Genomic DNA, 57671 nt, shown 5'->3' with positions numbered 1-57671 from the left:
CTCGCCGAGGGTGCGGGCCTGGTCGACCAGGGGAGAGGGGGCGAGGATCTTCTCCCACAGCTCCGGGAACGGGACCTCGCGGCCGGCCTTGCTCACGTAGTCGCGGATCGCGTCGCTCAGCTCCCAGCTGTCCTCGACCATCCTGAAGTAGTCCACGGCCACCCTCCTCCGGACGTGCCTGTCGCATTTCCCGACGCGGCGGAGACCGGTCCGTCTCGGAAAATGCGGAAAAATCAATTACCTAGCGCCGCGCACGATTGCAACGCGATCGGCGCCGCTCCCGCGCGGGAGGTTCGATCCCCGTCGCGGCCCGGGGCCCGGGACGTATCAGGGCAGACGGTCGGAGGCCAGCCGGCGCAGGGCGTCGGCGGCCCGGGCGAAGACCGGCTCCCAGGCCCGGTCGCGCCCCTGCCGGAACAGGCGCATCGTCGGGTACCAGGGCGTCGCGTCGCCGGAATGGCCGTAGATCCAGTAGGGCACGTGCTGCACGAGGTTCCAGACCGGACGCCCGAGGGCGCCCGCCAGATGGGCGACGGCGCTGTCGGTCATCACCACGAGGTCGAGGCGCGCGACCACGGCGGCGGTGTCGGCGAAATCGTCGAGATGAGGGCCGAGGGGCGTGACGAGGCGTGCGAGGGCGCCGTCCAGCTCGGCCGCTGGCCCGCCCTTCTGCAGGCTGTAGAGGCGCACGCCCGGAATCTCGGAAAAGCGCAGGAAGGGGGCGAGCCGGGTCGCCCGCAGGTGGTTCTCGCCGAAGCTCTCCCGCCCCGACCAGACGATCCCGACCCGGAAGGTGCCGTCGGCAGGCCCGAGCAGGGAATGGGCCTTGCGCTGCGCCGCCTCCGGCAGGGTCGGGCGGACGGGAGGCGGCACCGTCCCGGCCCGCGTTCCGAACAGCCCGGCGAGGCTCATCTGCGAGATCTGGACGTCGAAGGCCGGATGCCGGGCGCCGGGATCGACGAGCGCCGCCACCGGCAGGCCGGCGAGGATCCGGCACAGCTCGGGATGGCATTCGAGGATCACGCGCCCGCCGCGCTCGGCCACCAGCGGCACGTAGCGCGCCGCCAGGAGGGCATCGCCGAATCCCTGTTCCACCGTGATCAGGAGGGTGCGGCCGGCCAGGTCGCCGCCGTCCCAGCGGGGGCCGTGCAGGATGCGGTTGCGATAGGTCGGAATGCCGAAGCGCGCCTCGTAGTCGCGCAGGCCTCCCTCGTAGTCGCCGATCTGGAGCCGTGCGAGCGCGCGCTCCCAGATCAGGTCCGCCGTCGCGGGCGCGAGGGCGGCCGCGCGCTCCAGCAGCGCCAGCGCGTCCGTGAAGGCGCCGGACTGGCGCAGGGTGATGGCGGCGTTGAAGATCAGGGTCGGGTCCACCGGGGCGAGGCGGAGCGCCTGCTTGTGCGCCGCCGCCGCCTCGTCGAGCCGCCCGCCATCGCGCAGGGCGTTGCCGAGGTTGGACCAGATCGCGGCGCGCTCCGGCGCCCGCTCCAGGGCACGCCGATGGAAGGCGATGGCGGCCTCGTGGCGCCCGGCCCGGCGCTGCAGCACGCCGAGGACGCTCAGGGCACCGGGATCGGCCGGGTCGGACGCCAGGGCCGCTTCTGCCTGCGCCAGAAGTTGGTCGTCGGAGCATCGGTCATCGGCGCGCTGATCGTTCGGGCGCAGCTCCTCCGCGACGCGCCCGTCCCGTGTTTCGTGCCTCTCCGCCTCGGAGCCGGGCTCCGGCCGCAGGTCCCGCAGCGGCGGCGCACCGGGTGTCGCCGCGGCCGCGAGGGCGGCCCGGACCTCCGCCGCGACGGGTGCCCAGGCGCCGGGCCGCGGTTGACGGAACAGGCGCATGGTCGGGTACCAGGGCGTCGTCTCGCCCTGCCTGCCCCAGCGCCAGTCGGGTGCGAAGGCGACGAGGTTCCAGACCGGGCAGCCGAGTGCGCCCGCGAGGTGGGCGGGCGCGGTGCAGCAGGTGATCACGAGGTCGAGCGCCGCCATCGCGGCCGCGGTGTCGGCGAGATCGGCGAGGTCGGGCCCGAGATCGAGGCAATCCGGCGGCAGCGGCACCTGCCCGAGATCGGTGCGGCCCGGCCCGGCCTGCAGCACCACCGTCTGCACGCCCGGCACGTCGAGCAGGTCCGCCAGCGCCGCGAGGCCGGGCGAGCGGCGCGCGTCGTCCGGATGCCCGGGGCTCCCCGCCCAGACGAGGCCGACCCGGAAGGGCCGGCCGGGCACGGACCCGGTGGCGAGCCGGGCGCGCCAGCGGGCCGCGAGGGCCGGCTCGACGCCCAGATAGGGCACGATGCCGGGGGTCGTGCCGGCCTCCGGCCCGAGGAGATGGGGCAGGCTGAGCAGGGGCGCCTGCGCGTCGTGGGGCGGTGCCGCGCCGTCGAGGCCGGTCACGGCCTCGAGATCCGGCATCGTCGAGAACAGGCGCCGCAGGGCCGGTCCGCAGGCGGCGATCACCCGCGCGCCGCGCCGCCGCAGGGCCCGAGCGTAGCGGACGAACTGGATCGCGTCGCCGAGGCCCTGCTCCTCGCGGATCAGGATCGTGCGGCCTGCCGGATCGTCGCCGGTCCAGTCCGGCGCCTCCGATGCCCGGCCGGCCTCCCACCCCGGCAGGCGCCGGCGCCACTCGTAGGTCCGGAAGCCCGCCTCCAGCGCCCCGCGGGCGAGCTGGACGAAGGCCAGGACGAGATGGGCCGGGGCATGGTCCGGATCCCGGGAGAGGACCGCCCGGCAGAGCGCCTCGGCCTCGCCATCGCGCCCCTGTCCGGCGAGGAAGCCGGCCACATCGACGAGGCCCCGGGGCGCGTCGCCACCGAGCGCCGCCGCCCGGCGCAGCCACAGCTCGGCCTCCGCTTCCCGGCCCGGCATCCGGGCGAGGACGGAGCCCGCATTGCCGAGGAGCGCCGGATCGGACGGCATGAGCACGAGGGCCCGGCGAAGGGCGGCCTCGGCCGCGGCGTGGCGTCCGAGGGTCTTGCGCAGGATGCCCAGGTTGCTCGGGCTGCGCCAATCCTCCGGGTAGCGCCGGACGAAGGCGGCGAGTTCCGGCTCGGCCTCGGCGGGGCGTCCCGCCCGCATCAGCGCCTCGACGAGGTCGAGGCGGGCTTTCCCGTCATCCGGCGACAGGGCGAGACGGCGGCGCAGCACGATCACGGCGTCGGTCTCGTCCCCGCGGTCCGGAGCGGGCGAGGCGCGGTCGCTCGGCGCCGGGGGCTCGGCCGTCACCGCTTCCGGCGAGGGGAGGGCCGTCGATCGGTCCCGCGACCGCGCCTGCCGGGCGAGGGCCGCGTCCAGGTTCCCGAGCAGGCCGGTCGCCTCGGCGCAATGCGGATCGGCCGCGAGGACGGCTTGGCAGGCGGTGCGGGCCGCGTCGAGGCGGCCGGCCGACGCATGCGCGCGGGCGGCGTCGAGGACGGCGTCGCGGGCGCGCCGGGCGGCCTGCGTCACGACCCTGCCTCCCGCGGGCACAGCCAGCCGCGCCGCCGGTACCGGTCGAGATCCGCCCGCACGCTCGCCGGGAAGCCGGCATCCACCGGCACCCGGGCGAGGTCGCGCCACATGCCCGGGACGAGCCCGGCCGAGGGCCGTCCGTCGGCGTAGAACCGGGCGAGGCGGGCGCGGTTGGCGGCCGTGTCGCGATCGAACCCGACGGCCATCTCCCGATGGGCATAGGCCCGCATCTTCGCCTCGAAGCGCTCGATCCCGCCGATCCAGGTGAAGTGCCAGCCGGCCTCCGCCACCGGCCGGCCGAGCCCCTGCTTGACGAGGTAGCGGGCATGGTTCGGCCCGATCCGGCGGATCAGCGACCAGGGCGCCGCCGCGACCGAGAGCCACGGCTCGGCGGCGGCGAGGTCGAGGAAGTACAGGCGCATGGCGAGGCGCGGGGCGAACAGGTCCCCGGGAGCCGTGCGCAGGGCCGCCACCACCTCGGGCCGCAGGATCTCGTCCACGTCGCTGACGAGGACGAGGTCGTCGGGATCCGCCCCGGCGAGGCCCCGGGCGATGGCGTCGCGCTGATGCGCCTCGCGCCGCCATGCGAAGCCGCCCGGATCGTCCTCCACCACCACGTGCACGATGCGGTCGGCATGGGCGGCGAAGCGGGCCCGGTTCTCGGCGAAGTGCAGGGGCTTTTGCAGGCCGGCATGGGTGTGGCGCGCCTCGACGAGGACGAAGCGGTCGACGGCCGGCCCCATCTCGGCGAGACGCAGTTCCAGCATGTCGAGTTCGTCGTTGAACGAGAAGCAATCGTAGACCCGGCGCCCGGCCGGGGGCGCCGGGCGCGCCACGTGCGGTTCCGCCGTGAAGCCGAGCCAGGCCGAGAAGCCCCGCAGGGTTCCCCAGACCCGGCTGCGGATATCCTCGCCGATGGGGTCGAGGTCGAGCATCCCGTCGACCGTCGCGATCAGCCGGGCGGCCTCGGCGCGCCAGCCCGGCCCCGCCTGGCCCCGCTGGCCCGCCTGCAGCAGGGTCTCCAGCGCGTCGAGCATCTGGAACTGCGCCTGGGCCAGACCCGCGGCGACCCGCGCCTCGGCCACCGCGGCACCGCCGGCCGCGCCTGCGCGCCGCAGGAGCGGCAGCGCCGCATCGGGCTCGCCGAGACGCAGGCGCCGCCGGCCGAGGCCGCCGGCCAGGAGGGAGGCGGCCGTTCCCGGATCGGCCGCCTCCGCGACGGCCTCGGCGGTCTCCGCGAGCAGGCCCGGATCGTCGCCGAGCGCGCCGACGAGGCCGGCGAGGCGGCGGAGCCGGTCGACGATCGCGGCCCGGCCCGGAGCCCCGGAGACGGCCTCGTCACCGAGCCCCGTGCGGGCGAGGTCCGCCTCGGCGGCCGCGATGCAGCCCGCCGCGAGAGCGCGGGTCCCGGGCTCGGCGACGAGGTCCGCGGGTCCGAGCGCGAGGGCGCGGTCGAGTTGCGCCAGGGCCTCGTCGTGCCGGCCGAGGGCGCTCTGCGCCCAGGCGACCGCGAGGTGCGGGCCGGCCTCGCCGGGCCGGTGCCGGATCAGGATCCTCCCTGCGCGCAGGACGGTGGCATGGTCACCGGGGCGGGCGGCCTCCCGCATCAGGGCGCGGGCGAGGTCCGCCGCGCCCCCGAGGCCGGCGATCCCGTCGATCTGCTCGAGGGCGTCCGCGCGCTCGGGCAGCGGCGTGCCGTCGATCCCCTCGGCGATCGCCCGGCCGAGCGGCGCGAGGTCCCGGTCGATCCGCGCGCCGAGGGCCGCGGCGCGCCGCAGGCGCCGCGCGCCCGCCGCCCAGCGCGCCGCCGCCAGGTCGGCGCGGGCGAGCGCCAGCACCGCCCCCGCCTCGGCCGGGTCGTCGGCGACCCGGCGGGCCGCCAGACGGCCGGCATGGTCCGGGTCGCCGTGCTCGGGCGCATCCCCCTTTTCGCCGGCGAGTTCGCGGAACCAGGCCGCCCAGGCGGCGGCGCGCACCGGCCAGGTCGCCGTCGCCAGGATCTGCTCCGCCTGCTCGCGCTGCCGGCGCGCGGTGCCGGCCGGGTCGTCCCTCCGCCGCGACAGGACCGCCACCATGCGCTCCGCGTAGAGCGCGGCATGGGCGGCCGGGTCGTCGGGGACCGGCGTCAGATGGGCAAACCCCATGCCGGTCTCGGGCAGCGCGCCGAGCCGGCTCGTCACCGTGAGGCAGCCCGCCGCGAGCGCCTCCATCACGGCGATGCAGGAGGTCTCGGGGAAGCGATTCAGGTAGGCGAGGGCGGTGACGTCGCGCAGCTCCTCCGCAAGATCTCCCTGCGGGACCGCGCCGCGGTAATCGACGCCCTCGGCGGTCCGGCAGCGCGCATACAGGGTCTGGTAGGGATCGGCCTCGCCGGTGATCTGATAGGTGGCGAGGCTCGCATAGATGCGCAGGACCGTGCCCGGCAGGGCGGCGCGGATGCGCGGCAGGCTGTCGAGGAGCACGTCGAGGCCGCGATAGGGGGTGCTGGTATAGGCGAGGATCGGGGGCCACGGCCGCGCCGCGAGATCCCGCTCGCTCTCCGGCCTCGCGGCGAAGGCCGGGGCCACGGCGTTGCGCAGGGTGCGGCAGCGCTCCGGCGGCAGGCCGAAACGGGTGAGATAGGCCTGCCGCTGCCAGTCGCTGACGAACGCGAAGGCGTTCCAGCCCGTGCGCTGGGCCGGGTCGTGCAGCCCGCGCATCGCCGGCTCGTCGGCCGCGTGCTGCGTCCACAGGATCAGCCGCACGGCGGTGCCGAGCCGGGCGCGCAAGGTCGCGAGCAGGGATGCGTCGGTGCCGTTGAGCACGACCACGACCGAAACGCCGGAGAGATCCGCGGGGGACAGGGCCCGGGTCGAGAGCACCCGCACGCCGTGCACATGTCCGGGCCGGTCGGTCGCCGTCGCCACGGTCACGTCGAGCCCGTCGCGCGCGAGCTGCACGGCGAGATGGCAGAGGGCGGATTGCGAGCCGCCGAGGGGCGCGGCTTCGGGCGTCGCAGGCGTATAGGCCATCGCGCCCGGATCGACGAAGGCGACCCGCATCACCGGCCGCCCGTCGTCCCGCGCGCCCGAAACATGCTAGAGCCGCGCCCGCAGGACCCGTCCGGACGGCCGGGTGCCGCAGGCGGGGCGAAGCGAAGGGGGGACCGCACGGTGGCGGCCCCGAAGGCGATTGGCGACATGGACCTCGATCCGGCGGCAAAGGCGCGCGACCTGCTTCTCGATCCGGCCGACGCGACCGCCCTGCAATACCTCGGTCTCGCCGCCCGCGAGAAGGGGGATGGCCTGCGCGCCCTCCGCCTGTTCGCGCGGGCGCACCGCCTGCACGGCAACCGGGAGATCGTCCGCCGGCAGAGCGACGGTGCGCTCCACCTCGCCCTGAACGCGGCCGTCGACCTGATCAACAAAGGTGCGATCGACCAGGCGCTCGACCAGCTCGCCCGGACCGCCGAGATCGTGCCGGTCGAGGGCGACCTCGCCCGCCTGCTCGCCACCGTCCGGTTCATCCGCGGCGAGGATGCGGAGGCGGCCCGCCTGCGGGCATTGCTGCCGCCGGACGCGGGCGGGCTCGACGTCGCCGTCGACGGGCTCGCCGCGCGGGCCCGCGAGGAGGCCTGTCTCGGCACCGTGGTCATCCCGGCGTTCCGGGCCGAGGCCACGATCGGGCGCGCCCTCGACAGCGTGGCGGGCGCGGTCGCGCGGCTGCGCGCCGCGCCCGGCCGGGCGGAGGCCGGAATCCATGTCTGCGTCGTGGACGACGCGTCGCCCGACGACACGGCCGGCGCGGTGCTCCGCTGGGCCCGGGCCAACCCGGACCAGAGCCTCGCCCTCACCGTGCTGAGCCGGAACGGGGGCGCCGGCGCGGCGCGCAACCTCGGCGCGGCCGGGGGGAGGGGGGAGGTGCTGTGGTTTCTCGATGCCGACGACACGTTCCTCGCCGACCATCTCCTCGTCACCCTGACGGTCCTGGAGAACCGGCCGGATGCGGGCTTCGTCCGCACCGGCATCGTCTTCGACGCCATCGATGCCGAGATCACGCCGGTCTGGCGCGAGGCCTCGGAGCGGACCTATCCCTGCAACATCGCCGTCCGCCGGGCCTGCCACCGCGCGACCGGCGGCTTTCCCGACGAGCCCCCGTTCCGGCCGGCGGTCGCGGAAGACGTCGGCTACAGCCGCGTCCTGCACGCCCTGTTCACGGGCGTGCAGGTCTCGACCCGCACGGTCCGCTACACGTTGCGGCCCGGCAACGCCTTCGACCGGCAGCGCGCAGCGATGACGAGCGGGCGCCCGCCCGGCGCCGGCGCGCGGCCGGATCCGCGCTTCCAGGCGATCGGCCTGCTGACCGAGCGGCGTCTCTACGCTCTCGGACGCGACAGGCGGCGCGGGGCCACCGCCTCCGGGACGGCCGATGCCCTCCTGCGCCGGCTGCTCGACGCGCCGGCGGGTGCGCCCGCGGGCGTCGAGGACCTGGCGGATCTCTGGCTCGGTCGCGGCGAGGCGGCGCGGGCCGAAGCGCTTCTGCGGGCGGCCGCGCCCCTGGGGCCGGATGACGGGCGGCTCGATCGGGCCCTTGCCCGAACCCTCGCGGCTTCGGGCCGGCCGGCCGCCGCCGCCTTGCGGCGTGCCCTCGTCCGCGAGCCCGCCGACGCGGCGACGTGGTTCGCCCGCGGCCTCGATGCCTACCGGTCGCAGGAGACGGAGCAGGCCCTGCGCGCCTTCCGGCGCACCGCATCGCTCGCGCCGGCCACCGCGGCCGCGGTCTCGAATATCGGCAGCCTGCTGATGGAGAGCGGCGAGGCCGCCGGCGCCCGGCGCGCCACCCGGCGCGCCCTGCTGCTCCAGCCCGACCTCGCCGCGAGCCTGCTGCATCTCGGCCGGGCCGAGGCGCGTCTCGGCGCGCCGGAGCGGGCGGCGTCCTGGCTCGCGCGGGCGGACCGGCTCGCGCCCGGCCGCACCGACATCGCCCTCGCGCAGGCCGAGATCAGCCTCTCCTGCGGCGACGCCGCGGCGGCGGCCTCCCGCGTCCGGCGCGTCCTGCTCCTCGATCCGGCCAGCTACGAGGCGCACGCTCTCCGGGCGCGCGCCCAAGAGGCGACGGCACGGCCGGAGGCGGCCCTCGTCGCCTGGGATCGGGCCGCCCGGTGCAACCCGGCCTATGGCGAGGCCTTCACCCGCCGGGCGATGCTCCGGCTCGCCGCGCGCTGGGGCGCGCCCCCGGCGCCGGCCCGGCCCGGCCCGCAGGGCCGGCGCCTCGCCGTGGGGCGGCTCGGGCTCGACGGACGGTTCGGCAACCAGATCCTCCAGTACGGCTTCCCGCGCCTCTATGCGCAGCGGCACGGCCTCGTGCTCGAGACGCCGCCCTGGCTCGGGCAGCACCTGTTCGACCGGGACGACCCACCCCTCGGGCCGATCCTGCCGCACCGGGCCGGGGATGCCGCGGCCCTCGCGGCGGACCGGGACGGCGCCTATGCCGAACAGGACGTCGCCGGCTATTTCTGCGGCGATCCCGGCGGCTGGGCCGGGGATCGGGATCGGTTCCGGGCCCTCTTCGCACCCGGCCGGAACCTGCGCGCCCTGGCCGAGGCGATCGGCCGGCGCCTCTCGGGCGGGACGCTGGTGGCGATCCACCTGCGACGCGGCGATTACGGCTGGGGCCGTTTCTGGATCGCACCGGAGGTCTGGTACCTGCACTGGCTCGACGCACTCTGGCCTTCTCTCGACCGTCCGGTCCTCTATCTCGCCACCGACGCGCCCGGCCTCGCCCAGGCCTTCGCCGTCTACCGGCCCCTCACCGCAAGCGATCTGCCGGCGGGACCGGACGGCGCCGAGTTCTTTCCCGATTTCCATGCGCTCTGCCTGGCCGACCGGCTGGCGACCTCGAACAGCACCTTCTCGGGCACGGCGGCCCTTCTGAACCCCCGTGCCACGTGCTGGCGTCCGGACCGGAGCCGTGGCGGCCTCGTCGCCTACGATCCCTGGCACAGCCCGATCCTGCTGTGAGGGAGCCTTGCGTGAGGGAGCCTTGCGTGAGGGAGCCTTGGGGTCAGGTCCTGATCCGCTCCATCGTGGCGGTCGAGGAATGCCCCGCGTGGAAGACGGTGGTGACGACGCGCCCGCCCCGCGCCCGCACGATATCGGCGCCGACGATGTCGCTGCCGGCGTAGTCGCCGCCTTTCACCAGGACGTCCGGCGCGATCCGGGCGACGAGGGCGCGCGGCGTGTCCTCCTCGAAGCCCACGACGCAGTCGACCGCGGCGAGGGCGGCCAGCACCTCGGCGCGGTCGGCCAGGGTGTTGACCGGGCGCTCGGGACCTTTCAACCGCGCGACGGAGGCGTCGCTGTTCACTCCCACGACCAGGAGGTCGCCCTCGGCGCGGGCTGCCCGCAGCATGCGCACGTGGCCGGGATGCAGGATGTCGAAGCACCCGTTGGTGAAGACGACCCGCCCCCCGGCCGCGCGGCAGCGCCGGACCCGGTCCAGGGTCGCCTCGAGCGTCATCGGTACCGGGATACCGGGCAGCCCGCTGCCGCTCAGGTCGCTCCCGCCCAGCCGCCCGGCGATGTCGCGGGCGGTGACGACGTAGGTGCCCGCATGCGAGACGGCGATGCCCGCCGCGATATTGGCGAGATCCACCGCGCGGTCGAGCTCCTCGCCCGCGCAGAACGCGACGGCGAGCGCCGCGAGCACGGTGTCGCCCGCCCCCGACACGTCGTAGACCTCCAGTGCCCGGGTCGGATGGCGGCGCACCCGTCCGTCCGCCGAGACCGTGATCATGCCGGCCGGACCGTTCGTGAGCACGAGGTGGTCGATTCCATGCGTCCGGATCGCCGCCAGCGCGTGGGCCGGCAGATCCGCGTCCGAGCAGGCACCGAACAGGAGCCGGTACTCGGCGCCGTTCGGCTTGAGCACGTGGGTGCCGCGGTAGCGCTCGGCTCCGGCCGTCTTCGGATCCACCAGCACCCGCACGCCCCTTGCCCGCGCGAGGGCGATGAGCCGGGCGATCGGCTCCAGGACGCCCTTGCCGTAATCGGACAGCACCACCATCCCGACCCGGTCGAGCGCCAGGGCGAAGCGACGCTCCAGTTCGGCGAGGGTCTCGGGGTCGACCCCGCCCTCCCGGTCGACCCGGGCGATCTGGTGCTGCCGCCCGGAGACGATACGCGTCTTCTCGGTGGTCACGCCGGTCCGGCCGACCACGAGGTCGGTCGTCAGTCCGGGGACGGCGAGGAGGTCGGCCAGCTCCCGGTGACGATCGTCGTCCCCGACCACAGCGAGGAGCTCGCACGTCCCGCCCATGGCCGCGATGTTGGCCGCCACGTTCGCGGCTCCGCCCGCCCGCACCGTGGAATCGCGGGTCAGGAGGACCGGCACCGGTGCCTCGGGCGAGATGCGGGTGACCTCACCGTAGACGTAGCGGTCGATCATCGCATCGCCGACCACGAGGATCTGCCGCGACGCAGCGGTCGCGTTCGGGAAAGTCGTCACCGCTGCCCGCTCCGTTCCATCATCCTCCGAGTCATGTCGCGCTTGATAGCGGCCGGAGATCCGGGATGAAAGGGCGCTGCCACTCGCCCGGAAGCGAGGCTGAACCCCGTTCCGGCTTCCCGCCGCAGGCAACGGCGCCATGCTCGGATCAAGGCTACTCGGCAAGGATCACGTCGATGCATCGCAAGAGTCGCAAAAAGATCATGGTTGCCGGTGGCGCCGGATTCCTGGGATCCCACCTCTGCGAGCGGCTGACGGCCCAAGGACATGACGTTCTGTGTGTCGACAATTTCATCACCGGCGCGCGCGACAACCTGGATACCCTGCTGTCGGAACCAGGCTTCACGCTCATGCATCACGATGTGACGGAGCCGCTTTCGGTCGATGTCGACGAGATCTACAATCTGGCATGCCCCGCCTCGCCGATCCATTACCAGCGTGATCCCGTACGGACCACGAAGACCAGCATTCTCGGGGCGATCAACATGCTGGACCTGGCCAGGCGAAACGACGCGAGGGTGCTCCAGGCCTCGACCTCGGAGGTCTACGGAGACCCCGAGGTGCATCCTCAGCCGGAGGAATACCGGGGGCGCGTGAACCCGATCGGCTTGCGCTCGTGCTACGACGAGGGCAAGCGCTGCGCCGAGACCCTGTTCTTCGACTACCATCGCCAGCATGGACTGGCGATCAAGGTCGTGCGCATCTTCAACACCTACGGTCCGCGCATGCACCCGAATGACGGGCGCGTGGTGTCGAACCTGATCGTGCAGGCCCTGCGCGGCGAGAGCATCACGCTCTACGGCGACGGCCAGCAGACGCGCTCGTTCTGCTACGTCGACGATCTGATCGAGGCGATGATGCGGATGATGCGGACCGGCCCGGAGATCACCGGCCCGATCAACATCGGCAATCCGAGCGAGTGCACGATCCGGCAAATGGCGCAGATCGTGCTCGACGTCACCGGGTCGTCCTCGACGCTGGTCCACCTCCCGCTGCCGCCGGACGACCCCAAGCAGCGCTGCCCCGACATCACCAGGGCCAGGGAGATCCTCGAATGGGAGCCGACCGTGGCCCTGCGCCAAGGCATCGAGAAGACGGTCGCGTATTTCGATCGGATTCTCGCCGATCGCGGGTCGGCGCGGTCATAGCGGGCGACCGTCATGCATGTCCGAACCGTGCAAACGGTTCCTTGAGGATCCAGGCCTGATCCAGATCGTACCCGTGCGGACGGTCTCGCGCTCCGCTTCATGTCACCCTGCGCCGGGACGGGCCGGATCCGGCCACGAAGACGGAGCCTGCGCTTCGCCCGACAGGCGCCGCAGGTCCGCCTCGACCATCTCGTGGATCGTCGCCTCGAGCGTGACCTCGGGCTTCCAGCCGAGCCGGGTCCGGGCCTTGGATGCGTCGCCCTGCAGGGCGTCGACCTCGGCGGGCCGGAACAGAACCGGGTCGATCACGAGGTGGCGCTCCATGTCGAGGCCGGCACAGTCGAAAGCGATCCTGCACATCTCCCGCACGGTGAAGATCCGCCCCGTGGCAATCACGTAGTCGTCGGGGACGTCCTGCTGCAGCATCAGCCACATGGCCCTCACGTAATCGCGCGCGTGCCCCCAGTCGCGCGCGGCATCGATGTTGCCGAGCCGCAGCTCGGTCGCCAGGCCGAGCTTGATCCGTGCCACCGCGTCCGTGACCTTCCGGGTGACGAACTGGATTCCGCGCAGCGGGCTCTCGTGATTGAACAGAATCCCGCTCGATGCATGCAGGCCGAAGCTCTCGCGGTAGTTCACGGTCATCCAGTGCGCGTAGACCTTGGCCGCCGCGTAAGGCGAGCGTGGATAGAACGGCGTCGTCTCGGTCTGCGGCGACTCGCGAACGCGGCCGAACATCTCCGAGGAGGAGGGTTGGCAGATCCGCGCCTCCGGCCGCTCGGTCCGCACCGCCTCCAGCACGCCGACGCAGCCGAGGGCGGTCACGCCGCCGGTGAGCAGGGGCTGCTGCCACGAGGTCATCACGAAGGATTGCGCCGCGAGGTTGTAGACTTCGTCCGGCCGCACCGTCCGGACCGCGCGGAGGAGGCTCGACAGGTCGGTCACGTCGCCGTCGACGAGCTGCACCGCGTCGGCGATGCCGAGCCAGCGGAGGCGGGCATCGTTGATGTCCATGCTGCTGGAGCGGCGCACGAGGCCGTGAACGGCGTAGCCCTTCTCGAGGAGGAGCTGGGCCAGATAGGCGCCGTCCTGGCCGGTGACGCCGGTGATCAGAGCTGTCTTCATGCGGTGCGCGTCGGCGGCTGGAAACGTGGCGAAAGTCCGGGTGCAGCGTCCGTATCGCGCGCCGGTTCCGGCGAAACGGGATGCCGGGCCCTACCATGCCGCCGCACCGGGAAGAAGCAGTCGGCCTCCCATCGGCGTCAGCGGTAGCGGAGCGGACGCAGATACGACGCCACGTAATCGCTCACGCTGTCCTCCAGCGTTGGCGCCTGCCCGCTCCAGCCCGCGGCGCGCAGCCGCCCGGTCGAGGCTTCGGTCACGTACTGGTAGACGTCCCGCAGGGCCTCGGGCATCGGCCGATAGGCGATCGCCTCACGCTTGCCCTCCGCCGCGAAGACGGCCCGGGCGAGATCGGCGAAGCTGCGGGCGCGACCGGTCCCGACGTTGAACAAGCCCTGCCGGACCGGACCCTCCATCAGCCACAGCAGGACGTCGACCGCATAGGCGACCGGAACGAAGTCGCGCCGCTGGCCACCATCCGGGATGGTCGGCCGATGGCTGGCAAAGAGCGAGATCGTCTCGCCCGCGCGCACCTGGGGATGGACCTGGGTCACGAGGCTCGCCATGGCGCCCTTGTGGTACTCGTTCGGGCCGAACACGTTGAAGAACTTCAACCCGATACAGCGCGGCGGCAGCGGGGCTCCCGTCTCGCGCCGCCGGGCCATGGCGAGGTCGAGTTGATGCTTGCTCCAGGCATAGAGATTGAGCGGGCGCAGGCGCCGCAGGGCGGCGAGCGCGGGATCGTCGTCGAAGCCCTGCGCGCCGTCGCCGTAGGTCGCGGCCGAGGAGGCGTAGACGATCGGCACCGCAGCCTCGGTGCACCAATCGATCAGCCGCAGGCTGAAGTGGTAGTTCTCCGCCATGACCCGATCCGCATCCGTCTCCAGCGTCGAGGCGACCGCGCCCAGATGGATGACCTGCTCGATGTCGCGGCGCCCGCGCAGCCGCTCGAACAGTTCCTCGGGGGCGACGAAGGCGGCGACCGCCCGGTCGCGCAGGTTGCGCCAGCGGCCATCCGAGCCGAGGCGGTCGCAGACGAGAACATCCTCGATGCCCCGCTCGTTGAGCGATGCGACCACGTTCGATCCGATGAAGCCGGCGGCTCCCGTAACAACGATCATCCTGCACCCTCCGCACCCCGGCAGGCCGGGCCACGGTACGGACTGGCCGAGCCGGTCGCCCGAATCAACTGAACCGCGCAGGGTTTCATGGGCTGTTTGTCTTGGGTCAGGCAGCCGAGGCTTGGCCGCAGAGATGGGTATGATCGTGCGTGATCCTTCCTCCGGTTCGCGGGCACCTCTAAATTGAAACAGGCTCTACAGGCTTGAGTTCGCACGCAAATCCGAGGCGCTCGATCTGCCGGACGAGCGCCTTGGCGCGGATCGTCGGGGCAGCTTTATGGCCGTGGTTGTGTCCGGGATCGACGTAAGCCGTGCCGGTCTTGCACATGTGGTAGATCGCCGTCAGCAGAGAGGCAGCGACCGCGCAGATCGCCTTCTTGGGACCGCGCCGGCCGCGCAGACGCTGGAACTGCGCCCTGACGTCGCTCGCCTTCTTGCGCATCCCGGCCCAGGCCGCCTGGACCAGCGCGGTCTTGAGCCAGGGCGCGCCCTTGCGCAGCCGCGTCGAGCGCCGCTTGCCCGCACCCTCGTCGTTCCTCGGGCACAGCCCGGCCCAGGAGATCAGATGGCCGGCGGTCGGGAAGCGGCTCATGTCGGGGCCGATCTCGGAGAGGATCACCTGCGCGGTGAGGTCACTGATGCCCGGGATCGTCACCGGCAGCTTCACCGCTTCCCGGAAAGGGCCGAGGTCGCGCTCCACCTGCGCGTCGATCTTCCGTCCCGGAGACGACGACCGGAAGACCGGGTTCACGGGCATCCTCGCCAGAAGTGCCGAACATCAGGTTTTCGCCGTTGCTCCTCGGTAGCGGATCGATGCCGGATTCTCCCTTCGCTGACACCCCGTTTTGAGTAGGCGCTTGCCTCATCATTCGCATAAGTTATGTTATGGAACGTTAGAGGATGCCAGATCGCGCTTCGGCGTCCGCAAAGGCCCGACGAAACGGGAGTGGGATTGCCCCGTTTCTCATGATGCTGGCCAATGCCCTGGTGCGCGACGACGAGATGATCGAAGCCAGCAAGCTGCAGAAGGGTCAGAAGCAAATCAGACAGGGTGAAGCATCCGTCTCCAATGTGGAGGTGGAATCCTGACGAGCAGAACAGCGAAGCCGTCGTCGCTCCTCTGCCGAGCGTTGTGTTCACCGGTGAGAGCGGATCGAGGCCTGCCTTGACGCGCTCACGCCGGTGAAAGGCCTACTCCCCACACCGCCCGATCGAGCGCGGCAGTGCGGATTGGGACCTGACCGGCAATATCGTCGCCGACTGATCGCTTCGCGACGCGGAAATCGAGTTCGCCCAAGTGCCGCGCTGGCTTGTGACACGAATTCCGGAAGTGCCGTGCTGGAATTTGTATCGGGCACTGTCCCGGCCCTTGCCGCTCATCCAAAGCTTAAGCTTGCCCACCCGTTCTGCAACAGGGCCTCAGTCCGGCCAGTATCGGCCGACAATGTCGATGCCGTAGCCGGATAATCCGACATAGGCCTTGTCCTTTGCGGCGATCAGATTGATCGAGCTGATGCCGAGATCCCTGAGGATCTGAGCGCCGACGCCGATGTCGAGCCAACGCTTCTTGCGCGCCTGTGCACTCTCGTGATGCTCTCCCGCGCCGTCCAGCCGCTCCTGCCCGCTCGACGAGGCGAGAACGCTAGGCCGTCGCAACAGAACGAACAGGCCTCGTCCCTGTGCCCTGAACTGACGGAGCGCGATGTCCCATCCTTCGCGACCGCTGCCCAGCATGCTGGCGATCACGTCCTCCTGCTGGATCCGGCAGGGTACGTTGCGTCCATCGCCGATCGCCCCGAAGGTGACGGCTACATGTTGCGATGGCTCATCGCCGTCCACGCCGTAGACGTGAAGCGTCGCCTCCATTCCATCGATGATCCGCTGTTCTTGATGCAGGCGGTGGATGAGCTTCTTGTTCTTGAGCCGGTCGGCAATCAGGTCCTCGATCGAGATGATGCGCAGGCCGTGTTCCCGCGCGAAGCGCATGAGATCCGCCAAGCGCTTGACCGTGCCGTCGTCGTTGACCACCTCGGCGAGCACGGCCACGTCCGGTAGGCCGGCCATCTCCGCAAGGTCGATGGCAGCCTCCGTGTGACCGGAGCGCGTGAGCACGCCTCCCGCCCGGGCGATGAGGGGAAACACGTGGCCGGGCCGCAGGAAATCGCGCGGCTGCGCCTCGGCCAGCGCCAGAGCCCTGACCGTGTTGGCCCGCTCCTCGGCCGAGATGCCGGTGGTCAGCCCGACCCGGTAATCGACGCTGACCGTGAAGGCAGTGCGGAGCGGATCGAGGTTGTTGGCCACCATGGGCGGAAGATGCAGCCGTTCGGCCCGCTCGCTGCCCATCGGCGCGCAAATAATTCCGCTCGTATGGCGGATCATGAAGGCCATGCGCTCGGCCGTGGCCGGCGCGGCGGCCATGATAAGATCGCCCTCGTTCTCCCGATCCGTATCGTCGACCACGACGACCAGCTCGCCCGCCCGAATGGCCGCGACGGCGTCGGCGATGCTGTCCAGTCGATCGGCGTCCTGACGCGCGCTCATGGCTCCTGTCCCTGCCTTCTCTCCGGCTCCCGGCCGGCTGCCCCCTCTAAACGCTTCCGGTCCGAGCGGCCAGGGGCCGAACCCTGGGTGAGCACAGGCCCCCTTCCCCCGCTTCCGCGGGGGCGGCCTTGCGTCAGGTACCGCTTGACACGCGATCGGGATCTCGTTTGAATAGCCAATCGAAATTGAATAAATATTCAAACCGGGAGGACAGACGGTGACCAGCCCCATTCTCGGCGGCGCGGAGGTCGCGCTTAGGCCGTGTCGGCCAACCTACGAGCGCACCTCCGACGCGGCACAGCTCGCTGAGATCGCCATTGCCGTCCGATTGAAGATCATCCGCACGATCCATGCGGCACAGCTCGGTCATGTCGGCGGCGATCTCTCGGTCACCGACATCCTGACGGCGCTCTACTTCCACGTCCTGGACATCGATCCGGCGAACCCGACGAGTCCGAAGCGCGACCGTTTCGTGCTTTCGAAGGGCCATTGCGCGGCGGCTTTCTACAGCGTGCTGTCGCTGCGCGGATTCTTTGAACCTGAGGCTGTCGACAGCTTCATGAAGCCGCTCTCGCCGCTCAACGGGCATCCGAACCGGCGCAAGATCCCGGGTGTCGAGGCCAATACCGGCCCGCTCGGCCACGGCCTGCCGATCGCGGTCGGGATGGCCACGGGCGCACGGATCGCCGGCGAGACTTGGCGGACCTTCGTGGTCCTCGGCGACGGCGAGTTGCAGGAAGGCTCGAACTGGGAGGCCGCCATGGCGGCAGCCCATCGCGGCCTCGGCAACCTCACGGCTATCGTTGACCGCAACCGCTTCCAGCAGGGCGCGGGTACCGAGGCGACCAACCAACTCGAGCCGCTGGCCGACAAGTTCCGGGCCTTCGGCTGGGACGTCCACGATGTCGACGGCCACGACGTGTCCGCGCTGGCGGACCTCCTCGGACGGACCGGATCGGACAGGCCGCGGGCCGTCATCGCGCGGACCTTCAAGGGACGTGGCGTGTCCTTCATGGAAGACAAGGTCGATTGGCACCACAAGGTCCCGAGCGCCGAGCAGGTCGAGATTGCCCTGAAGGAACTGGCCCGATGAGCGCTCCCGAAGCCGCCCCCAAGCCGGGCGCAGCCCCGACCTTCGATTGCCGCGTGGCCTTCGCCGAGGAACTCATCTCGCTGGCCCGGGCCGATGCCCGCATCGTCGCGGTGTGCAACGACTCGATCGGCTCCAGCAATCTCGGAGCGTTCCAGAAGGAATTCCCCGACCGCCTGGTCAATGTCGGCATCGCCGAGCAGAACATGGTCGGGGTGGGCGCCGGCCTCGCCAATGCCGGGATGATCCCCTTCGTCTGCGCCGCCGGGCCGTTCCTGTCGGGCCGTGCGACCGAGCAGATCAAGGCCGATTGCGCCTATTCGCAATATCCGGTGGTGCTCTGCGCCATGTCTCCGGGCCTGGCCTATGGCGAGCTCGGGCCGACGCACCATTCGATCGAGGACTTCGCCTGGATGCGCGCCATCCCGGACCTCACCGTGATGGCGCCCGCCGATCCGGACGAGACCCGGGGCGCGGTGCGCTGGGCGGCGGGAGCTGGCCGGCCGATCTACATGCGCATCCCGCGCTTCAAGATCCCGGCCGTGACGACCGGCGGTTTCACGCCCGGCCGGATCGCCACCTTGACCGAGGGCAGCGACGTCACCATCGCGGCGATCGGCACGATGGTGTCGCGCGCCCTCGAAGCCGCCAAGCGCCTGGGTGAGGCCGGCATCTCGGCCCGCGTCCTGAACGTCTCGACCCTCAAGCCCCTCGACGAGGAGACGATCCTTAAGGCGGCGCGGGAGACGGGTGCGATCGTGACGGCGGAGGAAGCCGTGTCCGGCGGCGGCCTCGGCGGCGCGGTGGCGGAGCTCGTGGCCCAGCATCACCCGGTGCCGATGCGCATCCTCGGCGTGCCCGCCTTCGCGCCGACCGGCGACACTCAGTTCCTGCTCGACCACTTCGGCCTGAATGCGGCAGGCATCGAGGCGGCGGCGCGCGCGCTGCTCAAGATCCGGGGCGACGCGTGACGGCCGCCTTCGTTCTCGGCATCGACCAGGGAACGAGCTCGACCAAGTGCCTGCTGGTCGACGGGTCCGGCTCGGTCGTCGCGCGGGGCCAGGCCGCCGTCACCGAGCGGCATCCGCAAGCAGGATGGGTCGAGCAGGACGCCGACGAGATCTGGCGCAGCGTCCAGGCGGCGGTCGGCGCCTGCCTGACGCCCGAGACCGGCCGCGCCGTCGTCGCGGTCGGCTTGAGCACCCAGCGGGAATCGTGCCTGCTGTGGGATGCGCGCACGGGTGCGCCCCTCTCGCCGGTTCTGTCGTGGCAGGACCAGCGGACGTCCGGCCTCGCCCGGCGCATCGGCGTGGGTGACGCGCCCGGGCGGGTCCGGGCGATCAGCGGCCTGCCGCTCGATCCGATGTTCTCGGCGCTCAAGGCACGCTGGCTCCTCGACCAGGTCGACCCGACCGGGACCCGGGCCGCGACCGGCGAGATCCGCATCGGCACCATCGACAGCTGGATCATGAGCCGCTTCGGGTCGGAGCACGTCATCGAGGCGGGCAATGCGTCGCGCACGCAACTGCTCGACATCGAGCGGTGCCGCTGGAGCGCTGAGCTCCTCGAGCTTTTTCGCATCCCGGCCGCGGCTCTTCCGGCCGTGCTCCCCTCGACGGGGCCGTTCCCGTCCGTCAGAGGCCTGTCCCCGTTGCCGGACGGCGTGCCGCTCCTGGCGGTGATGGCCGATTCCCACGCCGCCCTGTTCGGCCACGGCGCCCAGAAGCCCGGCCAGGTCAAGGCGACGCACGGCACCGGCTCGTCGGTCATGGGCCTCGTCGAGACGGGCGCGGATCTCGATCCCGGCCTGTGCCGGACGATCGCCTGGCAGATCGGCGACGCCGTCGCCTACGCGGCCGAGGGCAACATCCGGGCAGCCGGCTCGACCCTGCGCTGGCTCGCGACGCTTCTGGGCGTGAGCCTGGACGAACTCGCCGAGCTCGCCCGCTCGTCGGTCGACGAGGGAGTCTGCCTCGTCCCGGGCTTCACCGGCCTCGGCGCACCGTGGTGGGACGACGGCGCCGTCGGCCTCGTCGCCAACCTCTCGCTCGGCACCTCGCGGGGCAGCCTCGCCCGCGCGGCGTTCGACTCGATCGCGCACCAGATCGCGGATGTCGTCGAGGCCATCGAGCGCGGTCCGACCCGCATCGACGCGCTCTTCGTGGATGGCGGGCCGACGCGCAACGACGGATTGATGCAGAGCGAGGCCGACATTCTCGGCCGGCCGATCCTGCGCAGCGACACGGCCGAGCTCTCCGCCCTCGGCGTCGTTCATCTTGCCGGGCTGGGGGCGGGGCTCTGGACGGAAGGCGATCTCACGACGCGGCGGGCCCTGCACGACCGGTTCGCGCCGGCCTTGGATGCCGGAGCGCGGCGGCGGGCGCGGGACCGATGGAGCGAGGCGATCGGCCGCGCGAGATCGCGGCGAACGGAAGCGGACCACTGATCGCGGCACAGACCGCGAGGACGAGGGCGGACACATGACGGCGCGGGTCGAACGGTTTAGCGAAGGCGAGAAGCGGGTCCGGCTCGACCTGACGAGCGGTGTGTGGGGCCCACTCGTCGGGCTCGTGGCGCTGTCGATCTTCTTCTCGTTCAAGGCCGATCACTTCTTCACGGTCCAGAACGCGATCATCATCTTCGACCAGGTGACCGTCTACGGTATCCTGGCGATCGGGATGACGTTCGTGATCATCACGGGCGGGATCGATCTCTCGGTCGGCTCGGTGCTCGCTTTCTCGGCGATGACCACCGGGTGGTTGTTCTCGGCGCTCGGGATGCCCTTCGTCCCGGCGCTGCTGTGCGGCCTCCTGGCCGGATCGGTCTGCGGCCTCGCCTCCGGGCTCCTGATCACCTTCGCGCGACTGCCGCCCTTCATCGCGACGCTCGCGCTGATGACGGTCGCCCGGGGACTGGCCAACAAGTACACCGACGGCAACGTCGTCTCGGGCTGGCCCGACGCCTTCAACACCCTGAACACGACCCGGCATTTCGGCCTCATCACGACCACGACGGCGTTCTTCCTGCTCCTCGTCGTGGCGGGATGGGCCTTCCTCCGGTTCCGGCCGGAGGGACGCAACCTCTACGCCATCGGCGGCAACCCGGAGGTCGCGCGGCTCGCGGGCATCCCGGTGCGCCTCTACATCGTCGGCGTCTACGTCCTGGCGGGCGCCCTCGCGGCGATCGCCGGCATGGCCAATGCCGCTCGCCTCCAGACCTCGCAGCCCTATGACGGCCTCGGCTACGAACTGACCGCCATCGCCGCGGTGGTGATCGGAGGCGCCAGCCTGTCGGGCGGCGTCGGCTCGATGGGCGGCACGCTCATCGGCGTCCTGATCATCGGCGTCCTGAACAGCGGGCTGAGCCAGATCGGCGCCCAGACCTACGACAAGGACATCATCGTCGGCCTGATGATCGCCGCCGCGGTGGCCTTCGACACCCTCATCCGGCGCCGCCGGTGACCCCGTCGGCCGGCTCTCCCTTAAGCCGGCCGACCCAACGACAAGAACCACGAGAGAGGAAACATGACCACGCTACGCTCACTGATGGCCGGTGCCGCCCTGCTCGCGCTGGTTCCGTTCGGCGCCCACGCCGCCGAGCCGGTCAAGATCGGCCTGGCCGTCGCCAACCTGCAGGCCGACTTCTTCAACCAGATCAAGCAATCGGTCGAGCGCAACGCCAAGGAGATGGGCGCGACCGTCGTCACGGTCGATGCCAAGGGCGATGGAGCGACACAGGTCAGCCAGATCCAGGACCTGGTCAACCAGAAGATCCAGGCCCTGATCTACATCCCGGCGGGCGCCGCCGCCGCCGCCGTCCCGGTGAAGACCGCGAAGGCGGCCGGCATTCCCGTCGTGGCGGTGGACCGCAACCCGACCGACGCCCCGGGCGACACCTTCATCGCCACGAACTCGGTGGTCGCCGCCAAGACGCTCGGCGATTACGCCTGCAAGGTCTCCGGCGGGAAGGGCGAGCTCGGCATCATCCAGGGCCAGATCGGCACGACGCCCGAGCAGGACCGCGACAAGGGCTTCAAGGAAGCCATGGCGACCTGCCCCGGCATCAAGGAGGTCGGCCGCGAGGCCTCGAAGATGTGGATGAAGGACGAGGGCTTCAACATCGCGCAGAACATGCTCCAGCGGCATCCCGGCATCACGATGTTCTTCGGCCGGGCCGACGCGCTGGCGCTCGGCGCCGCCCAGGCGGTCAAGGCAGCCAATCTCGGGCGCAAGATCTGGGTCTTCGGCTTCGACGGCGATCTGGCCGGCCTCAAGGCCGTGAAGGACGGCACCCTCGACGCGACCATGACCCAGCGCACGCAAGCCATGGGCAAGCTGGCGCTGCAATCCGCCCTCGATCTCGTCGCCGGCAAGAAGGTCCCGGCCGAGCAGCTCCAGGACGCGGCGCTGACCACCAAGGACAACGCCGAGCAGTACATCGCGAACCATCCCTGACGGGGTGACCGCCGTCCGGCCCTCCGCGCCGGACGGCGGTCGGGGCCGGCGAAGGCCGCAGCCCCAGGTGCTCGATGACGACGAACCGGTCTCCGCTCCGTCGCCCCCCGCTCAGCAGGATGCCGCCCATGACCGACGTAGCGAGTCCCGACGCGACGACACCCGGCACACCGATCCTCCGCGAGGGCCTGTCGATCCGCGGCATCGCCAAGCAATACGGCCCTGTCCCGGTCCTGCGCGGCGTCGACCTCGACGTCCGCCCGGGCGAGGTGGTGGCGCTGCTCGGCGAGAACGGAGCGGGCAAATCGACCGTCTCCTCGATCATCGCCGGCCTGGTGCAGCCCTCCGCCGGCACCATGACCTGGAACGGCCGGCCCTACGCGCCGACGAGCCCGGCCGATGCCCTGAGCCAGGGCATCGGGCTCATCCACCAGGAGATGCGGCTCCTGCCGGAACTCTCCATCGCCGAGAACGTGTTCGTCGGCCACCTGCCCACGCGGCACGGCCGGGTCGACCGCGCGGGCATGGCGCGGCGCGCCACCGAGCAGCTACGCCGCCTCGGGCTCGACGTGTCCGCCGACACCCTCGTGCGCGACCTGCGCGTCGCGGCCCAGCAGCAGGTCGAGATCGCCAAGGCGCTGACGCTCGACGCCAGGCTCCTGATCCTCGACGAGCCCACCGCGGCGCTCGGCGGCGAGGAGACCGACCGGCTCTTCGCGCAGATCGCACGCTTCAAGCAGGCGGGCCTGGGCTTCATCTACATCAGCCACCGCCTGGACGAGATCGCCCGCATCGCCGACCGCATCCTCGTCCTGCGGGACGGTCAGCTCGTGGGTGCCTTCGAGAGCGCCCAAACTCCGGTGAAGACCCTCGTCGAGACCATGGTCGGCCGCCCGCTCGACCGCATGTTCCCGCCGATCGTGCCGAGCCAGGGCCCGGAGGCCCTGCGCGTCGAGGGCCTGACGTCGCCGAGCGGCGCCTTCACCGACGTGTCGTTCTCGGTCAGGGCCGGGGAGGTCTTCGGCATCGCCGGCATCGTCGGGGCGGGGCGGACAGAGCTGGTGCGGGCCATTGCCGGCGCCGATCCGATCCAGTCCGGCCACATCGTGGCCGAGGGGCGGCAGTTCGTCCCGAGGAGCCCGGCCGACGGCCTGAAGGCCGGCATCGTGCTCGTGCCCGAGGACCGTAAGCTCCAGGGGCTCGTGCTGGAGCACTCGATCGGCGACAACATCGCGCTCGGCAATTACGCGCGCGTCGCGCCGGGCAGCTTCGTCCGGCCCGGCGCCGTGCGCCGCTTCGCCCAGGACGGCATCCGCCGGTTCGGCATCAAGGGTCGTGCCGGCCAGCCGTGCAAGCACCTGTCCGGCGGCAACCAGCAGAAGGTCGTGCTGGCCAAGAGCATCGCGCGGCAGCCCCGGATCGTGATCCTGGACGAGCCGACCCGCGGCATCGACGTGGGCGCCCGGGCCCAGATCTACGACGTGATCACCGATCTCGCGCGCAACGGTCTCGCGGTGATCGTGGTGAGCTCGGACCTCGACGAGGTCCTGGGCCTCTCCCACCGCGTCATGGTGCTGAGCCGCGGCCGCAACCGCGGCATCCTCGACCACACCGAAGCCAGTCGCGTCGCCGTGATGGAACGGGCGACCCACTGACGATCTCAAGAGCGAGAGCGATGGACATCTTCAGCCTCACCAACAAGGTCGCCTTCGTCACCGGCGCGGGCAGCGGAATCGGCCAGCGCCTGGCCATCGGCATCGCCGAGGCGGGCGCCGACGTGGCGGCCTTCGACATGCCGTCCTCGACGGGCCTCGCGGAGACGGCCGCAGCGATCGAGGCGCTGGGGCGCCGCTGCGTCACCCTCCAGGGTGACGTGACCAGGGGCGACACGGTCGCCGCGGCGATCGCCACGGCCGAGCGCGACCTCGGCCCGATCGAGCTCGCGGTGAACTGCGCGGGCATCGCCAATGCGGCGCCGGCCGAGGAGATGCCGCTGGAACAGTGGCAGCGCATGATGGACGTCAACCTGACCGGGGTATTCCTCTGTGCACAGGCGGAAAGCCGGGTCATGCTGCCGCGCAAGCGTGGGGCGATCGTCAACATCGCCTCGATGTCGGGCTCGATCGTCAACCGCGGCATCCTCCAGGCGCACTACAACACGTCGAAGGCCGGCGTCGTCCATCTGACGAAGTCGCTTGCCATGGAATGGGTCGGGCAGGGCATCCGGGTGAATTCGGTCAGCCCGGGCTACACCTCGACCCCGATGAACCTGCGGCCGGAGGTGGCGGAGCAGGTCAAGCGCTTCGAGAGCGAGACCCCGATGGCCCGGATGGCGGAGGTCGACGAGATGGTGGGTCCGGTCGTGTTCCTCCTCAGCCCGGCCGCCTCGTTCGTGACCGGCATCGATCTCCTGGTCGATGGCGGGTTCGAGTGCTGGTGAGGCGCCGGCGCCGAAGGCCCCTGGCTGCAGAATGGTGTTACTGTCCCGGCGATCGTCCGACCGGCCTCCCGGCGCACAGCGCCGGGGCCGCGGAGGGGACGTGAGGGGCAAGCACCCCTCCACCGGCAACGCGAGCGGAACACACATGTCCAGGGCCGACGACCTGCGCCTGATCACCCGCATCGCCCAGATGTACTACATCGAGTCCAGGAAGCAGTCGGACATCTCCGAGATCCTGCACATCCCGCAGGCGCGTGTGTCGCGCCTGCTCAAGCGGGCGCTCGACGAGAACATCGTTCGGATCACGATCTCGTCGCCGCCCGGCGTCTTCGCGGACCTCGAGGCGCGGATCCGCGACCGGTACGGCCTCGACGACGTCATCATCACCGAGAGCGCGAGCCAGAGCGAGGATTCGATCCTGGCGGCGATCGGCGGGGCGGCGGCGCACTTCCTCGAGACGACGATCGCCGACGACGAGGTGATCGGTATGTCGTCCTGGAGTTCGTCCCTGCTCCGGATGGTGGACGCGATCACCCCGATCAAGCGGGCGAAGGCGAAGCAGGTGGTGCAGATCATGGGCGGGATCGGCAGCCCCGCGGTCCAGTCGCACGCGCAGCATCTCGTGACCCGCATGGCGCAGCTCACGGGAGCGAAGGCGCAGTTCCTTCCGGCGCCCGGCGTCGCCGGATCGGCGGAGAGTCGGGCGGTGCTGCTGCGGGATCCGTTCGTGGCCGAGACCGTGGCCTGCTTCTCCTCCCTGACGCTGGCCTTCGTCGGAATCGGCTCGATGACGCCGTCGCTGATGCTGGCAAATTCGGGCAACGCCTTCACCCGGCAGGAATTGGACGAACTCGCGGCGCAGGGCGCCGTCGGCGATATGGGCCTGCGGTTCTTCGACGGCAGCGGCGCACCGGTGATCACGCCCCTCAACGACCGGGTGATCAGCATCCCGCTCGATCAGATCAAGGCTTCGAAGCGCGTCGTGGGGGTCGCGGGCGGGTTGCGGAAAATCCCGGCCATCACCGCCGCCCTCAACGGCGGCTATCTCGACGTTCTGATCACGGACCACGCCACCGCGGAGCATCTGGCCGGGGACGTCGCCGGGCCGTTCGAGGGGATACTTCAGGGAGACTGAGATTCATGAGCAAGACAGAAGGCCGCTTCTCGGGAAAGACGGTCGTCGTTACCGGCGCCAGCCGCGGCATCGGCGCCGCGATCGCACGGCGCTTCGCGCGGGAGGGCGCTGCAATCCTGGTGAGCGCCAACGAGGCGCGCGTCGAGGAGGTCGCCGCCGCGATCGTGCATGAGGGCGGCCGGGCCGCGTCCTTCCTGTGCGACGTGACCGACAAGGCCGCCGTGACGGCGCTGTATGATGCCGCCGAAGCGCAGTTCGGCGGCGTGGACGTCTCGGTCCAAAACGCCGGCGTGATCACGATCGCCAAGATCGAGGACATGACCGAGGCCGACTGGGACACGACCATGGACGTCAACACCAAGGGCGTCTTCCTGTGCTGCCAGGAGGCGATTCGGCGCATCCGCAGTCACGGCCGGGGCGGGCGGCTGATCAATACGGCGTCGGGGCAGGCGCGGCAGGGCTTCATCTACACGCCGCACTACGCCGCCTCGAAATTCGGCGTGGTTGGCCTCACGCAGAGCCTCGCGAAGGAGGTCGCCCGGGAGGGGATCACCGTCAATGCGTTCTGCCCGGGTATCATAGACACCGACATGTGGGCCTACAACGATGCCGCCTGGGGCAAGCTCCTCGGCAGCTACGAGCCCGGCGAGCTGATGGCCGAGTGGGTGCGCGGCATCCCGATGGCCCGGGCCGGATCCGGCGAGGACGTCGCCGGTCTCGTCACGTTCCTGGCAAGCGAAGACGCCGCCTACATCACGGGCCAGACCATCAACGTCGATGGCGGCCTCATCATGAGCTGAGAGCCTGTGCGAGCGGTTGCGCCGATCAATCCGGCACACATGCTGCCGTCTCTCCGCATCATGTATGGACGGCCCCCGTTTCGCAAAAGTCTGTGAGCATCGGCTTTGGGCCAGTCGGTTCGAGAGCCGTCATGCATCCGCCTGAACCGGTCCGGGTTTTTCGGAGGCTTGTTGCCTTGGCTCAGGCGGCCATGGCCTCGTCTCCAACGTGGGTTTGATGGCGCTTCTGGGCCTGGGCGGGGATGGACGTTGCCGGTCGGTGCGAGCCAGGCGGCGACAGCTACGGGGGCCGCCGGCCGACTTGTATGGCTGTTGTCAGGCCTCCTCACCGGACAGCCCCAGCATGGGGTCGAAGGGATCGGATGGCGCGTCGCCCGACATGATGGGGTCGAGCAATCCGGCTTCCTCCAGCGCCTCGATGTCGGGCAGATCGCGCAGCGAGGTGAGGCCGAACCGGGCGAGGAACGTCGAGGTGGTGACATACGTCAGCGGCGCGCCGGGCTCCGGCGAGCGCGGCCCGGCTCCAACGAGATCGAGCCGCTTCAGCCGCCCGATCACGTCCCGGCTCACCTCACGGCCGAGCACCCGGGAAAGGGCCATACGGGTCACTGGCTGCAGGTAGGCGATGGTGGCGAGACCAACTGCTCGCCCGCCGTCAGCGTCCCTCCCCTCGCCTCCTCCGGGACGGTGCCGGCGGCCCGGATGGCGGGGGCGAACTCCGCCCGCGTGCGCAGCTGCCAGCCGCCGGCGACCGCGACGAGCTCGTAGGGCCGGGCGCGCAACTCGTCGCGGATGTCGGCGATCAGTGCGTCGAGCCGGCATTCCGGGCCGACGACCCGGGCCAGGGTCTCGCGCGGAACCGGCGTGGGCGAGGCGAACAGCACGGCCTCGACGTGCCCCATCCAGGCGCGCCAGCGCGCCTCGGGCGGCAGGCCGGCGAGCGCGAGATCGAACGCGCGGGATCGCGCGCGGGCCACGTCAGAGGCCGTACAGGCGGAACGTTGTGCGCCCGGTCTGCTCGCGCACGACCCCGAGCGTGGCCAGGCGGTCGAGGAAGCGCCGGGCGGCTCGTTCAGAGCCGAGGCCGGCAATGTGGCTCGCCGCGACGACGTCGTCGGCGAGCAGGGCGAGGTCGACTGCGCGAGCGTAGGTCTCGGCAAGCGCGGCCGCGTAGCCGGCCTGACAGACGGCGATCCAGTCCGGAGCGCTCACGGACGCGCGGCTGTGATCAAGCCGGGCGCGGAGCGCGGGCTGCGCCAGGGCGGTGGCGAGCAGCGGGACCGGATTGGCCCAGCCGAGGCGGGCGGCGAGAACGAGGTCGGCGACCATCAGGCCGAGGAGCACACCGTCCGGGCCCGGCAGCGCGATCCGCAGGCGCGCGGCGGTTGGTCGCGGCGGCGACGACCGGATCACCGGCGTCGTGGTCGCCGACCGTCAAGAGGAGTGCTCGGGAGCGACGGCGGGGGCCATCAGGCTGCCGAGGCGAGCGAGACTGCCTGAATCGATCCGCGTGGGCTGCGAGGCCAGGCCACGCCAGGCGCGGTGGAGGTGCCCGGCCGGGCCGGGATCGTCGGTGGGCCGGGTGAGGTGATGGGCGTCGCGGAACGCGGCGAGGTCCTCGCGCAGGCGGAGCAGGCGCCCGGTCGCGGCGGCGGCGACAAGGGCTTGGCGCAGGCGCAGGGTGCCGAGCCATGGCGGCGCGACGCGCAGGATCTGATCGAGGCCGAGGAACCACCCGCTATCGCTCGGCCGGAACGCCGCTCGCGCGCGACGACCGCCACATCACCGATGTCATACGCTTTCCGATTGATCGCTTCGCGATCCGGAAAGCGGCCTCGCTCAGGCGCCGCGCGGGCTGATGATAGGAAATCCGGAAGTCATCTTCCGGATTTCCTATCATGGCCGGCATCCGCCGCAGCCACGCCCGCCCGCCACGCCAGAGGGAGGCAGTGCTCGGCGAGGACCTGCTCGCCATGGCGGCGACGCTCGAGGCCGACCTGCGCGGCTTGCGCGACAAGGCGATCCTGCTCGTCGGCTTCACCGGGGGCCTGCGCCGCTCCGAGATCGTCGGGCTCGATTGCGGCCCGGGCCAGACGGCGGACGGCGCGGGCTGGATCGAGATCCTGGCCGAGGGGGCGCTGCTAACGGTCCGTGGCAAGACAGGCTGGCGGACGGTCGAGGTCGGGCGCCGCTCGTCGGAGCGCAGTTGCCCGGTCGTGACGCTGGAGACGTGGCTGCGGCTGGGGCGGATCGCCCACGGACCAGTATTCCGGTCGATCACCGGAGCGAAGGGCGAGGTCTCGGCGGCCCGCTTGTCCGACAAGCACGTGGTGCGGCTGGTCAAGCGCACGGCGATGGCCGCGGGCCTGCGCGGCGACCTGCCAGAGAGCGAGCGGGCGCTGGCCTTCGCGGGTCACTCGCTGCGGGCGGGCTTGGCGAGTTCTGCGGAGGTCGAGGAGGCGCTGGTGCAGCGTCAACTCGGTCACGCCTCGGCCGAGATGACAAGGCGATACCGGCGGCGGCGCGAACGCTTCCGGGTCAACCTGACCCGGGCGTCAGGGCTATAGCGCGCTGCGTATCGATTTCGACAGCTCGAGGATGCCGTTGGGATCGGGGTGCTCTCTCTCGACCCTGCGCGGTCTGTGTCCCGGTTTCAGGGGCATCTCGGCAAGGGCGCCTCGGGCGCCGCGGTGCAGAACCTGCGCTGATGCTCGATCTGGACTGAGGGGCGGGTCGTCCGAGAGGAGGTGACGGGCGCCTTATGGGGCTCCTTTCGACTGACGAGAGAAGAGCAGCGGAGGTGAGGCGGCGCTGCCCGCCTCACCTGCTTGGATGGGTCAATTCAAAAATTTCAGACGAAACTAAAATCGGCAGCTTTCAAGTTGCCGACGTCCACGTTCTGGAGCGTGACTGTGTTGTCGTTATCGAGGGTGATGACCGTGTCAGCTCCGACCTGCGCGGCATGGGCTTGGACGGCCGCGAAGCTCGAGAACGCCGAGGTCGAGAACTCGATGAAGTCGCCGCTGACGAAATCGGTAACAACATCCTTTCCGAACCCACGCTCGTAGAACGCGAAAGTGTCGGCCCCGGCGCCACCGGTCAAGATATCGTTCTGCTCCTCACCATCCAGGAAATCATTGCCGTCGTTGCCGATCAACGTGTCGTTCCCGCCACCGCCATAGACCCATTCGGCTGAGTCGCTGCCGACGAAGCGATCATCGTAGGCTGCACTCAGCTGGAAGGCTTCGATCGTCGCGAAAATGTCTCCAGCCGCATCGCCACTGCTGTTAACCATTGTCAAACGATCGATGATTACGGCCGCGCCCGACGAGAAGTAACTTGCCGTATCGTAGCCGTTGCCCCCCGTCAGCGCATCCGAGCCCGAGCCTCCGATCAGCCAGTCATCGCCATCGTTGCCGATCAGCGTGTCATTCCCGCCATTCCCGTAGATAAACTCACTAGCCGAGGATCCGACGAAGCGATCATCATACTGGGACAGATGGAAGCGTTCGATGCTAACGAAAGTATCGCCTTCAGCGTCACCGGCGCTGTTGCCTGCGGTGACGCGGTCGATCGTGACTGCCACCCAAGCGCCGGTATAGTCGGCAGTGTCGAAGCCGTCCTGGCCGTCGAGGCTGTCAGCTCCCGCCCCCCCGGCGAGCCAGTCGTCGCCTGCGCCGCCCAGGAGTGTGTCGTTGCCGTCCTGGGCGAAGACGTAGTCGATGGCAGCCCCACCCACGAAGCGATCGGCGTAGGCCGAGAGCCCCCATTGTTCGATGGAGGAGAACGTATCGCCGGTGGCGTCTCCGGTGTTGTTGGCGGGTGTCGGCAGGTCGACGACGATCGCCGCGTCCGAGGCACTGTAGTCGACGGTATCGAAGCCGTCTCCGCCGTCATGGCTGTCGGCACCGGCTCCTCCGTAGAAGACGTCGTTGCCGCCCAATCCCCGGTAGGTGTCGTCGCCGTCCCCACCGGTGAGCCTGTCGTTTCCGGCGCCTCCCGTCAGCATGTTCGCCAGGGTGCTGCCGGTCCCCGTGAATACGTCGGTCCCGAGATACACGAGGTTCTCGACGTTGGAGCCGAGCGTGTAGCTGGCAAGGGTGGTCCGGATCTCATCGGTCCCGGCGCCTGCGGCCTCGGACACGATGTCGGCGGCCGAGTCGACGACGTAGACGTCGTTCCCTTCGCCGCCAGCCATCGTGTCATCTCCGGCTCCTCCGTCGAGGAGGTCATCGCCGCCCTCGCCGTTCAGTTCGTCGCCGCCAGCCTCGCCGTAGAGCAGGTCGTCGCCGTCGCGACCCCAGATGACATCGTTCCCGGCAAGGCCGCGGATCGTATCCGCCGCCGCCGTGCCGTAGAGGGTATCGGCACCAGCGGTGCCGCTGATGACCGGCTCGTCCGCGCCGACGACCGTGAGGGTCAAGCCGGCAGTTGACTGGGCTCCCGCCGCATCCTGAACCACGTAGTCGACGACGATGGTCGCGGTTTGTCCGGAGGAGAGGAGATCGAACAGGGTGCCGGGATGGAAAGCCAGCTTGCCGTTCTGGATGGAGAAGGCGGTCTGCGCCGAGGCGAGCGACAGGCCACCCGGCACCCCGTCGACGCTCCGCACGGCGAAGGAGGCGAGGCTCAGGCTGTCGCCATGATCGACATCGGCGTCGTTGGCCAGCAGGTCGAAGACCTTCACCTCGTTCTCACCGGCGCTGCCGGCATCGGCGACGGCGATGGGCGCGTCGTTGACGGCCGCGATTGTCACCTGAACGGTCTGCTCTGCGATGCCGCCTCTGGCGTCCGAGACGACGACCGTGAAGGCATCGCTCCCGTTGGCATCGGCGAGCGGGGTGTAGGTGAAGGCGCCGCCTGTGCCGAACGAGACCAAGCCCCTGGCGGGTTCGCCCCCCTGCTTGACCGCGTAGGTCAGCGCGTCGCCGTCGACGTCCGATGCGGTGATGCGCGCGGTGGCCGCTTGATCCTCCACGACCTGTAGAGAGAAGGTCGCCGCCAGGTCGGGCGCGTGGTTCGCGGCACCGCTGGCCTCGATGGTGATGCTCACGGCCTTGGCAGCGCTCTGCGCCACCCCATCGTCGACGGAGTAGGAGAAGGAGGCCGACCCCGAGAAATTCGTGGACGGCGTGAAGACGTAGGCGCCGCCTTCGTCGACGACGACCGTGCCGCCGACTTCCGATCCGGCGACGAGCCTGTATCGCAGGACGTCGAAATCGCCGTCGAACGCTGCGAGGAGCTGGCCATAGATCGGTGCATTGTGGAGCCCCGCAGCCGTTTCAGGCTCGCCCGCTGCGACCGGAGCGTCGTTGCTCTCGGCAACGTCGATCAGGACCTCGGCGGTTGCCGCGCCGCCTTGTCCGTCCGAGACCTCGACGGTGAAGCGTGCCTGGCCGGAGAATTCGGCGTCCGGTCGGAACGTGACCGATCCGTCGGGATCGAGTTCCACGGATCCGTTGACGGCGTCGAACACCGACGCGATCCGGAGTTTGTCGCCGTCGGCGTCGGCAGCATGCGCCAGAAGATCCGCGGCCGGGATCCTCAGGACCGCGTCTTCGACCATGGTCAGCTGGACACTGGCGGCGGTCGGCAGGGCGTTGTCGGAGATCGCACCGGACGAGGCGTCGATGGCGGCGCGATCCCAGACGAGGCCGTTCGCGAACGCGATCTGCCCGACCCCGAAGGCGCGGTACCCCGCATCGACGAATTGCCGGCTGACGACGATCGTCTCCCCGGTCTCGGCGACGCGCATCACGAGGTCGCCGGACGTCCGGTGGCCGAAGGTCAGGTCGTCGGGATCCAGATCGGTGAAGCGGATCGTGTTCTCGGACGCGTCATTGGCCTCTTCCTCAATGATGTCGCTGCCCTCGCCACGTGCATACACGTAGACGTCGTCGCCCTTACCTCCCGACAAGGCGTCGTTGCCGGCGCCGCCCGACAGGACATCGTCGCCCACGGTCCCATAGATCGTGTCGTCGCTGGCTGTCTGCGCGGCCGCGAGCAGCGTCGCCCTGATCTCGCCGGCGGTCAGAACCGTGCCGTCCGCGAACACGAACCGCTCGATGCCCTGTGCTGGCGCGGCGAGCTGTCCCTCGAGGAAGATCGCGTCGCGCCCGCCCGCGATCGACAGGACGACCGTGTCGCCGCCGCCGGGCCCTCGCCGGAACGAGATGTCGGACCGCGCGATGCCGTCATCGAAGCGGATCTCGTCGACATCGGTGTTCTGGCCGTAATCGATGATGGTATCCACCCCATCGCCGCGGGCGAAGCGATAGATGTCGGAGCCGAGGCTGCCGTCCAGGCGGTCGTCGCCCGCTTCACCCCTGAACTCGTCGTTCCCGCCGGCGCCGTAGAGCTGATCGGCTGCTGCCGAGCCCGTCAACTCGTCTCCGGATGCCGTGCCCTGCACGATCTCGATCCCGGTCACGGAATCCGTTCCGATCGATAAACCGGTTGCAGTCCCGTTCGTGAGGTCCACGACGACGCGGTAGCCAATTCCCGAGTAATCGAGGGTGTCGATGCCCGCTCCCCCGTCGATCTGATCGTCGCCATCGGAATTCTCGGCCACGAACCTGTCGGATCCGTCGCCCCCGAACATCCGATCCGCGCCGGCCCCGCCGACGAGTCGATCGTTGCCTTGCAGGCCCAGGAGCAGGTCGTCACCTGCCAATCCGCTGAGGGCGTTGTCGCCGAAGTCACCCGTCAGGGTGTCGGGGTCGCCGGTGCCCGTCACCGCATAGGTGGGCGTGAAGACGCCGGAGCGGGATTGCATCTCCGCCCGATCCCAGATCGTTCCATCGCCGAAGGCGATCTGCTCGATGCCGCGCTGTGCCGCCCAACTCCTCAGCACCGCCTCGAACTGGCCGACGATGCGGATCGTCTCACCCGAGTCGGCCAGGGTGACGACGAGAGTGTCGTTCTCGAAGCCCAGGCGGACTTGGTCGGGCGTGATGCCGGCGAGGGAGAGAACGTCGAGTTCCTCTTCGTCGGTGCCGCTGTCCTGGATGACGTCGTTGCCGTCGCCGACCGCGAATTCGTACGTATCGGCCCCGGCGCCGCCGTCCTGGACATCAGCCCCGCTGCCGCCGACCAGTCGATCATCGCCCAGGCCGCCCTGCTGCTCGTCGTCGCCGGCCTCACCGAGGAGCACGTCGTCTCCGCCGGCCCCGTACTGGTAGTCGTCGTCGGTCGTTCCGACGAGCGTGTCGTCGCCGGATCTCCGTGCAGCGGACCGCATCGCTCCCTCGTCGGAGGCGAGGCTGTAGGGAGCCATTCTTTGCAGGTCCGAGGCACCGTCCTCGCCTGTCTGCATGTTGCCGGATTTCGGCAGCACGCCGTACTCGTAATTGTTGGTGACCTTGCGCCTCAGGTCATCGGTCTCGGCGAACGGCTGAGCCCTCATGCCGAGTTGGCCAGACCGCCAGCCGAGGACATCTACAGTGACGGTATGCCCAGCCTTTCCGACATCCATGATCTCAAGACGGAGCGTCTGTCCACTGGCGCCGCCTTCTATGGTCGCTTTGTAGCTCAGAGGATAAATATTCCCGTCCGGGAAATTGAGCTCGCTGCGATATCTGCCCCATGTCCAGGCAGCATTGCCTTCAGTTGGTGCGATGCCGCCGAGGATCGGAATGCCTTTCTCGAGGAGCGAAAGGTCGTATCTGATGTCGCGCAGGGAGAGCGACCTAGTCGACCGGATTGCACTTGCACGGACAAACAGCCGATCCGTGCTGTCGGCGCCGACGATCGTGATCTTGTCGGCCTTCGCATCTACGACGAAGATATCGGCGCCGTCGCCGCCATGGTAGACGGCGTCGCCTGCGCCACCGTCGAGGACGTCTCTCCCGGCTTCTCCGACGAGGATGTCCTTGCCCTTGCCGCCGAACAATTTGTCGGCTCCGGCGCCGCCCAGGATGATGTCGTCCTTCGACGAGCCGGTGATCTCGTCGCTTCCCTTGCCGCCGACGATTAGCTGGTTCAGCTTGGACAGCGTGTCACCGGAGGATCCGGCGGCGTACTCGAACGGCTCCTCGCTGCTTCCCGCCTGGGCGACGACGACCTTCCAGGGCAGCCCCTTCGCGTTCGGACCGAAGACCTCTTCGGTCGTGATGTCGAGAGCCTTCTCGACGACCTGGGTTCCGCCGCCCTTGATCAGGGCGTTCCAGACGACGCGGTTGATGTCGCCGACCCCATAGGCGAGGCCGTCCTTGTCCATGAAGTCCTTGCCCGTGGCCTCGATGTCCTCGACATTCACCACGACCTTCGTTTGCGACCCGGTTTTGAAGAAATCAGTTCGCTCCTCACCGGAGAAGTTCAGATCGATCTTGCCAATCTTCTGCTTGATCTCGTCGATGGTGGAAGTGTTCGCGACGACATCGCGCATGACGCCGAGCGCCAGCTTCGAGAGGCCGCCATAGAGGGAGGGTTGGGTCGGCCTGCCGCCGCGCCCCTCGCTCACTGCCCCGGTCGCCATCGTCTCGCTGACCAGGCGATGGAACGCCGCGTAGAGATCCGTGTCCGTGCCGATCGACTTGAAGAAGGCCCGCTGGAGGACGGATGGGTCCGGTCCCGCCGCAGCCACGCGGCTCGTCGTCGAGATGGAGGGATCGTCGCCGCGGGCCTTCGTCGGCGCTCCGGCGATCCCGGCCTTGTCGCCGATGAAGATATCCCGGAGAATTGCGTCGTCCTTCAGGAGTTTTGTGAAGCTCTTCGACGATTCCGCGGCCTCGCTGCGCGCCGCCAGTGCGAAGAATGTGGGATTGTGGAGTGCCACTGCACGGTAAATTCCGAAATATTCCAGTGGACTCAGGCTTAATGCCCCTGCGTCGAATGTCGGCTGCGACTCGCTGAAATGCTTCGCTCCAGCCAGCCCCATGGCGGCAAGGGTCAGTCCATATCTCAGGACCTCGTCCTTGACGAAATACGTATTTGTCAAAGCGATGTTCGCTTCGTATCCGGAGAGATTGTTTTGGTAATGAGTCTTGTACTCCCTCCAGATCGAGGTGTCGTATTTCCTGACGATCTCAAGATCGATGAGATTCGGGTTCGTCGCCTCCTCCGAGACGCGGAGGAAGCCTCCATTCCCGTCGCTCGTCTGCTCGAGGGCTCGTGCCGCCGCGAGGTACATGAGCTCCGTTCGGAAAGGTGCCGGGTCGATCAGGACGCCGCGAACGCCGTAGACCGCTGAGGCGAGGCCAGCGAGGCCGCCCCCGAGCGACTGACCGACGACCGTGACATTCTCCAGCGACCCCACCTTCGCTTTCAGCAGCTCCATCAGGTTCATCACGTCCTGGGCCTGCGTCCCGGCCGGCATCACGCCCTGCCCGAGCGAGCGATCGGCGACGATGTCCAGGTAATCGTGCTTCGGACCGCTCGTCCTGGTTGTAAACATGTCCCAGACTGTCGTCTTATCGACGGCCGCGAGATCCGTCCCGCGAAAGACGACGATAGGACCGGTGTCGCCTTCCACGATCGCGGCCGTGAAGCCTGTCGCGGCATTGTAGATGAAGCCGTCTTTCGCCGACCTCTGAAAGCCATACCGTTCAGCTGCGGCGCGATCTATTTGGACAATTTCATCATATCCCAATTCGCCCAGGCCGAATCCCTGGTCCGCCGTGTCGCGGTGATAGACCCAGTCCGCGAGCCCGGCGTACCGCGACAACTGGTCGGACGGAACGCCAGCGCCAGATTTGGAGATGTCGGTAACTTCACTCATGAGAATCAAGCTCCACTAAGGGGTATAATTGAAGAAGGCGTGGTCATCTCGCTCGAAAACGATCCAGCTACCGCTGCAGCCCCATGACCGGACCCGGACCGGCATCGCGCCGAGACGGCATGTCCGGCGCCCTTCCATGGCGAACCTCTCGGGCGGGCGCTTCAGCAGGGCCTCGACGAGGGCGGGCGGGGCGTCGCTGTCGCAATAGACGAAGCCGCGCAGCGACGGCATCTCGTCGACGAGAGCGTCGTGAGAGAAGGCTTCCGCACGCTGCGGGTCCTGCCCCAGGCCCCGCAGCGCTTCGTTGGACAGGACCGGAAACACGGTGTCGTCCGAGGCAGGACCGGCCGAGCGACGGTCGCGATCGTAGCTCTCCAGCCGGGGTCCCTTCGGATCGTTGACGGCTTTTATCTTCAGGTCGTACTCGACCGCTCTCGGCGGCTGCCAGCGCTCCGGCCGATCCGCCGGCCACAGGGCGCGCACCGTGTCGCGCAGTGCCTGCGGCAGCCGGATGCGGCGCACGCCCCGGCAGGTGGGCGGGCCCGCATAGCGCCAGGCCTTCTCGGGATGGGCGAGATACTCGGCCGTCACCGGAACGTCCGGTCCCAGGAAGAGGTTGTTCGCGCCGGACATGCTCCCGGAGAGATCGGCCGGCAGCAGGCTCTTCGGCCCGGTCTGCAGGAACCGATCGAAGTCCTGCGCGGTCGCCGCCTCCACTCGGGCGCCGCGAAAGCCGAGCCGCGCGATCGGGTTGGCGTAGGCGTCCTGGCTGACATAGCCGAGCCCGTGGGACAGGTCGTCGGCCCGGTCGTACCAGACGACCAGAGGCAGCCAGTCCTTCGGAACGCGGCCATTCGCGGTCGTAGCGCCCGAACACGGATCCGGAATGCCGCGGGCACCGACCGTCCGCACCGTGACGGCATGGCCGCCCGGCAGCGGGACGGCGAAGAGGTAGGCGGACATGCCGAGCGTCTCGCTTGTCCCACCGAGGGCTCTCGACTGGGTGCGGTGCTGCTGGCAGGCGACCACGATGTCGATCGTGAGCGGGGCCTTTTCGAATTCGAGTTCTGCCACGAAGCGGAAATAGACAGGTTCGGTTTTGAACCGGCCGACATCGGCCCGTGCGCCGGCCCCGAGGCAGACGGCACCGGCAAGACTTCCCATGGCAATGGCAGCGCGCATCGCGCGAACAAGTTTTTTTATCGGCGATACATGCCAACCCGCCAAATGGTCGCTCGACATATGCATGATATTAGTTGAAAATATTTCAAGTTTTACAAACAAATGCGACGCGGATTTGGCAAAAACCATTTGAATTCGTGATTTAATGCGCGAATCAATCACCGAAGCCACCAATCACGAATGTTTCTATCGCGTATTTGATTGTAAGGCACGGTTACAAACTTGACCACACGCCTGGCGTGTGGCCTTCGTTTTATTTCAAGCGCTTGACGCTCAAGCCTCGGAAGGATAACGAACAAATAACAAAGTAACATAATTTGATGTTGATGATGCTGATGATGCGGTTGTGGCGAGAACGTTACGCGCGTCAATCATGATGCGGAGTGGCCTTCCGTTCGCGTCGTGACTAGGGAATTTAGCGGACTGCCTGAGAAATTTCAGATTTAAAAAGCGATTTAATTTTTTGCCCAGTTATTAAAATTTGATGCATATGTTATATTCGATGTTATATTGGATTTTGTTCGATATTTCAAGTGAAAGCGGTAAAATGCACGGAAGATGCCTCGACAAGGTCGCCTCCGGCGAGGTTCGCGAAAGAGGCCATGATGGCAGTGTCCGTCACGGGCCTGCCAGACCAGCGGCTGTTGCCCGCTAGACCTGTCCGGAACCGACCGGTTCTGGACAGGGCGCCCTACCCTGTTCAGAATCTAGCTTCTGCGTATTCCGGACAGGTGTTCATTTCTGGTCAGGGTTTCCGGACAAATCCACCTCATGCCGCGCACCTTCGCCTACCTCCGCGTCTCGACCCCCGGCCAGACCACCGACAACCAGCTCACCGAGATCCAGGCCGCCGGGTTCACCATCGAGCCGCGCCGCCTCGTGACCGAGACCGTGTCAGGATCCACCGCAGTCGGGCAGCGCCGCGGGTTCGCCCGCCTGCTCGATCGGCTCGAAGCGGGCGACGTCCTCATCGTGACCAAGCTCGACCGGCTCGGCCGCAACGCCATGGACGTGGGTGCGACCGTGGCTAGGCTCGACGAGCTCGGGGTGCGGGTCCACTGCCTGGCGCTGGGTGGGGTCGACCTGACGAGTTCGACAGGCAAGCTGACCATGGCCGTGATCAACGCGGTCGCGGAGTTCGAGCGCGATCTCCTGATCGAGCGGACTCAGGCTGGCTTGAGCCGGGCGCGGGCGGAAGGCCGGCGGCTTGGCCGGCCAGCCAGTCTTACCGGCGAGCAGCGCGCGGAGGTCGCCCGCCAACTCGGGGAAGGTGCGAGCGTGTCGGCCCTGGCGCGGAGCTTCAAGACCAGCCGGCAGACCATCCTGCGGATCAGGGACGCAACCGGGCTGCCCTGACTGCCTCCGCATCCCGCCAGCAACGCGGGATCAGGATCAGCTATCAAGCCCTGAAGAAAAACTGCCATTTATCGCTGAAGGTCACAGCCACGCCTCGGCTGCCAACGTGAAACTTGCCCGACAAACCCTATCGGATTGATCAAATGTGCGAAAGCATGGGTCGAGAGATTTTCCGTATATGATGGTTGGGTACATGCGGGCCTCGACGGCCGACGAGCGCCAATCGGTCGACCTGCAGCGCGACGCACTGACGGCCTCCGGCGTCGATGACCGGCCCCTCTACCTGGTTTCATACGCCCTTATGTGAGGGACCATCGACGAACCATTTCAGGATTAATCCAGGATGGTTCGCCGATACGCCACCTTCACCGTTCGTGCCCGGCCGTCGAGGTGGTCTCCCGCACCGGCGACAGCAGGTAGTCGATCACCCGTCGCCGCCCGGTGCGGATCTCGATCGTCGCGGTCATGCCGGGGGTGAGCGCTACCTCCTTGCCGTCGGCCATGATGGTGGTCCTGGACAGCGCCACCGTCACCGGGAAGATCAGGTTCTGGGTCTTGGGCATCCCCGTCACCGGGTTGAGGCCCTGGCCCCGCGCCACCGAGAGCGCGTCGCTGCCGCCGCTCGCCTCGCGGTCGTCGATCGCGTCGCGCGATACCCGCACGACACGCCCCTCGATCGAGCCGTAGCGGGTGAACGGGAAGGCGTCGATCTTCACCACCGCCTCCTGGTCGGGCATGACGAAGCCGATATCCTTGTTCTGGACCTGGGCCTCGACCTCGATCGGCCCGTCCGTCGGCACCACCACCATCAGCGGCTGGCCCGCCGTCACCACCTGGCCGAGCGTCGTCACGGCGAGCTGCTGCACCGTGCCGGAGATCGGCACCTTGAGCGCCGTGCGCTCGCGCTTGAGCTGCGCCTTCACCACGTCCTGCACCAGGGCGTCGCGCTTCTGTGCCGCTTCGGTCAGCGCCTGGTACTGGCGCGCCACGGTCTCGCTGGTGAGCTGGGTGATGCGCCGCTGCAGCGAGGTCGCGGCGGCCTTGGCCTCGGTCAACTGCCCGCGGTCATACGCGAGATCGGCCGCGACCCGCTCGACCTGCTGCACCGCGTCGATCACCGCCGCGCGCGTCCCGGCGGCCTTGGCCACCAGGGTCTCGCGCATGTCGGCGCGCTCCTTGAGCACCGCCTGGAGCCGCATCCGCGCCGCGATGCTGGCGGTGAAGCGCTCCTGCGTCGCGACCTTCTCGGCGAGCTGGGCCTCGAACGCGTCACGGGTGGTGACGTACTGGCCGATCTCGGCCAGCATCGCGCCCTCCTCGCGGGCGCGTACCGCCGGCGGCACCGCGGCCGGGAAATCCACCGTGGCGGTGGGCTGGTTCTTATCCACCGCCTCGATCGTGGCGCGCCGCCGGGCGATCTGGGCCTCCAACGCCGCAAGGTCGCCCTGGCGCGAGGACAGGTCGGCCTCGGCCTCGGTCGGCTCCAGGGTCAGGAGCACGTCGCCGGCCTGGACCCGACTGCCGTTCTCGACCGCGATGGTCTGGACCTTGCCGGTGTCGAAGGGCTGCACGACCTTCGAGCGGCCGGAGGGCTGGATGCGGGCGGTCGCCACCGCGTGGATGTAGATCTGGGCGAAGATGCTCCAGACGAGCGCCGCCCCGAACATCAGGCACATCACCCAGGTGAACACCACCGCGTAGGGCGAGGGCGGGGTGTCGAGGATCTCGAGATGCGCCGGCAGGAATTCCTGGTCGGAGCGATCGTCGGCAAGCCGCCGCATGCGGTCGCTGAGCCCGCGCGGGCTGAAGCGGGCCGGCGGCGGCGGGCTGCGGCGGGGCGCCGGGAGGTTAGCGGCGGGTTGCGGGTTCGCGCTCACGCGGCCTCTCCCTGGCTTGTGCCGTGGTCGGATTGCAGGCGCCAGAGGCGGCCGTAGAGCGAGGCCGGCCGCTCGACCAGCTCGCGGTGGGTGCCGTCCTCGACGATGCGCCCCTCCTGCACGGCGATGATCCGGTCGCAGATCCGCACCGCCGCGAGGCGATGGGCGATGATGATGACGGTCCGCCCGCGCACGATGTGCTTCATGTTCTCCTGGATGATCCGCTCGCTCTCGTAGTCGAGGGCCGAGGTCGCCTCGTCCAGGATCAGGATCCGCGGGTTGGTGACGAGCGCCCGCGCGATGGCGAGCCGCTGGCGCTGGCCGCCCGAGAGATTGGCGCCGCGCTCCTCGATCGGCGTGTCGTAGCCGAGCGGCAGCCGGTTGATGAACTCGTCGGCGCCGGCGAGACGGGCCACCTGCATCACCTGCGCCCGCGACAGGCCGGGATTGGCGAGCGCGATGTTCACGAACACCGTCTTGTTGAACAGGAGGTTCTCCTGGAGCACGACGCCGATCTGGCGCCGCAGCCAGGCCGGATCGACCTGGGCGATGTCGACGCCGTCGACCAGCACCTGGCCCTTCTCCGACACGTAGAGGCGCTGCAGGAGCTTGGTGAAGGTCGACTTGCCTGAGCCCGACGGGCCGACGATGCCGATGACCTGGCCTGCCGGGATGTCGAGGCTGACGTCCTTCAGGACCTCCGGGGTGCCGGGCTGGTAGCGGAACGACACGCCCCGCACCGTGACCTGGCCCTTGGCCGGCGGCAGGTGGGCCTGGGCGAGCGCCCGGGTCTCCGGCGGGCAGTTGAGCACGTCGGCGAGGCGCTCCAGCGACACCTTGACCTGCTGGAAGTCCTGCCAGAGCTGGGACAGGCGCAGGATCGGGGCGGTCACCTGCCCCATGATCATGTTGAAGGCGATCAGGCTGCCGACGGTCAACTCGCCGTTCATCACCGCGTAGGCGCCGAAGAACAGCACAAGCGCAGCAGTGACCTTCGAGATGTACTGGATCGTGTTCTGGCCGATGCTGGCGATGAGGCCGGCGACGAACGAGGTCTTGACGTAGGCGGCGAGCCGCTCCTCCCACTGGCTCTTGAGAGTCGGCTCGACGGCCAGCGCCTTGACGGTGTGGATGCCGACCACCGACTCGATCAGGAACTGGCTCGACAGAGCCGAGCGGTTGAACTGCTCCAGGGTCTTGTTGCGCAGGATCGGCCGCAGCAGCACCGCCACCAGGATGTAGCACGGGATCGACAGGGTGACGATCAGCGCCAAGAGCGGCGAGTAGAAGTAGAGGATGGCGAGGAAGATCAACGTGAACGGTACGTCGATCGCCGAGGTGAGCGCCTGGCCGGTGAGGAAGTTGCGCACCGTCTCCAGCTCGCGCACCCGCGCGACGGTCTGGCCGGCGGGCCTGGTCTCGAAATAGCCGAGCGGCAGGCGCATCAGGTGGTCGAACAGCCGCGCGCCGAGCTCGACGTCGATCCGGCTCGCGGTATGGGTGAGGATATAGCCGCGCAAGTATTGCAGCACGACGTGGAACAGGCCGAGCACCACGAGGCCGACCGCGACGAGCGTCAGGGTCGAGTAGCCGCGGTGGACCAGCACCTTGTCGATGGTGATCTGGAAGAAGATCGGGGTGATGAGGGCGCAGAGCTGAATGAACAGCGAGGCGACGAGCACGGTGGCGAGCGGCTTGCGGTAGCGCCAGATCGACGGGACGAACCAGGACAGGCCGAAATGGTGGAGCGCGGTCTGGAGGTTGGCTCGGCGCGCCACGAGCACGATAGTGCCGGTCCAGCGGGCTAAGAAGGCCTCGGCCTCGACGTGGTCGGCGGTGCGGGCGACCGGATCGATGATGCGGAGCTTGCCGTCCTCGAAGCGGCGGCCGAGGACGACGAAGCGCCCGTCCTCGACCTCCAGGATCGCCGGGAGCGGGATGCCGTCGAGGCGGGCCGGCTTCTGGTTCTGGAGCAGGCGGCCCTTGAGGCCGAGCCGGCGGGCACCGCGGACGATGTCGGTGGCGCTCATCACGGTCTGGCCGAAGCCGAGATCATGGCGGACCTGGGCCGGCTCGCACGGGATCTGATGGAACGAGGCGACGAGGGCCAGCGCACCGAGGCCTGTATCAGGTACTGCTACTGACACGTTGGCTTGGTCTTGCACTATCAATAAAACCTCCCTGTGTTTTATATTTTATATATCTTTTATTTTTACTACAATATTTTCCGTAATATATACATATATATATAAATAAATACAACATTCAATTATCTAATTTAATTGATTAGATCTAACATTTTTATATAGTTTGTTATATCTAGACCTTTTTATATATAGATAAAACTATTGACATGAATAAAATTTAGTAATTTCATAGTCATGCTTTAAATAGATCGGAGAAGTACAATTTGGATCGAAGACAAGTGGGAAAGAGATGAGTTCTTCCGACCCGAATGGTCTGCTTTAGGAAATATGAGACTTGAAGTAATTGATATTCCTCGACAGGATATACAAAACTTATTCAATTCTCAGCCAATGGGTGGTCAAAATCAAACTTTCGAACCTGCTGGTTCATTCGGGCCGCCCTCACAAGCTGATATTGCTGCGCTTTTCAGTGGCACTCCCATGGGGTTCGGGAACGGTTCTTTTTCTCCAGAACCGTCAAATGATCCCGGAAACCTCCCATTTAACAATCAAGTATTTTCGAATTTTCTTGCAAATTTGATTGACGCAGGATTGGGATCTTCAGGGTCTATCGGTGATAAACTCAGATCTTTTTTCTTTTCAGGAGCTGCTGCTCTTTATCAAAGCTATGACTCAGGCAATTTTCGCGAAACAGGGACGAATTTTGGATATGGGAGCTTCTATCCCAGTACCGTGCCTGGAAACAATACTTTCTTGCCGAGCGATCCAGGATATGGTATTAACGATCCTGGTGCTTTCCAAGGACTAGAGGCATATCAAGGGTATGGAAATCAAGGTGGTTAATAATAAAAAAGTCTTATAACTACTTAGTAAAAGCGACACGCAATAGGATTTTTGCGTGTCGACATACAAATAATTCTGAGAGGCGATCGATGCGAAATATTGCAAATACATCTTTAAAATGCGTTACGATGCAATTCTTTCTTTCCGCTTTTATAGTAATTGTTTTTTATAATCTAGGACTTATTTTTGCTTTTAATATTTACAAATATTATATGATTAGTTTAGCACACGAACAGGCTAAATATACAACTACGTTTTTGATTAATGTTTTTATATTATTTGGATTTATATCAGCAAGTATCTTATTTGGACCCAACATGGAGGTTTTATTTCGTAAATCATTTTCTTTAAACAAAACAAGCGTCTATATAACTATTTCTTGTTTTTTTCAGTAATTTTATATATAATTTTATATTCAACTTTTATCAAGATAGACAATTTTATAGGTTATAATTTTATAAACGTAATTCTATATGCATCTTCTTTTTGTTTGCTTGCTCCCATAGGGGAAGAACTATATTTTCGCTTTGTAATTTGGAATATATTTAGTAAGCGGTTTGGATATATAACTACTTCTGTATTGACATTGTTAATATGGTATATTCTTCATTACGAAAGTAATATAAAAACAATATTTGGAATAGTACCTCTAGGATTTATTTTGACATATATAAGAATAAAAACGGAAAATATCTTTATACGTTCATTTGTACATGCTTGGAACAACATTGCATTTCTTATAATTGCCTTTATTTTTTAAAGTGAAAATATAGTTTAATACAGTGTGCATTTTGTTAATAAATCTGATTTGATTACGGGCAAGAATTCAAAAAACTTTCTTATACATTTAGTACGGGTAAAAATTGTGGTTGAAAAAACAACTATTATGATAATACCCCAAATCTGATACATCAACGAGAGCAGTCCCGCAGGAGCGCGTCCGGACTGAACCAGCGTTCAGCTCCACCAGTCATCGGCGGATCACATCGGAACTCTGCTCTGGCACTGGCGCGAAGAGGGTGCAGCTCTGTCCCTCGCCGGCTTTCGCCACAGACGCCTGCACGCCGTCACCAAGATCTTGCTCTCCTCCATCAGCCGGTTGGCGGCATCAATCCAGTCCACCGCATCAGGGTTCGCGAACATCATCAGGCGTGCGCCAGCCCTCGCCCGGCAGGTCTTCGACATCGTGCGGGGCGATCCGGACCCGGAGTGCCCCAAGGGCACTCGGCCGCTGTCATGGCTGGAAAGTATGGTCCTGTTCTGCCGCGAGCGCGGCCCGGCACCGGATTAGGAGGACCCGGGCGCATGGCGCGACATGGTCGACGAGGTCGCCGATTTTCAACGGCGCCTCAAAGAGGCAATGGCCACCGCCTGAACTTACGTTCCATACGCCCCCCTTATGCGAGGGCGAGCAGGACCCGGAGAGGCGACGCAGACGCCCTCCCGGGCGTCGAAGCCGTCGGGAGCCCAGCGCCAGGTGACCGGGCCGGCCTCAAGGCCTTCACGGCCTTGAGGCCGATTCGGGCGGATGGCCCACCAAATGATTTCGGTCGCAGGTCACCGCGCACCGCCTCAGTCGACCGTCACCCGCAGGGCCGAAACCGCGCAGCGGGTTCGGGGAGCCGCAGCAGGCGACGAGTAGGGCGCGGCCCGGAGGGGACGCCCTGCAAAATCGAACGTACTACAAAAATATCTCTCGCTTCTTATATCCCATCACGAATATAATTATTTTATGATATTTTTATGAGGAGGGATCGTTGATTAAAAATCACGCTTGGGCCAAGCGCGACGATTTCGGAACGACGCTTGCTCTCATCGATCACGGTGAGGACGTCGCCGCTGTCCTGTGCGCTGTGCTGACGCAGACCGCCTATCGAGGCAGGATCGAGGGCCTCGCCGGACGCGTCTTGTCCGATCAAGACATCAAGCGATTGTGCACACTCGCCTTTCTGCACGATTTTGGCAAAGCAAATAGCGGCTTCTGGCGGCGCCAATTTCCCAAGATGCCGCGTATCGGCCACACCGAGGTCGCCGGCGCCCTGTTTCACCACAGCATACCGCTCCGTAACCAAGCCGTGGTGCGGGAGCTAAGCGATCTTATCGCGGCTTGGGGGGCGGCCGAACATTTCACGGCCGTCATGGCTCATCACGGCCGTCCGCTGGCGAGTTTCAGCACGCCAGGCGCCATGAGCGGATCCAGCACCAGAGAGGCACGGCGTGATGCCGGCTGGTGGCGCCCGATCGACGGCTACGATCCGCTCGCCGAGTTGGCACGGCTCCTCTCCGCTGCCCGCCTGCGCTTTCCGCTCGCCTTCGTGGAGGGCCCACCTTTGCCCGATGCCCCGCGTTTCGTGGCATTGCTCGCCGGCCTGACGACCTTGGCCGACTGGCTCGGTTCGGACACGGCGCACTTTCCCCTCGTGACGCCGTTCGAGCTGTCACGATCGCAGTTTGCGGCACGGCAAGCAGCTCTGGGCGTCACCGTGCGGGGTCTCCGCCCGTTGTCACGCGCAGCGCCCGACTCCTTTATAGCAGCGTTCGGCTTTCCGCCCTACGAGGCCCAGGAGAAGGCCGCCGCCGCATGGCTTGGCGCCATCTCTGCCCTCGAGGCCGAAACCGGTTCGGGCAAGACCGAGGCGGCCCTGTGGCGCGCCCTCGGGCTGATCGCCCGCGGCGAGGTCGACGGGCTGTACTTCGCTGTCCCGACCCGCACCGCAGCGACGCAGCTGCACGGGCGGATCAACCGCCACCTCGCCCGCATCTACGGCGCCGATGCCCCTCGGGCAGTGCTCGCGGTGCCGGGCTACCTGCGCGCCGGCGACGAGGACGGGCAGCGGCTCGCACCCTTCACGGTGCTGTGGCCCGACGAGGAGGACAACGACGCACGGTGGGCGGCTGAGGCACCCAAGCGCTACCTCGCCGCCCGCATCGCCGTCGGAACCATCGATCAAGCGCTGATGGCGGGCCTGCAGGTCAAGCACGCTCACCTGCGCGCCGCCGCTCTGCCGCGTTTACTGCTCGTGGTGGATGAGGTCCATGCGTCGGACACGTTCCAGACCGAAATCCTGAAGACCGTCATCGGGAACCATGTTGCGGCCGGCGGCCGGGTGATGCTCCTCTCGGCCACCCTCGGCAGCGCGGCGCGTGCGGCCCTCCTCGGCCGGGAGGCGCCGAGCCTCGCACAGGCCCTTGAGACGCCCTACCCGGCACTCTCGGGCTCAGACGCAGCGCCCAGGAAGGTGACGACCGGCGGCCGGCGCAAGGAAATCGCGATCGAAACCGCGCCGCTCATCGCGCACCCGAGGGAAATCGCCATCCGGGCCCTCGCCGCCGCCCGCGCGGGCGCCGCGGTGCTGGTCGTCCGTAACACGGTCGCCGACGCGGTGGCGGTGCAGCAGGCGCTCGAAGCCGAGGACGCCGGCAACCTGCTGTTCCGGGTCGGGAGCGTCGCGACCCTGCATCACGGCCGCTTCGCCGCCGAGGACCGGCGTCTGCTCGACACCGAGATCGAGGCGTTATTCGGCAAGGTGGACGGCGATCAGGTACCCGGGGAGCGCCGCGGCCGCGAGCGCCGGCCGATCGTCGCGGTCGGGACGACGACGCTCGAGATGAGCCTGGATCTGGATGCGGATCTTCTGATCACCGATCTCGCGCCGATGGATGTGCTGCTCCAGCGCTTCGGCCGCCTGCATCGACACCGGCGCGACCGACCGGCCGGCTTCGAGACGGTGCGGGCCATCGTGCTGGTGCCGGAGGCGCGCGACCTCTCGCCCCTGCTCGACCGCGCCCGGAACGGGCTAGGGCCGTTCAAGGAGGGACGCGGGATCTATCCCCGGCTGGCGGTGATCGAGGCCACGTGGCGCCTGCTGGAGGAGCACGCCTGGATCGTCGTCCCGTGCGATTGCCGCCGGCTCGTCGAGCTGACGACCCATCCGGAGGCGCTCGACGCGGTCGCGGCGCAGAAGGGCGGCGCCTGGCTCGACCATGCGACCCGCCAGGAGGGCGGCCGTGTCGCCGATATGGCCCTCGCCGCTCACCATCGGCTCGACATGGCGGCTACCTTCACGGACCTGTCGTTTCCCGAGGACGAAACGGTGCGCACCCGGCTCGGCGCCGACGACCGGCTGATCCGGCCGGAGGTGCCGTTCGTCGGCCCGTTCGGGGTAGTGGTCACGCAGCTGCGCATCCCGGGATGGATGCTGACGAAGGCCCGGCCGATCCCCGACGACGCGACCGTCGCGGTCCGCGAGGAGGCGGGCGCCGAGGGCGTGAGGTTCACGTTGGGCACGGTCGAGTTTCGGTACGATCGGCTCGGGTTGCGGGTGGTTTGAAGCATGATGGCTCAAACCGCTGAATGGTGCTGCTGCAAGCTGCTCGAACCGAGCGTGGCACAGCCGCCAATTCGCGCTTGCGCGTGGATCGACTCTTGGGCGGATTGTCCTGGAAAGACGAAGCCCGGAGACCCTAGGAAGTCTCCGGGCTTTGGTCCGATAGCGGCTGAGGACCGCGAGATCGGGTGTCAGTTGACATGGCACTTGTAGATCTTCTGCGTCTTTCGTCAAGCCGAGCCCGTACGAGGTATCGCTGATGAAATACGAGAAATATGCCGTTTCCGGGCGCAAGGCTTGGCGATGGCGCCTTCGCGCCGACAATGGCCGCATCATATCGATATCGCGTGAGACCTATATGTCAGAGCGCGATTGCGATTACTCGATCCTTCTGAGCAAATCATCCTCGGACGCGCTTGTCACAACCGTGTGACTTCGCGGGGCAGAGTCGTTCTGCCCCGACCTGTTCCCTCTCTCAAAGAGGATCGACCACGCTGGATGGTGGCCGCCGCCGTCATGCGGGTTGTTCCCCCGCACTCGCGGGGATAAAATAGATATCGAAGAAGCGATCTGAGCTTGAAATCAAAACTTCGACAAGTCGACAACCAAAAGTTCGGTTGACCGCCTTAACAGAAGCGATATTCTCCAGTTTCAATCCTGGCGCATTCTGCGTGATCCAGAGACGCCGGTGAATATCGCTTCGATCAGGATGGTCAAACGGGCTTCTCGTATGGATATCCGGTACTGCGATCGATCCAGTCAGACGAGAACAGGCGACCTGTTCGACATCCTGGCCGCCCTGAGCACCGACGCCGTCGCCGCCTTCCCGGCCTTGCGCCCGCACCAGCGCCAAGCCTGGCACGCCTTCCTGGTCCAGGTCGCGGCGATGGCCTTGCATCGTGCCGGTGCGACGACGCTGCCGGAGACCGGGGAGGCGTGGCGCCGGCTGCTCCTCGCCCTCACTCCGGACTGGCCGGATGGCGAGGCCTGGGACCTCGTGGTCGAGGATTGGAGCAAGCCGGCCCTGCTCCAGCCGCCGGTGGTCCGACCTGCGAACGCCGCGGAGTACCGGGGGCGGATCGAGGCGCCCGACGGCCTCGACATGCTGGTCACGGCCAAGAACCACGACCTGAAGGCCGAGCGGATGCGGGACGCCGCGGACGACCACTGGCTCTTCGCCCTGGTCAGCCTCCAGACCCAGGAGGGCTTCATGGGTGCCGGAAATTTCGGCATCAGCCGGATGAACGGCGGTTTCGGCAGCCGCACGACCTTCGGGCTACGCCCGCAGGGCAGTCCCGGCGCCGCCTTCCGGCACGATGTCGGCCAGCTCCTCGCCGGAGGGCGCGACCGGATCCTGGCGAAACAGCCGGCGCTCGCCGCCCGCGACGGGTTGGGCCTCGTCTGGCTCGCTCCGTGGGACGGGCAGGCCTCGCTGGGCTTCGCGGGGCTCGATCCGCTCTACGTCGAGGTGTGCCGGCGCATGCGGCTGGTGCGGGAGGGCGATCGCCTCATCGCTCGCACCGCCGGCTCGAAGGCGGCCCGGATCGAGGCGAAGGCGCTCACCGGGCGGACCGGGGATCCGTGGGCGCCGGTGCTGAAGGACGGCGAGAAGGCCTACACGCCGACCGGAGCCGGGTTCGGCTACCGGCAGATCGCCCGGCTGATGAACACCGACATCGTCGTGCGGCCGGTGCTCGCCACCCCGACCCCGGGCATGCCGGGCACCGGCCTCGCGATCACGATCAGCGCCGTGGTCCGCGGCCAGGGCAAGACCGAGGGCTTCCACGAGCGTCACCTGCCGGTACCGGGCTTCGTCGGTGCCCTGCTGAAACAGCGTGGCGACGTGATCCTCGACCGCACCGGCAAGGTCGCGCAGGAGCGCGCCGACGAGGCCGGGGAGCTGGGGCGCATCCTGCGCCACGCACTCCTGGCGCTGATGCGCGGCGGACGCGACGGCGTGCGGCTCGACGACGAGGCGGCCCAGCGCAAGGCCGCGTCCTGGCAGGCGACCTACGACGGCCGCGTCGAGGCGGGCTTCTTCGACGACGCCTTCTGGAACGAGGTGGCGGAGCGGGACGGGCCGCATCGGACGCCCTGGCGGGGGCGGCTCGCGGGCCTCGCCCGCGCGGTCCTCGCCGAGGCCGCCGAGGCGGCGCCGCGCACCGAGGTGCGGCGCATCCGGGCCCGGGCCCAGGCCTCGGACCTGTTCGAGCGCCGGGCCGGCGCGTTCGTGGCGGAGGTGAAGGATGCCGGGTGAGGCCGAACCGATGACCGAGGCGGGCGAGCGGACGGCACGGCGGGCGCCCTCGCTCTCCGCGCAGCTGCGGTCGATCTCCGGCCGGATGCCGGGTCTGCCGACCGGGACCCGGGCGACGCTGCGGCGCCTGGATCCGGCGGCCCCCGGCCGCGGCGTCGATGCGGTGATCCCGCTCCTGATCGCGGCCGGCGTGAACCGGCGCGCCTTCGCCTCCGACGAGGGCTTTCGCCGCTGGGCGCTGATCTGCCACCTGGTCGCGACCCTGGCCGGCACCGCGGCGCGTGAGGTCCACGCGCCGGTGCGGGAGCACGGGGCCGACGGACAGATGACGGGCCCGCGGCACCGCGAGCGCGAGGCCGGACGCAGGATCCACGCCGCCGGCGTGTCGGAGACGCGACTGATGCGGCTCACCACCGCCCGGGGGCCCGCGCTCGTCGCCCAGATCGCCCGAATCGGCCGGTTCCTGGCCGCTGCCGGTGCAATCCCCCTCGACCTCACGCCCCTCGCGCACCTGATCCTGAGCGAGGGCTTGGACGAGACGCGGGCCGACGAGGCCCGCCTCGCGCTCGCCCGCGCCTACTACGCTGCGGAAGCAGGCAACGACCGCGATACCGACGAGATCGACGAGGACGCTCGAGCGTGACCACTCCCCGCTTCATCCAGATCCACTTCCTGGCCTCCTATCCGGGCGTGCTCCTCAACCGCGACGATGCGGGGCTCGCCAAGCGCCTGCCGTTCGGCGGCGCCACCCGCACGCGGATCTCGTCGCAATGCCTGAAGCGCCACTGGCGCATGACCGAGGATTCCCGCGGCCTGCACCGGCTCGCCGAGGAGGTCGGCCTCGAGGCCGAGCGCTCCAAGGTCGCGATCGAACAGGAGGTGACGGATCCGCTGCGCGACCGGGCCGACAAGGCGGTGGTGGACGCCATCGAGAAGGTCTTCGTGGAGAAGGTCTACGGCGGCAAGGCCGGCGACAAGAAGTCCCGCCAGGCGCTGCTGCTCGGCCGCCCCGAACTCGCCTATCTCGCCGAGAACGCCGCCCGCATCGCCCGGGAGGCGGAGGACGCCAAGGCCGCGGAGGCCGCCGCACAGGCCTTCTTCAAGGACGGCGACGGGAAGGCGAACCTCAAGCAGCTGCGCGAGCAGAACCACCTCGCCCCGGGTCTCGAGAGCGCCCTGTTCGGCCGCATGGTGACCTCCGACGTCCGTGCCAACACCGACGCTGCCATCCACGTCGCCCACGCCTTCACGGTCCATGACGAGCAGCCCGAGCTCGACTATTTCACCGTGGTCGACGACCTCGCCGAGCGCGAGGATGCGGGTGCGGCCGGCGTCTTCGATACCGAGCTGACCTCGGGCCTCTATTATGGATATGTCGTCGTCGACGCGCCGCTCCTGGTCTCGAACCTGACCGGGTGCCCGCGCAAGGCCTGGGCCGGCCTCGACCCGGAGGCGCGCGACCTCGCGGCCCGCGTGATCGAGAACCTGGTCCACCTCGTCGCCACCGTCAGCCCCGGGGCCAAGCGGGGCTCGACGGCGCCCTACGCCTATGCCGACCTCGTGCTGGTCGAGGCCGGCGAACGCCAGCCGCGCACGCTGGCCAACGCCTTCCGCGATCCCGTCCAGCCGCCCCGGAACCGCCAGGCGCTGGAGGCCGGCGCGACCCTGGCCCGCGAGACCGCCCGGGCGATCGAGCGGGAGATCGAGGGGCTCGACGGGATGTTCGGCCTGCACGAGACCCGGATGCAGGCCGCTCGCGGCGCGGCGCGGCTGTCCGGCATCGACGCGCTGACCCTGCCCGACCTCGCCACCCGTGCCGGCGCCATGGTGCGCCGGGCGCTGATCGTGGGGTAGCAGCCGTGCCGGACCACCTCGTCCTCCTCCTCGACGCGCCCCTCTGCGCCTTCGGCGGCGACATCATCGACGCCTACGGGGTCGTGCGCGACTTCCCCGGTCGTTCGACGGTCACCGGGCTCCTCGCCAACGCGCTGGGCTACGACCGGGCCGACGGTGCCCTGCTCGACCGGCTGCAAGCCCGCCTCGTCCTGGGCTCCGCCCGGGTGGCGGAGGGCCGGCGGGTGCGCGACTTCCAGACCGCCCGCCTCGGCGCCGGCGACCGGGGCTGGACCACGCGAGGCCGCGTCGAGGGCCGCAGCGGCGGGGCGGCGACCTACGACTCGCCCCATATCCGCTACCGCGATGCCGATGCCGATGCGCTGGTGCTGGTCGCCTTCCACCTCGATCCGCCCGAGGAAAGTCCGACCCTGGCGGAGATCGAGGGCGCCCTCGGCCGGCCGGAGCGGCCGCTCTTTATCGGGCGAAAGCCCTGCCTGCCGTCGCGGCCGCTCGTGGCCGGGCGCATCGCATCGAACGACATCCGCACCGCCCTCGACCTTGCCCTCGCTGCGTGCGCGGCGGGCAAGGAGCGCTTTCGCCTCCATCCCTCACGCCTTCGGCAGACGCCTGACGGTTGGCCCCGCTCCGAGCGTCGGGTGCGCGCCCAATGGCCAGCCAACCGCGGGCCGGCCGACCAGGAGCCAGAGGAGCGTGAGCGCCGCCGGGACATTTGCGACGAGCGCGACTGGGTGGTGGGCGTGCATGGCGGCTCGCGCGGGGTGATCGAGGGCCAGCTGTGCCTTCCGGCGCGCGCTCACGGAGAAACCCCGTGAGCGGTCCGCTCTTGCACCTCGTGCGGACCGCCGTTGCGCCTACAGCGTTGCGGACCTTCGCGGCGCATCACGGTGTCCTCGACGACGATCTCGGCTACGCGCTGCATCTCGCCCTGCGGCGGCGCTTCGGGGCGGCGGCCCCTCAGCCCTGGCGCCTGATGCCAGGCCGCGACGGCGGACCCGACATGCTGCTCGGCTATAGCCACGACAAGGACGCCCTGCGAGCGGCCGATCCCCGTGCGGATGCGCGCCCTGAACCCCCTCCGGACTGGGAGGCGGACTGGCGCGCGGACGACGACGCCGAGAGCGCGTTGGCGGCGATTTTTCCACATCCGTTCGAGACAAAGGCGATGCCGCGCGCCTTTGCCGAGGGGGCCGCTTACGGCTTTACCCTGCGGATGCGGCCGGTGGTGCGCTACGGTCCGCGTGCCGCCGCCGCCCGGTCGGCGGCGGACCGCCAGGGCGGCCACGAGCGGGACGCCTTCCTGGCGGCGCTCGAGCAACGCGATCTGGCGGGCGGGAGCGAGGCGAACGATCCACTGGAGCGCGAACCGATCTACCAAGCCTGGCTGGAGCAGCGCCTGGGCTCGGCGGCGCGTCTTTCCGCCTTCCGCCTGGTGGCGCATCGGCGCATCCGCACGGTGCGATCCATCCCGCCGGACATTACATCTCGCCGCCGGCCGGGGTTCGCCGGGCCGGAGACCGTGGTGGACGGGGTGCTGACGATCGCCGATCCGGCAGCCTTCACCGCCCTGCTGGGCCACGGGGTGGGGCGGCACGGCGCGTTCGGCTTCGGCATGCTGCTGCTGCGGCCGGCGGGAGGATAGCGCCATGCTCCTCGGCCGCCTCGGCCTCGACACGGCCCGCGTCCCCCACGGCGACCGGCACGGCCTCCTCTGGCTCGACCGCGGCCGCCTGGAGGTGGAGGATGGCTGTCTGCGGTTCGTCACTCGAGCCGGGCCGGAGGGCGGCGCGACCCTCGCACCGGGCGACTACCAGATCCCGCATCAGTCGGTCTCGGCCGTGCTGCTCGGCCCGGGCTCCTCGGTGACCCACGACGCCCTTCGACTCCTCGCCCGCCACGGCTGCGCCCTGTGCGCCATCGGTGAGGGGGGCGTGCGGCTCTACACGGCGCCGCCGCTCCTGCCGGACACCTCCGCCCTGGCTCGGCGCCAGGTCGAGCTCTGGGCGGTGAAGGCCACGCGCATGGAGGTGGCGCGGCGGATGTACGCCCTGCGCTTCGGCGAGATCGTGCGAACCCGCGACATCGCGGTCCTGCGCGGCATGGAGGGTGGACGCATCAAGCGGGCCTATGAGCTGGCCGCCGAGCGCTTCGGCGTGCCCTGGCGCGGACGCCGCTATGATCGAGCGAACCCGGACAGTGCGGACCTGCCCAACCAGGCCCTCAACCACGCGGCTGTGACGATGCAGGCCGCCGCCGCCATCGCCGTTGCTGCCACCGGCACGATCCCCCAGCTCGGCTTCATCCACGAAGACTCCGGACAGAGCTTCGTCCTCGACATTGCCGACGTGCGGCGCCACGACGTCGTCCTCGACATCGCCTTCGGGGCGGCCAAGGAGGCGACCAAGCGCCCGGAGAGCATCGACCGGCTGGTACGCCGCCGGGCAGCCGAGCTGTTTCGCCGGCGCGAGGTCATCCCGGGTCTGATCGATGTGATCAAATCCGTCCTGGTGCCTCGGGAGCAGGACGACACCCCCCAGGCAGAGGTCGGTTCGACGACCGACCCCGAGCCGACGTGAACGCGACGAGGAGAGGGGCATGCCGCTCTGCGTGGTTGTCACCCGCGATGTCGAGGATCGCTACCGGGGCTTCCTCGGATCCGCCATGCTGGAGCTGGCCCCCGGCGTCTACGCTTACCCGCGCATGAGCGCGGGCGTGCGCGATCGTGTCTGGACCGTGCTGTCGGACTGGTACGGCCAGCTCGGCCGTGGCAGCATCGTGATGACCTGGGCGGACAACGCCGCGGCAGGCGCGCTCGGCGTTCGCACGCTCGGTTCGCCGCCCAAGGAGGTGATCGCCCATGAGGGCGTCCTTCTCACCCGCCGCCCGCTGGGCCGCGGAGCGGGGATACCCCCTCGTTCAGGAGGCGGGCTCTTTGATAAGTGAATGATGTCAGTATATTGACTGGCAGAGGCTCCCCCGCATCCGCGGGGATCGACCCCTCACCCACGACGATCCGAACGCGGGCGACGCGGCTCCCCCGCATCCGCGGGGATCGACCCGCCGACCCAGTCGGGCTCTGGATCACGATATCGGCTCCCCCGCATCCGCGGGGATCGACCCGCCGCGTTGACGATAGCCATAGCCCGCACCCCGGCTCCCCCGCATCCGCGGGGATCGACCCACGTACCCACAGTGCCGCACTCAGAATTCGAAGGCTCCCCCGCATCCGCGGGGATCGACCTGCGCCTGGGTGCCCGGGGCGAAATCGGCGATCGGCTCCCCCGCATCCGCGGGGATCGACCCAGCATCGCGTTCACCGGCACGTTGCACGTTGGGGCTCCCCCGCATCCGCGGGGATCGACCCGTTGCTTGACCCGAGGAAGAGCGCAAGGCCGAGGCTCCCCCGCATCCGCGGGGATCGACCCGAGGCGGCTAGCCGACGGGAGGCCGCGGAATGGGCTCCCCCGCATCCGCGGGGATCGACCCGCATCGCTGCTGGGCACAATGACCCGCGTAGCGGCTCCCCCGCATCCGCGGGGATCGACCCGGGATAGGTCCGATCCACCCGGCGTCTCAGGCGGCTCCCCCGCATCCGCGGGGATCGACCCCGCACGCCGTAGAGCGAGCCGTTCCAGATCCCGGCTCCCCCGCATCCGCGGGGATCGACCCCGTCTCTTGCGAGGTCGCATCGTCATGCTGCTGGCTCCCCCGCATCCGCGGGGATCGACCCGGTAGTCGCTTCTATATCGGAACGGCGGTCGAGGCTCCCCCGCATCCGCGGGGATCGACCCGACCCGACCGACGGCTTCGAGAGGCGCGACCGGGCTCCCCCGCATCCGCGGGGATCGACCCGGTGCGCGGCGCCTCGACGTGGAGCGCAAAGTGGCTCCCCCGCATCCGCGGGGATCGACCCCTGCCGGAGGCAGATAGCGAGCGCTTTCCGACGGCTCCCCCGCATCCGCGGGGATCGACCCGCTGCCTGAAGCGATCCCCAGGGAAGCGGCCCGGCTCCCCCGCATCCGCGGGGATCGACCCGTGACCGCGGCGCGCCTTGAGGCGGCCGGGTTGGCTCCCCCGCATCCGCGGGGATCGACCCTGGTCGAGTCCGTTCCCGAGCTTGTCGGCGCTGGCTCCCCCGCATCCGCGGGGATCGACCTCACGGCGGCGGCGGACGCGTCGTTCGACCGGAGGCTCCCCCGCATCCGCGGGGATCGACCTTTCGCCGAGTAGGTTTCGCTGCCGTCGCGGCCGGCTCCCCCGCATCCGCGGGGATCGACCCGGGACGTTCCTCGTCGGCGTCGAGACCGAGGCGGCTCCCCCGCATCCGCGGGGATCGACCCCAGGACACCACCATGAACACGATCCAGGCCGCGGCTCCCCCGCATCCGCGGGGATCGACCTTCCTCGCGCAGCTCGCCGCACATCAGGTGGCGGGCTCCCCCGCATCCGCGGGGATCGACCCCAGGTGATCGCGCCGCCCGAGACGCGGTAGCGGGCTCCCCCGCATCCGCGGGGATCGACCCCTCGGCCCGAAGGTCGCCCCGGCGCTTGGCGTGGCTCCCCCGCATCCGCGGGGATCGACCCTTGTCGACGACACCGCCCTGGCTGCCCTGCGCGGCTCCCCCGCATCCGCGGGGATCGACCCGCGCTCGCCTTCGACGGCTTCCTGACGCAGGCGGCTCCCCCGCATCCGCGGGGATCGACCCTGGCGAACGACGCTGGCACGCGACGCGAGTGGGGCTCCCCCGCATCCGCGGGGATCGACCCCCGGTGCTCGACGTCGCCGAGACGACCGTCCGGGCTCCCCCGCATCCGCGGGGATCGACCCTCCGCCCCACCCTCGACCCGCGCCCGTCGGCCGGCTCCCCCGCATCCGCGGGGATCGACCCCGGCGCAGGCCGTCCCAGTAGGTGCGCTGGCTGGCTCCCCCGCATCCGCGGGGATCGACCCCTCTTGCCCGCCATCGCCAAGGCTTCCTGGCCGGCTCCCCCGCATCCGCGGGGATCGACCCCAGCGGGAGGCGTGAGATGCGCAGCTTCTCGCGGCTCCCCTGCATCCGCGGGGATCGACCCCGCCCGCACGTAGGGCCAGAGGAGCGCCTGGGGGCTCCCCCGCATCCGCGGGGATCGACCCCCCATGTCCGACGACACCCACACCCCCCTCGAGGCTCCCCCGCATCCGCGGGGATCGACCCAGGTTCGGCGACAGAAACGGCGACAGAAACCTGGCTCCCCCGCATCCGCGGGGATCGACCCCGGGTGCTCGCCCACTTCGGCCTGCGCGTCGAGGCTCCCCCGCATCCGCGGGGATCGACCCGGAATGCGCCCCT

The 57671-nt window shown here is 68.6% G+C and carries 36 protein-coding genes, 4 pseudogenes and 1 CRISPR repeat array (2 of these 41 cut by a window edge); of the genes and pseudogenes, 26 read left to right on the top strand and 14 right to left on the bottom strand.

Annotated elements, in window-relative coordinates; translation table 11 throughout:
• The 3 genes from HBB12_RS30425 to HBB12_RS34350 form a co-directional block, all read right to left on the bottom strand.
• Positions 1 to 156: the 5' portion of a hypothetical protein gene (locus HBB12_RS30425; protein WP_236993407.1), read on the bottom strand. 126 nt of this gene lie to the left of the window's left edge; 156 of the gene's 282 nt are visible here — the first part of the coding sequence; its start codon is at positions 154 to 156; its stop codon lies beyond the left edge, outside the window.
• Positions 157 to 327: 171 nt separating this feature from the next.
• The gene (locus tag HBB12_RS30420; protein ID WP_236993406.1) at positions 328 to 3441 is read right to left on the bottom strand and encodes a tetratricopeptide repeat protein; all 3114 of its coding nucleotides are present in this window, start codon (positions 3439 to 3441) and stop codon (positions 328 to 330) included.
• Positions 3438 to 6485 carry a glycosyltransferase gene (locus HBB12_RS34350; protein ID WP_272913334.1) on the bottom strand — a complete coding sequence of 1016 codons (3048 nt, stop codon included), beginning with the start codon at positions 6483 to 6485 and terminating at the stop codon, positions 3438 to 3440. The genes HBB12_RS30420 and HBB12_RS34350 overlap by 4 nt, the downstream gene beginning before the upstream one ends.
• Positions 6486 to 6596: 111 nt before the next feature.
• Between HBB12_RS34350 and HBB12_RS30405 the strand changes: the two genes are divergently transcribed.
• A complete protein-coding gene (locus HBB12_RS30405) occupies positions 6597 to 9443 on the top strand; it encodes a glycosyltransferase (protein WP_236993405.1) in 2847 nt (948 codons plus the stop codon).
• Positions 9444 to 9486: 43 nt separating this feature from the next.
• On the opposite strand, the gene rfaE2 is transcribed toward HBB12_RS30405, so the two are convergent.
• Positions 9487 to 10929, bottom strand: coding sequence for a D-glycero-beta-D-manno-heptose 1-phosphate adenylyltransferase (gene rfaE2, locus HBB12_RS30400; protein ID WP_236993404.1), 1443 nt, complete (start codon positions 10927 to 10929; stop codon positions 9487 to 9489).
• A gap of 176 nt (positions 10930 to 11105) precedes the next feature.
• On the opposite strand from rfaE2, the gene HBB12_RS30395 reads away from it, so the two are divergent.
• Complete coding sequence (locus HBB12_RS30395; protein ID WP_236993506.1) at positions 11106 to 12077, top strand: UDP-glucuronic acid decarboxylase family protein; 972 nt, start codon at positions 11106 to 11108, stop codon at positions 12075 to 12077.
• A gap of 102 nt (positions 12078 to 12179) precedes the next feature.
• Here the strand turns inward: HBB12_RS30395 and gmd are convergent, their stop codons facing one another.
• The 3 genes from gmd to HBB12_RS30380 form a co-directional block, all read right to left on the bottom strand.
• Entirely contained in the window at positions 12180 to 13202 is a 1023-nt protein-coding gene (gmd, locus tag HBB12_RS30390) for a GDP-mannose 4,6-dehydratase (RefSeq protein ID WP_236993403.1), read from the bottom strand.
• 137 nt (positions 13203 to 13339) lie between these two features.
• Positions 13340 to 14320, bottom strand: a complete 981-nt coding sequence (gene rfaD, locus HBB12_RS30385; protein WP_236993402.1) for an ADP-glyceromanno-heptose 6-epimerase — start codon at positions 14318 to 14320, stop codon at positions 13340 to 13342.
• Between the two features lie 178 nt (positions 14321 to 14498).
• Positions 14499 to 15071, bottom strand: coding sequence for a transposase (locus HBB12_RS30380; protein WP_236993401.1), 573 nt, complete (start codon positions 15069 to 15071; stop codon positions 14499 to 14501).
• Positions 15072 to 15286: 215 nt separating this feature from the next.
• Between HBB12_RS30380 and HBB12_RS34345 the strand changes: the two genes are divergently transcribed.
• The gene (locus tag HBB12_RS34345; RefSeq protein ID WP_272913333.1) at positions 15287 to 15409 is read left to right on the top strand and encodes a hypothetical protein; all 123 of its coding nucleotides are present in this window, start codon (positions 15287 to 15289) and stop codon (positions 15407 to 15409) included.
• Positions 15410 to 15739: 330 nt separating this feature from the next.
• Here the strand turns inward: HBB12_RS34345 and ribB are convergent, their stop codons facing one another.
• Complete coding sequence (gene ribB, locus HBB12_RS30375) at positions 15740 to 16861, bottom strand: 3,4-dihydroxy-2-butanone-4-phosphate synthase (protein ID WP_236993400.1); 1122 nt, start codon at positions 16859 to 16861, stop codon at positions 15740 to 15742.
• A 217-nt stretch (positions 16862 to 17078) separates the two neighbouring features.
• Between ribB and HBB12_RS30370 the strand changes: the two genes are divergently transcribed.
• The 9 genes from HBB12_RS30370 to HBB12_RS30330 all read left to right on the top strand — a co-directional run bounded on the left by HBB12_RS30370 (position 17079) and on the right by HBB12_RS30330 (position 26780).
• Positions 17079 to 17954, top strand: a complete 876-nt coding sequence (locus HBB12_RS30370) for a transketolase (protein WP_272913332.1) — start codon at positions 17079 to 17081, stop codon at positions 17952 to 17954.
• The gene (locus tag HBB12_RS30365) at positions 17951 to 18922 is read left to right on the top strand and encodes a transketolase family protein (RefSeq protein ID WP_236993399.1); all 972 of its coding nucleotides are present in this window, start codon (positions 17951 to 17953) and stop codon (positions 18920 to 18922) included. The genes HBB12_RS30370 and HBB12_RS30365 overlap by 4 nt, the downstream gene beginning before the upstream one ends.
• Positions 18919 to 20397: an FGGY-family carbohydrate kinase gene (locus tag HBB12_RS30360; protein ID WP_236993398.1), complete on the top strand. Its 1479-nt coding sequence runs from the start codon at positions 18919 to 18921 to the stop codon at positions 20395 to 20397. Before HBB12_RS30365 ends, HBB12_RS30360 begins: the two co-directional genes overlap by 4 nt.
• A 34-nt stretch (positions 20398 to 20431) precedes the next feature.
• Positions 20432 to 21412, top strand: a complete 981-nt coding sequence (locus HBB12_RS30355; protein WP_236993397.1) for an ABC transporter permease — start codon at positions 20432 to 20434, stop codon at positions 21410 to 21412.
• Between the two features lie 63 nt (positions 21413 to 21475).
• Entirely contained in the window at positions 21476 to 22405 is a 930-nt protein-coding gene (locus HBB12_RS30350) for a sugar ABC transporter substrate-binding protein (protein ID WP_236993396.1), read from the top strand.
• Between the two features lie 128 nt (positions 22406 to 22533).
• Positions 22534 to 24060, top strand: a complete 1527-nt coding sequence (locus tag HBB12_RS30345; protein WP_236993395.1) for a sugar ABC transporter ATP-binding protein — start codon at positions 22534 to 22536, stop codon at positions 24058 to 24060.
• Positions 24061 to 24080: 20 nt separating this feature from the next.
• Positions 24081 to 24845: an SDR family oxidoreductase gene (locus HBB12_RS30340; RefSeq protein ID WP_236993394.1), complete on the top strand. Its 765-nt coding sequence runs from the start codon at positions 24081 to 24083 to the stop codon at positions 24843 to 24845.
• Positions 24846 to 24990: 145 nt separating this feature from the next.
• Positions 24991 to 25980 carry a sugar-binding transcriptional regulator gene (locus tag HBB12_RS30335; RefSeq protein WP_236993393.1) on the top strand — a complete coding sequence of 330 codons (990 nt, stop codon included), beginning with the start codon at positions 24991 to 24993 and terminating at the stop codon, positions 25978 to 25980.
• A gap of 5 nt (positions 25981 to 25985) precedes the next feature.
• On the top strand, positions 25986 to 26780 hold the full coding sequence (locus tag HBB12_RS30330; protein ID WP_236993392.1) for an SDR family oxidoreductase: 795 nt from the start codon (positions 25986 to 25988) through the stop codon (positions 26778 to 26780).
• A 315-nt stretch (positions 26781 to 27095) separates the two neighbouring features.
• Here the strand turns inward: HBB12_RS30330 and scpB are convergent.
• Positions 27096 to 27757: pseudogene (scpB, locus tag HBB12_RS34560) on the bottom strand (SMC-Scp complex subunit ScpB).
• Between the two features lies 1 nt (position 27758).
• Positions 27759 to 28454 (bottom strand): annotated as a pseudogene (locus HBB12_RS30320) (DUF1403 family protein).
• 221 nt (positions 28455 to 28675) lie between these two features.
• On the opposite strand from HBB12_RS30320, the pseudogene HBB12_RS30315 reads away from it, so the two are divergent.
• A pseudogene (locus tag HBB12_RS30315) lies at positions 28676 to 29347 on the top strand (tyrosine-type recombinase/integrase); the annotation flags it as partial.
• Between the two features lie 284 nt (positions 29348 to 29631).
• On the opposite strand, the gene HBB12_RS30310 reads toward HBB12_RS30315, so the two are convergent.
• A complete protein-coding gene (locus HBB12_RS30310) occupies positions 29632 to 36498 on the bottom strand; it encodes a tandem-95 repeat protein (RefSeq protein ID WP_236993391.1) in 6867 nt (2288 codons plus the stop codon).
• Positions 36499 to 36513: 15 nt separating this feature from the next.
• Positions 36514 to 37851, bottom strand: coding sequence for a hypothetical protein (locus tag HBB12_RS30305; RefSeq protein ID WP_236993390.1), 1338 nt, complete (start codon positions 37849 to 37851; stop codon positions 36514 to 36516).
• A gap of 600 nt (positions 37852 to 38451) precedes the next feature.
• On the opposite strand from HBB12_RS30305, the gene HBB12_RS30300 reads away from it, so the two are divergent.
• Positions 38452 to 39036, top strand: coding sequence for a recombinase family protein (locus HBB12_RS30300; protein ID WP_236993389.1), 585 nt, complete (start codon positions 38452 to 38454; stop codon positions 39034 to 39036).
• Positions 39037 to 39214: 178 nt separating this feature from the next.
• Positions 39215 to 39319: pseudogene (locus HBB12_RS30295) on the top strand (recombinase family protein); the annotation flags it as partial.
• A gap of 82 nt (positions 39320 to 39401) precedes the next feature.
• Here the strand turns inward: HBB12_RS30295 and HBB12_RS30290 are convergent.
• On the bottom strand, positions 39402 to 40913 hold the full coding sequence (locus tag HBB12_RS30290; protein ID WP_236993388.1) for an HlyD family type I secretion periplasmic adaptor subunit: 1512 nt from the start codon (positions 40911 to 40913) through the stop codon (positions 39402 to 39404).
• Positions 40910 to 43078: a type I secretion system permease/ATPase gene (locus HBB12_RS30285; RefSeq protein ID WP_236993387.1), complete on the bottom strand. Its 2169-nt coding sequence runs from the start codon at positions 43076 to 43078 to the stop codon at positions 40910 to 40912. The genes HBB12_RS30290 and HBB12_RS30285 overlap by 4 nt, the downstream gene beginning before the upstream one ends.
• Positions 43079 to 43387: 309 nt before the next feature.
• On the opposite strand from HBB12_RS30285, the gene HBB12_RS30280 reads away from it, so the two are divergent.
• From HBB12_RS30280 to cas2e, 11 genes are all read left to right on the top strand, one after another.
• Positions 43388 to 43903, top strand: coding sequence for a hypothetical protein (locus tag HBB12_RS30280; RefSeq protein WP_236993386.1), 516 nt, complete (start codon positions 43388 to 43390; stop codon positions 43901 to 43903).
• Positions 43904 to 44282: 379 nt separating this feature from the next.
• Positions 44283 to 44663: a CPBP family intramembrane glutamic endopeptidase gene (locus HBB12_RS34555; RefSeq protein ID WP_442919394.1), complete on the top strand. Its 381-nt coding sequence runs from the start codon at positions 44283 to 44285 to the stop codon at positions 44661 to 44663.
• A gap of 997 nt (positions 44664 to 45660) precedes the next feature.
• A complete protein-coding gene (cas3, locus tag HBB12_RS30275) occupies positions 45661 to 48234 on the top strand; it encodes a CRISPR-associated helicase Cas3' (RefSeq protein ID WP_236993385.1) in 2574 nt (857 codons plus the stop codon).
• 256 nt (positions 48235 to 48490) lie between these two features.
• Positions 48491 to 48664: a DUF1508 domain-containing protein gene (locus HBB12_RS30270; protein WP_236993384.1), complete on the top strand. Its 174-nt coding sequence runs from the start codon at positions 48491 to 48493 to the stop codon at positions 48662 to 48664.
• Positions 48665 to 48961: 297 nt separating this feature from the next.
• Positions 48962 to 50488, top strand: a complete 1527-nt coding sequence (locus HBB12_RS30265) for a hypothetical protein (RefSeq protein ID WP_236993383.1) — start codon at positions 48962 to 48964, stop codon at positions 50486 to 50488.
• A complete protein-coding gene (locus HBB12_RS30260; protein ID WP_236993382.1) occupies positions 50478 to 51131 on the top strand; it encodes a type I-E CRISPR-associated protein Cse2/CasB in 654 nt (217 codons plus the stop codon). The genes HBB12_RS30265 and HBB12_RS30260 overlap by 11 nt, the downstream gene beginning before the upstream one ends.
• Positions 51128 to 52342 (top strand): type I-E CRISPR-associated protein Cas7/Cse4/CasC, encoded by a 1215-nt coding sequence (gene cas7e, locus HBB12_RS30255; RefSeq protein WP_236993381.1) that lies wholly within the window; start codon positions 51128 to 51130, stop codon positions 52340 to 52342. Before HBB12_RS30260 ends, cas7e begins: the two co-directional genes overlap by 4 nt.
• 5 nt (positions 52343 to 52347) lie before the next feature.
• Positions 52348 to 53157, top strand: coding sequence for a type I-E CRISPR-associated protein Cas5/CasD (gene cas5e / locus HBB12_RS30250; protein ID WP_236993380.1), 810 nt, complete (start codon positions 52348 to 52350; stop codon positions 53155 to 53157).
• Positions 53154 to 53984 carry a type I-E CRISPR-associated protein Cas6/Cse3/CasE gene (locus tag HBB12_RS30245; RefSeq protein WP_236993379.1) on the top strand — a complete coding sequence of 277 codons (831 nt, stop codon included), beginning with the start codon at positions 53154 to 53156 and terminating at the stop codon, positions 53982 to 53984. The genes cas5e and HBB12_RS30245 overlap by 4 nt, the downstream gene beginning before the upstream one ends.
• Before the next feature lie 4 nt (positions 53985 to 53988).
• On the top strand, positions 53989 to 54918 hold the full coding sequence (gene cas1e, locus HBB12_RS30240; protein ID WP_236993378.1) for a type I-E CRISPR-associated endonuclease Cas1e: 930 nt from the start codon (positions 53989 to 53991) through the stop codon (positions 54916 to 54918).
• Positions 54919 to 54937: 19 nt separating this feature from the next.
• On the top strand, positions 54938 to 55285 hold the full coding sequence (cas2e, locus tag HBB12_RS30235; RefSeq protein WP_236993377.1) for a type I-E CRISPR-associated endoribonuclease Cas2e: 348 nt from the start codon (positions 54938 to 54940) through the stop codon (positions 55283 to 55285).
• A gap of 26 nt (positions 55286 to 55311) precedes the next feature.
• Positions 55312 to 57671: direct repeats of the CRISPR family, unit length 29 nt; unit sequence GGCTCCCCCGCATCCGCGGGGATCGACCC (it continues 902 nt past the right edge of the window).

It is taken from the genome of Methylobacterium sp. SyP6R (assembly GCF_019216885.1).
Taxonomy (GTDB): Bacteria; Pseudomonadota; Alphaproteobacteria; order Rhizobiales; family Beijerinckiaceae; genus Methylobacterium.
The sequence above is the reverse complement of the archived record's forward strand: the minus strand, read 5'-3'. Positions and strand labels throughout refer to the sequence as shown.

Coding starts and splice junctions, on each gene's coding strand:
- HBB12_RS30265 (WP_236993383.1), top strand. CDS start 48,962: ATGGATATCCGGTACTGCGATCGATCCAGTCAGACGAGAACAGGCGAC.
- HBB12_RS30395 (WP_236993506.1), top strand. CDS start 11,106: ATGCATCGCAAGAGTCGCAAAAAGATCATGGTTGCCGGTGGCGCCGGA.
- HBB12_RS30260 (WP_236993382.1), top strand. CDS start 50,478: ATGCCGGGTGAGGCCGAACCGATGACCGAGGCGGGCGAGCGGACGGCA.
- gmd (WP_236993403.1), bottom strand. CDS start 13,202: ATGAAGACAGCTCTGATCACCGGCGTCACCGGCCAGGACGGCGCCTAT.
- cas1e (WP_236993378.1), top strand. CDS start 53,989: ATGCTCCTCGGCCGCCTCGGCCTCGACACGGCCCGCGTCCCCCACGGC.
- HBB12_RS30330 (WP_236993392.1), top strand. CDS start 25,986: ATGAGCAAGACAGAAGGCCGCTTCTCGGGAAAGACGGTCGTCGTTACC.
- HBB12_RS30280 (WP_236993386.1), top strand. CDS start 43,388: ATGAGACTTGAAGTAATTGATATTCCTCGACAGGATATACAAAACTTA.
- HBB12_RS34350 (WP_272913334.1), bottom strand. CDS start 6,485: ATGCGGGTCGCCTTCGTCGATCCGGGCGCGATGGCCTATACGCCTGCG.
- HBB12_RS30340 (WP_236993394.1), top strand. CDS start 24,081: ATGGACATCTTCAGCCTCACCAACAAGGTCGCCTTCGTCACCGGCGCG.
- cas2e (WP_236993377.1), top strand. CDS start 54,938: ATGCCGCTCTGCGTGGTTGTCACCCGCGATGTCGAGGATCGCTACCGG.
- HBB12_RS30300 (WP_236993389.1), top strand. CDS start 38,452: ATGCCGCGCACCTTCGCCTACCTCCGCGTCTCGACCCCCGGCCAGACC.
- HBB12_RS30310 (WP_236993391.1), bottom strand. CDS start 36,498: ATGAGTGAAGTTACCGACATCTCCAAATCTGGCGCTGGCGTTCCGTCC.
- HBB12_RS30335 (WP_236993393.1), top strand. CDS start 24,991: ATGTCCAGGGCCGACGACCTGCGCCTGATCACCCGCATCGCCCAGATG.
- HBB12_RS30350 (WP_236993396.1), top strand. CDS start 21,476: ATGACCACGCTACGCTCACTGATGGCCGGTGCCGCCCTGCTCGCGCTG.
- HBB12_RS30345 (WP_236993395.1), top strand. CDS start 22,534: ATGACCGACGTAGCGAGTCCCGACGCGACGACACCCGGCACACCGATC.
- HBB12_RS30355 (WP_236993397.1), top strand. CDS start 20,432: ATGACGGCGCGGGTCGAACGGTTTAGCGAAGGCGAGAAGCGGGTCCGG.
- HBB12_RS30365 (WP_236993399.1), top strand. CDS start 17,951: ATGAGCGCTCCCGAAGCCGCCCCCAAGCCGGGCGCAGCCCCGACCTTC.
- HBB12_RS30270 (WP_236993384.1), top strand. CDS start 48,491: ATGAAATACGAGAAATATGCCGTTTCCGGGCGCAAGGCTTGGCGATGG.
- ribB (WP_236993400.1), bottom strand. CDS start 16,861: ATGAGCGCGCGTCAGGACGCCGATCGACTGGACAGCATCGCCGACGCC.
- HBB12_RS34345 (WP_272913333.1), top strand. CDS start 15,287: ATGATGCTGGCCAATGCCCTGGTGCGCGACGACGAGATGATCGAAGCC.
- rfaD (WP_236993402.1), bottom strand. CDS start 14,320: ATGATCGTTGTTACGGGAGCCGCCGGCTTCATCGGATCGAACGTGGTC.